Annotated in this window: 51 protein-coding genes (2 of these 51 only partly in view); 26 read left to right on the top strand and 25 right to left on the bottom strand. The window is 73.1% G+C overall.

Annotated elements, in window-relative coordinates; genetic code table 11:
* The 6 genes from ACFYMO_RS07455 to ACFYMO_RS07430 form a co-directional block, all read left to right on the top strand.
* Positions 1–725: the 3' portion of an SDR family NAD(P)-dependent oxidoreductase gene (locus ACFYMO_RS07455; protein ID WP_019358447.1), read on the top strand. 28 nt of this gene lie to the left of the window's left edge; the window shows 725 of its 753 coding nt (coding positions 29–753); its start codon lies beyond the left edge, outside the window; its stop codon occupies positions 723–725.
* Positions 725–1,069, top strand: coding sequence for an antibiotic biosynthesis monooxygenase (locus ACFYMO_RS07450; RefSeq protein ID WP_019358446.1), 345 nt, complete (start codon positions 725–727; stop codon positions 1,067–1,069). Before ACFYMO_RS07455 ends, ACFYMO_RS07450 begins: the two co-directional genes overlap by 1 nt.
* Positions 1,059–1,370, top strand: coding sequence for an antibiotic biosynthesis monooxygenase family protein (locus ACFYMO_RS07445; protein WP_366772231.1), 312 nt, complete (start codon positions 1,059–1,061; stop codon positions 1,368–1,370). The genes ACFYMO_RS07450 and ACFYMO_RS07445 overlap by 11 nt, the downstream gene beginning before the upstream one ends.
* Positions 1,371–1,404: 34 nt before the next feature.
* A complete protein-coding gene (accD, locus tag ACFYMO_RS07440) occupies positions 1,405–3,096 on the top strand; it encodes an acetyl-CoA carboxylase, carboxyltransferase subunit beta (RefSeq protein WP_366772232.1) in 1,692 nt (563 codons plus the stop codon).
* Positions 3,097–3,251: 155 nt separating this feature from the next.
* Positions 3,252–3,806 carry an acetyl-CoA carboxylase biotin carboxyl carrier protein subunit gene (locus ACFYMO_RS07435; protein ID WP_276474788.1) on the top strand — a complete coding sequence of 185 codons (555 nt, stop codon included), beginning with the start codon at positions 3,252–3,254 and terminating at the stop codon, positions 3,804–3,806.
* On the top strand, positions 3,803–5,152 hold the full coding sequence (locus ACFYMO_RS07430; protein ID WP_388544906.1) for an acetyl/propionyl/methylcrotonyl-CoA carboxylase subunit alpha: 1,350 nt from the start codon (positions 3,803–3,805) through the stop codon (positions 5,150–5,152). The genes ACFYMO_RS07435 and ACFYMO_RS07430 overlap by 4 nt, the downstream gene beginning before the upstream one ends.
* Before the next feature lie 184 nt (positions 5,153–5,336).
* Here the strand turns inward: ACFYMO_RS07430 and ACFYMO_RS07425 are convergent, their stop codons facing one another.
* The 3 genes from ACFYMO_RS07425 to ACFYMO_RS07415 all read right to left on the bottom strand — a co-directional run bounded on the left by ACFYMO_RS07425 (position 5,337) and on the right by ACFYMO_RS07415 (position 8,834).
* A complete protein-coding gene (locus tag ACFYMO_RS07425; protein ID WP_366772234.1) occupies positions 5,337–6,269 on the bottom strand; it encodes a hypothetical protein in 933 nt (310 codons plus the stop codon).
* Positions 6,270–6,428: 159 nt separating this feature from the next.
* A complete protein-coding gene (locus tag ACFYMO_RS07420) occupies positions 6,429–7,133 on the bottom strand; it encodes an SDR family NAD(P)-dependent oxidoreductase (protein ID WP_388544903.1) in 705 nt (234 codons plus the stop codon).
* Positions 7,134–7,199: 66 nt separating this feature from the next.
* Positions 7,200–8,834, bottom strand: a complete 1,635-nt coding sequence (locus ACFYMO_RS07415; protein WP_366772236.1) for a multicopper oxidase domain-containing protein — start codon at positions 8,832–8,834, stop codon at positions 7,200–7,202.
* Positions 8,835–9,034: 200 nt separating this feature from the next.
* Between ACFYMO_RS07415 and ACFYMO_RS07410 the strand changes: the two genes are divergently transcribed.
* Positions 9,035–11,215, top strand: a complete 2,181-nt coding sequence (locus tag ACFYMO_RS07410) for an MMPL family transporter (RefSeq protein WP_366772237.1) — start codon at positions 9,035–9,037, stop codon at positions 11,213–11,215.
* A gap of 88 nt (positions 11,216–11,303) precedes the next feature.
* Complete coding sequence (locus tag ACFYMO_RS07405; protein ID WP_019358437.1) at positions 11,304–12,515, top strand: NAD(P)/FAD-dependent oxidoreductase; 1,212 nt, start codon at positions 11,304–11,306, stop codon at positions 12,513–12,515.
* A gap of 81 nt (positions 12,516–12,596) precedes the next feature.
* Here ACFYMO_RS07405 and ACFYMO_RS07400 read toward each other — a convergent pair whose 3' ends face one another.
* The gene (locus tag ACFYMO_RS07400; RefSeq protein WP_388544899.1) at positions 12,597–13,127 is read right to left on the bottom strand and encodes a VOC family protein; all 531 of its coding nucleotides are present in this window, start codon (positions 13,125–13,127) and stop codon (positions 12,597–12,599) included.
* Between the two features lie 310 nt (positions 13,128–13,437).
* Here ACFYMO_RS07400 and ACFYMO_RS07395 point away from each other — a divergent pair, with 310 nt between their 5' ends.
* Genes ACFYMO_RS07395 through ACFYMO_RS07380 form a run of 4 tightly spaced genes read left to right on the top strand, consistent with a single transcriptional unit; the run spans position 13,438 to position 18,341 of the window.
* A complete protein-coding gene (locus ACFYMO_RS07395) occupies positions 13,438–14,862 on the top strand; it encodes an NAD(P)/FAD-dependent oxidoreductase (RefSeq protein ID WP_388544897.1) in 1,425 nt (474 codons plus the stop codon).
* Positions 14,859–16,412, top strand: a complete 1,554-nt coding sequence (locus ACFYMO_RS07390) for a peptide MFS transporter (RefSeq protein ID WP_366772241.1) — start codon at positions 14,859–14,861, stop codon at positions 16,410–16,412. The genes ACFYMO_RS07395 and ACFYMO_RS07390 overlap by 4 nt, the downstream gene beginning before the upstream one ends.
* Positions 16,409–17,455 (top strand): methyltransferase, encoded by a 1,047-nt coding sequence (locus tag ACFYMO_RS07385; protein WP_366772242.1) that lies wholly within the window; start codon positions 16,409–16,411, stop codon positions 17,453–17,455. The genes ACFYMO_RS07390 and ACFYMO_RS07385 overlap by 4 nt, the downstream gene beginning before the upstream one ends.
* Positions 17,456–17,474: 19 nt before the next feature.
* Positions 17,475–18,341: an LLM class flavin-dependent oxidoreductase gene (locus tag ACFYMO_RS07380; protein WP_366772243.1), complete on the top strand. Its 867-nt coding sequence runs from the start codon at positions 17,475–17,477 to the stop codon at positions 18,339–18,341.
* 83 nt (positions 18,342–18,424) lie between these two features.
* Here the strand turns inward: ACFYMO_RS07380 and ACFYMO_RS07375 are convergent, their stop codons facing one another.
* Positions 18,425–19,117, bottom strand: a complete 693-nt coding sequence (locus ACFYMO_RS07375) for a transferase (protein ID WP_366772244.1) — start codon at positions 19,115–19,117, stop codon at positions 18,425–18,427.
* A gap of 80 nt (positions 19,118–19,197) precedes the next feature.
* Between ACFYMO_RS07375 and ACFYMO_RS07370 the strand changes: the two genes are divergently transcribed.
* Positions 19,198–20,073, top strand: coding sequence for a glycosyltransferase family 2 protein (locus ACFYMO_RS07370; protein WP_027759546.1), 876 nt, complete (start codon positions 19,198–19,200; stop codon positions 20,071–20,073).
* On the opposite strand, the gene ACFYMO_RS07365 is transcribed toward ACFYMO_RS07370, so the two are convergent.
* Positions 20,070–21,050 (bottom strand): NAD-dependent epimerase/dehydratase family protein, encoded by a 981-nt coding sequence (locus tag ACFYMO_RS07365; RefSeq protein WP_388544891.1) that lies wholly within the window; start codon positions 21,048–21,050, stop codon positions 20,070–20,072. The two genes, ACFYMO_RS07370 and ACFYMO_RS07365, sit on opposite strands and share 4 nt — an antisense overlap.
* A gap of 159 nt (positions 21,051–21,209) precedes the next feature.
* Here ACFYMO_RS07365 and ACFYMO_RS07360 point away from each other — a divergent pair, with 159 nt between their 5' ends.
* Complete coding sequence (locus tag ACFYMO_RS07360; RefSeq protein ID WP_388544888.1) at positions 21,210–21,674, top strand: helix-turn-helix domain-containing protein; 465 nt, start codon at positions 21,210–21,212, stop codon at positions 21,672–21,674.
* A 122-nt stretch (positions 21,675–21,796) separates the two neighbouring features.
* Complete coding sequence (locus ACFYMO_RS07355; RefSeq protein ID WP_366772286.1) at positions 21,797–22,324, top strand: hypothetical protein; 528 nt, start codon at positions 21,797–21,799, stop codon at positions 22,322–22,324.
* Positions 22,325–22,774: 450 nt separating this feature from the next.
* Here the strand turns inward: ACFYMO_RS07355 and ACFYMO_RS07350 are convergent, their stop codons facing one another.
* The 3 genes from ACFYMO_RS07350 to ACFYMO_RS07340 form a co-directional block, all read right to left on the bottom strand.
* The gene (locus ACFYMO_RS07350) at positions 22,775–23,185 is read right to left on the bottom strand and encodes a hypothetical protein (protein ID WP_388544885.1); all 411 of its coding nucleotides are present in this window, start codon (positions 23,183–23,185) and stop codon (positions 22,775–22,777) included.
* 160 nt (positions 23,186–23,345) lie between these two features.
* Positions 23,346–24,662: a cation:proton antiporter gene (locus ACFYMO_RS07345; protein WP_388544882.1), complete on the bottom strand. Its 1,317-nt coding sequence runs from the start codon at positions 24,660–24,662 to the stop codon at positions 23,346–23,348.
* A gap of 160 nt (positions 24,663–24,822) precedes the next feature.
* Positions 24,823–25,362 carry a hypothetical protein gene (locus tag ACFYMO_RS07340; protein ID WP_388544879.1) on the bottom strand — a complete coding sequence of 180 codons (540 nt, stop codon included), beginning with the start codon at positions 25,360–25,362 and terminating at the stop codon, positions 24,823–24,825.
* A 117-nt stretch (positions 25,363–25,479) separates the two neighbouring features.
* Here ACFYMO_RS07340 and ACFYMO_RS07335 point away from each other — a divergent pair, with 117 nt between their 5' ends.
* Complete coding sequence (locus tag ACFYMO_RS07335; protein WP_388544876.1) at positions 25,480–25,974, top strand: MarR family winged helix-turn-helix transcriptional regulator; 495 nt, start codon at positions 25,480–25,482, stop codon at positions 25,972–25,974.
* 155 nt (positions 25,975–26,129) lie between these two features.
* Entirely contained in the window at positions 26,130–27,056 is a 927-nt protein-coding gene (locus ACFYMO_RS07330; RefSeq protein ID WP_388544873.1) for an NADP-dependent oxidoreductase, read from the top strand.
* A 110-nt stretch (positions 27,057–27,166) separates the two neighbouring features.
* Here the strand turns inward: ACFYMO_RS07330 and ACFYMO_RS07325 are convergent, their stop codons facing one another.
* Both ACFYMO_RS07325 and ACFYMO_RS07320 read right to left on the bottom strand, forming a co-directional pair.
* Positions 27,167–28,192, bottom strand: a complete 1,026-nt coding sequence (locus tag ACFYMO_RS07325; protein ID WP_388544870.1) for a methyltransferase — start codon at positions 28,190–28,192, stop codon at positions 27,167–27,169.
* Positions 28,193–28,210: 18 nt separating this feature from the next.
* Entirely contained in the window at positions 28,211–29,836 is a 1,626-nt protein-coding gene (locus tag ACFYMO_RS07320; protein ID WP_366772252.1) for an FAD-dependent monooxygenase, read from the bottom strand.
* Positions 29,837–30,045: 209 nt separating this feature from the next.
* Between ACFYMO_RS07320 and ACFYMO_RS07315 the strand changes: the two genes are divergently transcribed.
* The 4 genes from ACFYMO_RS07315 to ACFYMO_RS07300 all read left to right on the top strand — a co-directional run bounded on the left by ACFYMO_RS07315 (position 30,046) and on the right by ACFYMO_RS07300 (position 34,593).
* Positions 30,046–31,062 carry a methyltransferase gene (locus ACFYMO_RS07315; protein ID WP_366772253.1) on the top strand — a complete coding sequence of 339 codons (1,017 nt, stop codon included), beginning with the start codon at positions 30,046–30,048 and terminating at the stop codon, positions 31,060–31,062.
* Positions 31,063–31,093: 31 nt separating this feature from the next.
* The gene (locus ACFYMO_RS07310) at positions 31,094–32,725 is read left to right on the top strand and encodes an FAD-dependent monooxygenase (protein ID WP_366772254.1); all 1,632 of its coding nucleotides are present in this window, start codon (positions 31,094–31,096) and stop codon (positions 32,723–32,725) included.
* 224 nt (positions 32,726–32,949) lie between these two features.
* Positions 32,950–33,375 (top strand): hypothetical protein, encoded by a 426-nt coding sequence (locus tag ACFYMO_RS07305; protein ID WP_388544866.1) that lies wholly within the window; start codon positions 32,950–32,952, stop codon positions 33,373–33,375.
* Positions 33,376–33,405: 30 nt separating this feature from the next.
* Positions 33,406–34,593 (top strand): glutathionylspermidine synthase family protein, encoded by a 1,188-nt coding sequence (locus tag ACFYMO_RS07300; RefSeq protein WP_366772256.1) that lies wholly within the window; start codon positions 33,406–33,408, stop codon positions 34,591–34,593.
* 84 nt (positions 34,594–34,677) lie between these two features.
* Here the strand turns inward: ACFYMO_RS07300 and ACFYMO_RS07295 are convergent, their stop codons facing one another.
* The 7 genes from ACFYMO_RS07295 to ACFYMO_RS07265 all read right to left on the bottom strand — a co-directional run bounded on the left by ACFYMO_RS07295 (position 34,678) and on the right by ACFYMO_RS07265 (position 42,289).
* Positions 34,678–34,875, bottom strand: coding sequence for a ferredoxin (locus ACFYMO_RS07295; protein ID WP_037707285.1), 198 nt, complete (start codon positions 34,873–34,875; stop codon positions 34,678–34,680).
* A 2-nt stretch (positions 34,876–34,877) separates the two neighbouring features.
* Positions 34,878–36,077 (bottom strand): cytochrome P450, encoded by a 1,200-nt coding sequence (locus tag ACFYMO_RS07290; protein ID WP_388544862.1) that lies wholly within the window; start codon positions 36,075–36,077, stop codon positions 34,878–34,880.
* A gap of 52 nt (positions 36,078–36,129) precedes the next feature.
* On the bottom strand, positions 36,130–36,798 hold the full coding sequence (locus ACFYMO_RS07285) for a TenA family protein (RefSeq protein WP_019358415.1): 669 nt from the start codon (positions 36,796–36,798) through the stop codon (positions 36,130–36,132).
* 26 nt (positions 36,799–36,824) lie between these two features.
* Positions 36,825–38,681, bottom strand: a complete 1,857-nt coding sequence (asnB, locus tag ACFYMO_RS07280) for an asparagine synthase (glutamine-hydrolyzing) (protein WP_388544859.1) — start codon at positions 38,679–38,681, stop codon at positions 36,825–36,827.
* Positions 38,669–39,865 (bottom strand): nucleotide disphospho-sugar-binding domain-containing protein, encoded by a 1,197-nt coding sequence (locus ACFYMO_RS07275; RefSeq protein ID WP_388544856.1) that lies wholly within the window; start codon positions 39,863–39,865, stop codon positions 38,669–38,671. The genes asnB and ACFYMO_RS07275 overlap by 13 nt, the downstream gene beginning before the upstream one ends.
* Positions 39,866–40,124: 259 nt before the next feature.
* Positions 40,125–41,777, bottom strand: coding sequence for a multicopper oxidase family protein (locus ACFYMO_RS07270; RefSeq protein WP_388544853.1), 1,653 nt, complete (start codon positions 41,775–41,777; stop codon positions 40,125–40,127).
* Positions 41,774–42,289, bottom strand: a complete 516-nt coding sequence (locus ACFYMO_RS07265; RefSeq protein ID WP_388544850.1) for a hypothetical protein — start codon at positions 42,287–42,289, stop codon at positions 41,774–41,776. The genes ACFYMO_RS07270 and ACFYMO_RS07265 overlap by 4 nt, the downstream gene beginning before the upstream one ends.
* Before the next feature lie 273 nt (positions 42,290–42,562).
* Here ACFYMO_RS07265 and ACFYMO_RS07260 point away from each other — a divergent pair, with 273 nt between their 5' ends.
* Positions 42,563–43,813 carry an NAD(P)-binding domain-containing protein gene (locus tag ACFYMO_RS07260; protein ID WP_388544847.1) on the top strand — a complete coding sequence of 417 codons (1,251 nt, stop codon included), beginning with the start codon at positions 42,563–42,565 and terminating at the stop codon, positions 43,811–43,813.
* A 64-nt stretch (positions 43,814–43,877) separates the two neighbouring features.
* Positions 43,878–44,258, top strand: a complete 381-nt coding sequence (locus tag ACFYMO_RS07255; RefSeq protein WP_388545231.1) for an SCP2 sterol-binding domain-containing protein — start codon at positions 43,878–43,880, stop codon at positions 44,256–44,258.
* Between the two features lie 7 nt (positions 44,259–44,265).
* Here ACFYMO_RS07255 and ACFYMO_RS07250 read toward each other — a convergent pair whose 3' ends face one another.
* Positions 44,266–44,730, bottom strand: a complete 465-nt coding sequence (locus tag ACFYMO_RS07250) for a PPOX class F420-dependent oxidoreductase (RefSeq protein WP_366772264.1) — start codon at positions 44,728–44,730, stop codon at positions 44,266–44,268.
* Positions 44,731–44,834: 104 nt separating this feature from the next.
* Complete coding sequence (locus tag ACFYMO_RS07245; RefSeq protein ID WP_366772265.1) at positions 44,835–45,725, bottom strand: hypothetical protein; 891 nt, start codon at positions 45,723–45,725, stop codon at positions 44,835–44,837.
* 271 nt (positions 45,726–45,996) lie between these two features.
* Here ACFYMO_RS07245 and ACFYMO_RS07240 point away from each other — a divergent pair, with 271 nt between their 5' ends.
* From ACFYMO_RS07240 to ACFYMO_RS07230, 3 genes are all read left to right on the top strand, one after another.
* Positions 45,997–46,308 (top strand): hypothetical protein, encoded by a 312-nt coding sequence (locus tag ACFYMO_RS07240; protein WP_366772266.1) that lies wholly within the window; start codon positions 45,997–45,999, stop codon positions 46,306–46,308.
* An 89-nt stretch (positions 46,309–46,397) separates the two neighbouring features.
* A complete protein-coding gene (locus ACFYMO_RS07235; protein WP_366772267.1) occupies positions 46,398–47,429 on the top strand; it encodes a Ppx/GppA family phosphatase in 1,032 nt (343 codons plus the stop codon).
* A gap of 149 nt (positions 47,430–47,578) precedes the next feature.
* The gene (locus tag ACFYMO_RS07230; RefSeq protein WP_366772268.1) at positions 47,579–47,911 is read left to right on the top strand and encodes a chorismate mutase; all 333 of its coding nucleotides are present in this window, start codon (positions 47,579–47,581) and stop codon (positions 47,909–47,911) included.
* A gap of 157 nt (positions 47,912–48,068) precedes the next feature.
* On the opposite strand, the gene pyk is transcribed toward ACFYMO_RS07230, so the two are convergent.
* The 5 genes from pyk to pepN form a co-directional block, all read right to left on the bottom strand.
* On the bottom strand, positions 48,069–49,496 hold the full coding sequence (gene pyk / locus ACFYMO_RS07225; RefSeq protein WP_366772269.1) for a pyruvate kinase: 1,428 nt from the start codon (positions 49,494–49,496) through the stop codon (positions 48,069–48,071).
* Positions 49,497–49,694: 198 nt separating this feature from the next.
* Entirely contained in the window at positions 49,695–50,513 is an 819-nt protein-coding gene (locus tag ACFYMO_RS07220; RefSeq protein ID WP_388544841.1) for an SIMPL domain-containing protein, read from the bottom strand.
* On the bottom strand, positions 50,510–51,934 hold the full coding sequence (locus ACFYMO_RS07215) for a lysine N(6)-hydroxylase/L-ornithine N(5)-oxygenase family protein (protein ID WP_388545228.1): 1,425 nt from the start codon (positions 51,932–51,934) through the stop codon (positions 50,510–50,512). Before ACFYMO_RS07215 ends, ACFYMO_RS07220 begins: the two co-directional genes overlap by 4 nt.
* A gap of 83 nt (positions 51,935–52,017) precedes the next feature.
* Positions 52,018–53,526 (bottom strand): aminotransferase class V-fold PLP-dependent enzyme, encoded by a 1,509-nt coding sequence (locus tag ACFYMO_RS07210; protein ID WP_366772284.1) that lies wholly within the window; start codon positions 53,524–53,526, stop codon positions 52,018–52,020.
* Between the two features lie 302 nt (positions 53,527–53,828).
* On the bottom strand, positions 53,829–55,988 hold the 3' portion of the coding sequence (gene pepN, locus ACFYMO_RS07205) for an aminopeptidase N (protein WP_366772270.1). Its footprint extends 393 nt past the window's final position; 2,160 of the gene's 2,553 nt are visible here — the last part of the coding sequence; its start codon lies beyond the right edge, outside the window; it ends in the stop codon at positions 53,829–53,831.

The raw sequence follows: 55,988 nt of genomic DNA, 5'->3' as shown, positions 1-55,988 counted from the left end.
CCCTGGTCACCGGAGGTACCAGGGGAGTGGGGCGGGGCGTCGCGCTCGCCCTGGCCGAGGCCGGCGCCGACGTGCTGACCTGCTACCGGAACGAGAGCGAGGCCGTGGCCTCGCTGGAGGCCGCGCTCAAGGAGACCGACGGCGACCACCACGTGGTCTGCGCCGACGTCTCCGACCCCGACAGCGTCGGCGCGCTGATCGACGAGGCCCGCACCCGCTGGGGCCGCCTCGACCTGGTGGTCAACAACGCCGGTGCCATCAGCCACATCCCCTACACCGAACTGCCGCTGGAGGAGTGGCGGCGCATCGTCGACACCAACCTCACCGGCGTCCACCTGGTCATCCAGGCGGCGCTGCCGCTGCTGGACGAGGGCGCCTCGGTGGTCAGCATCGGCTCCAAGGCCGTCGAGGCGGGCATCCCGCTGCGGTCCCACTACACCGCGACCAAGGCCGCCCTGGTCGGCCTGAACCGCTCGCTGGCCAAGGAGTTCGGCAGCAAGGGCATCCGCTTCAACGTCGTCGCGCTCGGCGTCATCGAGACCGAGAACCTGCACAAGATGCCCGAGGAACAGCAGAAACTCATGATCGAGCGGTACAGCGCCAAGACCGCGCTGGGCCGGCTCGGCACCCCCGACGAGGTCGCCGGCGCGATCCTGTGGCTGGCCAGCGACCTCTCCCGCTACGTGACCGGCGCCACCATCGGCGTGGACGGAGGGATTTCCTGATGAGCACGGAAGCCAGGACCGAGGGCCAGTTCCGGGTACTGCTGCGGATGCAGATCAACCCCGGTATGGAGGCCGACTTCGAGAAGACGTGGCGGGGCAGCACCGAGGCCGTCACCGGCCACCCCGCCTGCCTGGGCCAGTGGCTGTCCAAGTCGGCCGACGAGGAGTCCACCTACTACATCGTCAGCGACTGGGTGGACGAACCAGGGTTCCGCGAGTTCGAGACCAGCGACGCGCATCTCGCCCACCGCGAGCGGCTGCACCCCTTCCGCTCCCAGGGCTCCTTCAACACGATGACCGTCGTCGCCCACGTACCGGGCAAGGCGGGCACGGATGCCCACTGAGGTCCGCGTACTGGTGTACCAGGCGGCCTACGACGACGAGCAGCTGGCCGCGGTGCGCGCGGCGTACCACCAGGTCAGCAAGCGGATGGCGGAGGTGCCCGGGATGCTCGGCAACGAGCTGCTGCGCTCTCCCGCCGACCCGACCGCGCTCGTCGTCGTCAGCCGCTGGTCGGACCCGGCGGCCTTCCGGGCCTGGGAGGAGGGCGCCGGGCACAAGGACGACACGGCGCCGCTGCGCCCCTACCGGGACACCCGCCTGCAGGTCCCGTTCGGCATCTACGAGGTAGAGGCCACCTACTGACCGCCGCGCGCCGCCGCGAACGCAAGGGACACCCATGACAACTTCCACCGCGCCCACCGGGGCGCCGCCGACGGAACGGCCTTCCTGGGTCTCGTGCACCAACTGCCGCTCCCTCGTCTACGGAAAGCGGTACACGCGGCTGCTGCACGTGTGCCCCGAGTGCGGAGCGCACGCCCGCCTGGACGCGCCCGCGCGGATAGCGCAGCTCTTCGACGAGGGCAGCGTCCAGCACCTCGACGTCCCCGCGACCCAGCACAATCCCCTCGACTTCGTGGATCAGCGCCCCTACGCCGAACGGCTCCAGCAGGCCCGCCACCGCACGGGCCAGCAGGACGCGGTCCTGGCGGTGCGGGGCAGGATCGAGGGGCGCCCGCTGACCGCCGCCGTCATGGACTTCCGCTTCTTCGGCGGCAGTCTGGGCGTCGCGGCGGGCGAGGCGGTCACCACCGCCGCCGAGCACGCGCTGCGGGACCGCACCCCGCTGCTGCTGGTCACCGCGTCCGGCGGGGCCCGTATGCAGGAGGGGGCGCTGTCCCTGATGCAGATGGCCAAGACCAGCAACGCACTCGCCCAGTTGGACGAGGCCGGGCTGCTGACCGTCACTCTGGTCACCGACCCGACCTACGGCGGGGTCGCCGCGTCCTTCGCCACACTCTCCGACGTGGTGGTCGCCGAGCCCGGCGCCCGGATGGGGTTCGCCGGGCCGCGCGTCATCGAGCAGACCATCCGCCAGCAGCTGCCCGACGGGTTCCAGACCGCCGAGTTCCTGCGCGAGCACGGGCTGGTGGACGACGTGTGGGAGCGGGGCGAGCTGCGCGCCCGGCTCGCTCGGCTGCTGACCGTCACCGACCGCCCGACGGCGGCGTGGGGGAGCGGCGAGGCGGATCCGGTGGTCCGCGACAGCCAGTTGCTGGACCAGCTGCCCGCCTGGGACTGCGTCCAGCTCGCCCGGGAGTCCGGGCGGCCCACCGCGCTGGAGCACATCGGCTTCTGGCTGGACGGCTTCGTCGAACTGCACGGCGACCGGGCGGGCGAGGAGTGCCCGTCGATCGTCGGCGGGATCGGCTGCCTGGACGGCCTGCCGGTGATGGTCGTGGGGCACCAGAAGGGCCACACCACCGCCGAGCTGGTCGGCCGCAACTTCGGCATGCCCTCGCCCGCCGGCTACCGCAAGGCGGGCCGGCTGATGCGTCTGGCGGCCAAACTGGGGCTTCCCGTCGTCACTCTGATCGACACCCCGGGCGCCTACCCGGGGCTGACCGCCGAGGAGAGGGGCCAGTCCGGCGCCATCGCCGAGAACCTGCGGCTGATGGGGTCGCTGCCGGTGCCCGTCGTCGCCGTCGTCACCGGGGAGGGCGGCAGCGGCGGGGCGCTCGCGCTGGGCGTCGCCGACCGGGTGCTGATCTGTGCCAACGCGACCTACTCGGTGATCAGTCCGGAAGGCTGCGCGGCCATCCTCTGGAAGAACGCCGCGGAGGCCGCCGTCGCCGCCGACGAGCTGGCGCTGGACGCGGCCTCGCTGCTGCGGCTCGGCGTGGTGGACGGGGTGATACCCGAACCCGAGGGCGGCGGCCACACGGACACCGCGGCGCTGAGCGACTCCGTGCGGCGGGCCGTCGTCGCGGCGCTGCGCGAGCTGCGGACCGCGCCGGACGCGGCCGGGACGGCCGACCCGGTGCCCGCGCGGCGGCGCCGCTTCCGCTCCTTCGGCCTCGTGGACGGCTAGCGGTGTCCGGCGGGCCACTCGAACGCGCCGGGCACGACGGCCGGGACGGCTCCCTCGGTCCCTGGCCGGGCGGCGCCCTCCACCCGCCGCCGCCGTGGCCCGGCCCCATCGCGGCGCACACAGGTCGCAAGGCAACGTACTACCGAGAGGCACTCATGAGTGAACTCACCCAGGACAGTCCGCGCGCCCAGACCGACGATGCGCTCGCCGGCCTGGACTACGACAACAGCGGCCTGGCCCTGACCGACATCTGCCGGAGCATCGCCGAAGTGGTCCGCGTAGGGCCCGACAAACCCCGCCGGGTGCGGATCGCGCTCGGTGCCGCCAGCGTCGAGGTCGAGTGGGACAACGAACGGGCCCCCGCGGCGGCGCAGGCCGTACTCGGTCCGCACGGCGACCCCGGCGCCGCGGGGGGCGCCGGGGAGGAGGTCCTGGAGGGGCACCGGGAGTGCGCGCCGCTCGTCGGCACCTTCTACGCCGCTCCCGCGCCCGGCGCGCCCGCCTTCGTCCAGCCGGGCGACCATGTGGAGGAGGGCCAGCAGCTCGGCATCATCGAGGCGATGAAGCTGATGAACCCGCTGGCGGCCACCCGGCGCGGCCGGGTGGTGGAGGTGCTGGTCGGGGACGGCGAGCCCGTCGAGTACGGCGAGCCGCTGGTGCTGATCGACCCCGACGACACCGCCGCCGACGGCTCGGACGAGGGGGTGTGACGGTGGGATTCGGCACCGTCCTGGTGGCCAACCGGGGCGAGATCGCGATCCGTGTCATGCGGACCTGCCGCGAGCTGGGCATCCGCACCGTGGCCGTCCACTCGACGGCCGACCGGGACAGCAGCCATGTGCACGCGGCGGACGCCGCCGTGCAGATCGGGCCCGGAGCGCCCCGCAAGTCGTACCTCTCGGCGCCCGCCGTGGTCGAGGCGGCGCTGCGCACCGGCGCCGACGCGGTGCACCCGGGGTACGGCTTCCTCTCCGAGGACCCGGACTTCGCGGAGATCTGCGCGGAGAACGGGCTGACCTTCATCGGGCCGCGTCCCGAGGTGCTGGCCAGGCTGGGCGACAAGGCCGTCGCCCGGTCTCTGATGACGGACGCGGGGCTGCCGGTGCTGCCCGGCAGCCCCGGCACCGTCGACAGCGCCGCCGAGGCGTCCGACCTGGCGTCCCGGATCGGCTATCCGCTCATCATCAAGGCTGCGGCCGGGGGCGGCGGGCGCGGGATGACCGTGGTGCGCCACGCCTCCGACCTGCTGCCCGCCTACCGGCAGACGCGGGCGACCGCGCAGGCCGTCTTCGGCGACAACCGGGTCTACATGGAGCGGTACTGCGACAGCGCCCGCCATATCGAGGTGCAGGTGCTGGCCGACGGGCACGGCACCGTGCTGCACCTGGGCGAGCGGGACTGCTCGGTGCAGCGGCGGCACCAGAAACTGGTCGAGGAGAGCCCCGGTCCGGGCCTGCATCCGCAGTTGCGCTCGGCCATGGCGCGTGCCGCGGTGCGCGGGGCCCGGGCCATCGGGTACACGGGTGCGGGGACCTTCGAGTTCCTGGTGCACGACGAGGGCTTCTCCTTCATGGAGATGAACTGCCGCATCCAGGTCGAGCATCCGGTCACCGAGGCGGTCTACGGGGTCGACCTGGTGGCCGAGCAGATCCGGGTCGCCTCCGGGGAGGCGCTGCGGATGTCCCAGGAGGATCTGGTGCCGCGGGGCGTCGCGGTCGAGTGCCGGGTCAACGCGGAGGACCCGGCGCGGGACTTCGCACCGGCGCCCGGCACCCTGGCGGAGTTCGTTCCGCCGGGCGGTCCGTTCGTGCGGGTGGACACCCACGGCCGGGCCGGCTGGAAGGTGCCGCCGCAGTACGACTCGCTGCTGGCGAAGGTCGTCTGCTGGGCGCCCGAGCGCGACGAGGCGCTGGACCGGATGGACCGGGCGCTGGCCGAGTTCCGGATCGCCGGGCCGGGGGTGCACACGACCATCCCGCTGCTGCGCGAGATCGTCGCCGATCCGGTCTTCCGGGCGGGCCGGCACATCACCTCCTTCCTGGACACCCGCGCATGAGGCACCGCGCCGCGGGCGTCTGACCGCGCACGCCGGAGCCCCGGCCCCGTTCGACGGGGGCCGGGGCTCCGGCGTGTTCCGGTCGCGGGAGTCGTGCCGCGGAGTGCGGTACGGCTCCCGCGGTGGGGCTCGGTGGCCGGGCGCGGCGGCCGCCGGGTGCGGCCGCCGCCTTCCGCGAACGGGCTCAGGCCGTGACGTGGAAGATCAGATGCTGGCCGTGCGCGGCCATCGGCCGGCCGTCCTCCAGGCTGCCGACCCAGGAGGCGGCCACATAGCGGCCGGGCTCGGTCGGCATGGTGACCCAGATGTCTCCGCCGGGGGAGATCGGCGGTGTGCCCAGGGGGGCTTCGATGCTGAACGGAGGTGTCATGCTCATGTCACTATTGAAGAACGCGTGCACGTCCTCCTCGGTGACCGAGTCGTCCCGGACGCGGTAGATGATCGCCTCGTCGGGCTGCGTCACCTGGTTGACGCACCGGACCGGGGATCCGGCCCTGGGCTGTCCGTGCAGTTCGAACCGCGGCCCCTCCGCGGTCTCGCGGGTGGTCAGCGTGGCCGCGCTCCCCGCCGCCGCGGCGGCGTCCGTGGCGGTGACCGGCTCCGTGACGGTCAGCGTCCGCACATGCTCCTGCCCCCGCTCCGGCTCGCGGCCCAGCGGTCCCTGGAAGTCCCGGTACTCCAGCACCAGATAGCTGCCCGGCTCCAGCACCGGGGTGATGTAGGAGACCGCACCCGGATGGACGGCGGCCCCGCCGTACAGCTCGGCGGTGGCCATCAGGCCGCGGGTCGCCTCGATGGTCTCCTGCGGGGTCCGCGCCGAGAAGAGCGCGTACAGCAGTTCGCGGAAGGCGCTCTCCTCGTGTCCGTCGCGCAGCCGGACCAGTCCGAGGAACCCGGTCCGGTAGCTGGTGGCGGTCACCTGGAAGACGGTCGCCCCCGGGGGAGCCGTGCTCGGGCAGACGAAATCCTCCTCGCCGGTCACGATGCGGAGCGGTTCGCACGCCGCGGCCTGCTGGGCCGGAGCGGCGGCGTGGGCCGGTGCGGCCCCGGCGGCCAGGGCCGCGCCGGCCGCCGCGCCGCCCGCGGCGATGAACCGACGCCTGTTCCAGTTGCGCATACGGACACTTCCTCGTGTCGAACGGGCAATTCCGGTCCCCAGCGAACAAGTGACCGCCCGCGACGGGCTCAAGGATGTGTCAAATGTGATGGCAGAGGTGACACGGGCACCGCATCGGGCAGCGAGACCGGCACCGAAACGGGCGGGAAACGGGCAGCGCTACCAGCCGATGACGGCGTCCTTGCGGAAGAACACCCCCGAGGGCCCGCCGTCCGGCAGCGTCGCGGCGCGCAGCACGTCCCGCGCCGCCTGCTGCGGGCTCTGCTCGGCCGTCGGCCGCATCCGGGTGCGCACCAGCCCCGGGTTGATCGAGTTGACCAGCACCCCCGTGTCCCGGGTCTCCTCGGCGAGCATCACGGTCAGCGCGTTCAGGGACGTCTTGGAGACCGAGTAGGCCGGGCACATGGCGGCGATCCCGTTGCTGAACGAGCCGGTGCCGCTGGAGATGTTGACCACCCGCCCCCAGCCCCGTGCCACCATGCCGGGGACGAAGGACTGGCAGACCCGCCAGGTGCCCAGCAGGTTCACCTCCAAGGTGCGCTCGACCAGCGACAGGTCCAGCGCGGTTGGCCGCTCCCCCCAGTCCAGCTGCACGCCCGCGTTGTTGACCAGGATGTCGACCGGGCCCAGCCGCGCGGCAGCCCGCTCGGCCGCCCCGGTCTCCGTCACGTCCAGCACCGCGGACCGTGCCCCCTCGCCCAGTTCGGCGGCCGCCTTCGCGGCGGCCTCCGCGTCCCGGGCGGCGACCACCACCCGATGCCCGGCCTCGTGCAGCGCGGCGGCCACCGCCTGCCCGAGTCCGCGGTTGGCCCCGGTCACCAGCGCGGTGCGCGGTCCGGTCGGGGGAGTGCTGCTGCTGTTCATCTCGGCCTCCGGGATCTCGACGGATGCGCGTGCCGCGGCCGGTCGCCGCGGACGCTCTGCACGTGGTCAGTGGTGGTCGGAGATCCAGCGCGGGGCCTGGGACTCGGAGCCGGGCCGGGCGATCGTGAACTGCCCCATCATGCCCTGGTCCTCATGGGTGAGGACGTGGCAGTGGTACATGTAGGGGTACTCGGTGTCCACCCAGCGCGGCAGCGGGACCGCGAGCCGCACCGTGCCGCCGGCCGGGACGTGGACGGTGTCCTTCTGGCCCCGCAGCCGCGCGGGCGGCTTCCGCCCCCGGTACTCCAGGACGTTGAAGCCGGTGCCGTGCACATGGATGCTGTGCATCCCATCGCTCGAACCGGTGAACTCCCACACCTCCACCGCTTCGGCGGGGGCGACCACGTCCACCCGTGCCATCTCCATGGCCTTGCCGTTGATCTGGGTCCCGTTCATCCGGAACCTGCGCACGGTCGCGCCCTTCGGCACCTCGACCGGGCGCGGCACGTCCCGCAGCCGCTCGGGCAGCGGCTGCGACCTGGTCAGCTTCGCCGCGGGGCGCAGCTGAAGGATGTCGAAGGTGTCCTGGCCGCCGTCCATCCGGTCGGTGGGGAAGCCGAGCCCCAGGTCGGGCGGGAAGCTGCGCAGCAGCGCGGTCCTGCCCGGCTCCATCCGCACCACGATCTCGGCGCGCTCGGCGGCCATGAGCTGCAGCCGCCGCAGCGGCACCGGGCGCTCCAGCAGCCCGTTCTCCTGGGCCACCAGGTGGAACTCGCGGTCGTCGGTGAAGCCGAAGTTGTAGACGCGCGCGTTGGAGGCGTTCAGTACCCGCAGCCGCACCAGCGTGGTGGTCACCTTCAGATGCGGGTCGTGCACCCCGTTGACCAGAATCGTGTCGCCCAGCACCCCCACGCTGCCCACCCCGGCGAAACTCTCCAGGGTGGAGGCGCCGCGCAGCTCCATCGTGCCGTCGTCCGCGAAGCTGCGGTCCTGCACGATCAGCGGGATGTCGTCCACCCCGTAGTCGCGCGGCAGGCCCGTGCGCTCCTCGGCGTCCTTCTCGTCGTCCACCAGGAACATGCCCGCGATGCCGCGTGTCACGTGCTCGGCCGTGGCCCCGTGCGGGTGGGGGTGGTACCAGAGCGTCGCGGCGGGCTGCTCGATCTTCCAGCGCGGCTTCCAGACGGCGCCCGGCTGCACCGTCTGGTGCGGGCCGCCGTCCATCACCGCCGGCAGGTGCATCCCGTGCCAGTGCAGGGTGGTGGCCTCCGGCAGCCGGTTGTCGTAGGCGACCCGCACCGTCTCCCCGCGCCGGGCCCGCAGCGTGGGCGCCAGGAACGGCCCGTTGATGCCCCAGGTCGGGGTCTGCTTGCCGGGCAGCAACTCGCTGCTGCCCGGCCGCGCCGTGAGCTCGAACAGCCGGTCCCCGCCGCTCTTGCGGCCCTCCAGCAGCCGGGGGACGCGCAGCGGGTTCTCGAACGTCAGCTCCCCGACGTTGGTCAGCTTGCGGTTGCCGTAGACGACCGCGAAGTTGACGGCGTACGCACCGCCCACCACCACACCCGCGCCCAGCGTGCCGCCCGCGGTCAGCAGGGCGCGGCGGCGGATCCGCCGGCCGCGCGAGGGCGGTCCGCCGTCGGCGTCGCGCTTCTTCTTCCCGGCCCGGCGCGGCCGCTGCTCGTTGTCCGGTTCGCTGGTCATCGGACCATGGTGGCCGGTCATCCGGCCAGCGTCCGGCCGTTGACTCGACTGTCCCTGGAGTGGCGGTGGAGCGCGCGCCGATGCCCCTTGCCCGGCGCGTCCCGGAGCGGCTACAACCTCGCTCGAGCCGTTCTCCAGCGGCCCTGGCCAGGCTGTACGCACGGCCGCGGACCAGCCGACCGCGTGCCCGAGGAGGAACCGTGACCGGCACGCCACCCCGTACGCACTCCACCGCCCCGGCAGCGCAGCCGGACGGCGGTGGACTGTTCGCCAGATCCGCCGTCTTCGCGCACCGCCACCGATGGACCGCGCTGGTCCTGTGGGCCGTGGTGCTCGCCGGGATATGGGCGGCGGCCTCCAGCGCCGGGGACCGCTACCGCGACGACTACTCCATCCCCGGGACCGAGACCCAGCGCACCGTCGAGCTGCTGGAGGAGCACGGTTCCGGGCAGGGCGGCGGCTCCCTGGAGATCGTGCTGCACGACCCGGACGGGCTGCGCGGGAAGGCGGTCCGCCGGGCCGTCGGCGCCATGGAGGCGAAGGTCGCCGGCCTGCCCGCGGTCGACGAGGTGCGCGGCGCCTTCGCCGACCCCTCCTCGCTCTCCCCGGACGGCACCACGGCCTTCGCCACCGTGACCCTCGACCGGCCCGCCGAGGAGATGGAGGTCTCCGACACCCGGCGCATCCTGGAGACCGCGCGCACCGCGGCGGGCGACGGGGTGCGCGTCGAGCTCGGCGGCGAGGCGGCCGGCGAACTGGCGGCCGACTCCGGCGGCGCGGCGGAGGGAGCCGGCATCCTCGCGGCGCTGGTCATCCTCGTCTTCATGTTCGGCACCGTGGTCGCCGCCGGACTGCCCGTCATCACCGCGCTGTTCGCCGTGGGCACCACCCTCGGCGCCATCGTGCTCGTCTCCCACCTGTTCACCGTCGCCACGTGGGCCCCGTACGTCATGATGCTCGTCGGCCTCGGCGTCGGCATCGACTACGCGCTGCTCGTCTTCGCCCGGTACCGCACCGAACTCACCAGCGGCGCCGAGACCGCCGAAGCGGCGCGGCGGGCCCTCCAGACCGCCGGGCGGACCGTCGCCGTCGCCGGCTGCACCGTGATCATCGCCCTGCTGGGGCTGGTCGCGCTGGGCCTGGGCGCGCTGCGCGGGGCCGCGCTGGCGGTGGCGCTGACCATCCTGGTCACGATGCTCGCCTCGCTGACCCTGCTGCCCGCGCTGCTGGCCGTCTTCGGCAAGCGCTTCGAGCGCCAGTTCCGGGCCCGTGCCGCCAAACGCGCCGAGCGGGGCAAGTCCGAGGAGGGCGCGGGCTGGCGCCGGCTGGGCGCGGCCGTGCAGCGCCGCCCGGTCGCGGTGCTGGTGCTGGCCGTGGTCGCGCTCGGCGCGCTGGCCGCGCCGATGCTCGGCATGCGGCTCGGCTTCGCCGACGCGGGCAACGACCCGCAGGGCAGCACCAGCCGGGAGGCCTACGACCGGCTCGCCGACGGATTCGGCCCCGGCGTCAACGGCCCGCTGGTGATCGCCGTCGCCCCGCCCGAGGACGGCGACGTCCGGGCAGCGGCCCGCTCCCTGACGACGGCACTGCGCGACACCCCCGGCATCGCGGGCAGCAGCGGGGTCATCCCGACCGGGGACGGCGAGGCGGCCACCGTGCTGGCCTATCCGAAGACGGCGCCGCAGGACGAGGCGACCACCGACCTGGTGCACCAGCTGCGCGAGGAGGTGCTGCCCGGCCTCTCGGAACGCACCGGCGCCGACTATCTGCTGGGCGGCGCCACCGCCTCGGTCATCGACTACTCCGACACGGTCGCAGCGCGGATGCCGCTGTTCGTGGCCATCGTCGTGGGGCTGTCCATGCTGCTGCTGGCCGCCGTCTTCCGCTCGCTGCTGATCCCGCTGAAGGCCGCGCTGCTCAACCTGCTGTCCATCGGTGCCGCGCTGGGCGCCATCACCCTGGTGTTCCAGAACGGCTGGCTGGGCGAACAGGCGGGGCCCATCGAGGCCTACCTGCCTGTGATGATCTTCGCGATCGTCTTCGGGCTCTCCATGGACTACGAGGTCTTCCTGCTCTCCCGGATGCGCGAGGAGTGGCTGCGCACCGGCGACCACACCGCGGCCGTCCGGGAGGGACTGGCCCGCACCGGCGCCGTCGTCACCGCGGCCGGGGCCATCATGATCGTGGTGTTCGGCTCGTTCTTCCTCAGCGACGACCGGATGCTCCGCCAGTTCGGCTTCGGGCTGGCCGTCGCGATCTTCATGGACGCCGTCGTCATCCGCTGCCTGCTCGTCCCCGCCGTGCTGCGGCTGCTGGGGCCGCGCGCCTGGTGGCTGCCGCGTCCGGTGGAACGAATCCTGCCACGTCTGGATATCGACTGACGGACGGGCATCGATCGGCGACACTCGATACCTGCACGACCGCACCGACCCGCACATCAACGCACCCCGCAGAGAACGAGGTTGATCCATGAGCGGCACCCAGTCCGTACGACCCCGCAGAGCGCTGCTGATCGGCTGCGGTATCGCCGGGCCCGTCCTGGCCATGTTCCTCCAGCGCATCGGCGTGGACGCCGTCGTCTACGAGGGCAGCGAGAAGCCGAGGGACGACGCGGGGGCCTTTCTGAACCTGGCGCCCAACGGGATCGCCGTCCTGGAGACCCTGGGCATCGCCGAGGAGGTCTCCGGCAGCGGAACCCTCACCCGCAACACCGCCTTCCTCAACCACAAGGGCCGGCAGCTCGGCCAGAACCCGGCCGAGACCGTGCTGCTGACGCGGGGACGGCTCAACCAGGCGCTGCGCGAGGCGGCGGTCGAGCGCGGCGTGCCGATGGAGTTCGGCAAGTTCTTCGAGAGCGTCACCGAGACGGACGAGGGCGTGTCGGTCCGCTTCCGCGACGGCACCACCGCCGAGGGCGACTTCCTCGTCGGCTGCGACGGCATCCACTCCAAGACCCGCTACACCGTGCTGCCCAACGCCCCCAAGCCCGCCTACACCGGAGTGATCGGCACCGCCGGGTACACCCATTCCCGGCACGGGGCTCCCGAGGACGGCACCATGCGGATGTCGTTCTGCCTGGAGGGGTTCTTCGGCCACCAGACCACCCCCGGCGGGGAGATCTACTGGTTCGAGAACTACCACCACGAGCGGGAGCCCGCACGCGGCGAGATCGAGGCCGTCGAGCACCAGGAGTGGCAGCGCCGGCTGCTGGAGCGGCACCGCAAGGACCACTACCCGGTGCCGCAGCTGATCGAGGACACCGCCGACGGCATCATCGGCTACCCCATCTACGACATGCCCTCGCTGCCCACCTGGCACAAGGGGCGGGTCTGCCTGGTCGGCGACGCCGCGCACGCCACCTCGCCGCACGTCGGCCAGGGCGCGTCGATGGCGATGGAGGACGCGATCGTGCTGGCCAAGTGCCTGCGGGACATCCCGCAGGTGGAGCGGGCCTTCGCGGCGTTCCAGGACATCCGCAAGGACCGGGTCGAGAAGATCATCAAGGAGGGGCGCCGGACCGGCAACCAGAAGGCGGCGGCCAACGGCTTCCAGCGCGCCCTGCGCGACCTGGTGCTGCCGTTCTTCCTCAAGCTCGGCGTCAAGGCGACCGAGCCGGTCTACTCCTACCGCGTCGACTGGGACGAGGAGGTCCGGCCCGCGCCCGCGGGCCGCGCGGCCTGAACGTGCGGTCCCGGACAGCCGGAGGGGGTACGCCCGGTCCGCGTACCCCCTCCGCCGCTGTCCCGGACCGCACGGCGCGGATCAGGACTCGTTGTGCGTGGAGAGCTGCACCAGGTTGCCCTCCGGGTCGGCGACGTAGGCCGAACGCTCGCCCCACGGCTGGTCCTTGGGCGCCATCAGGCCCCGCGCGCCCGCCTGCCGGGCCTTCGCGTACAGCGCGTCCACATCGCTGGTGATCACCACGATCTCGGACTGCTTGCGCAGCGAGCGGCCGATGTGCCGCAGCGGCGTGGACTGCTTGATCACGTCGTAGGTGGCGAACGTGAGGTAGTAGCTGTCGCCGAGGCTGACCGTGCCGAAGACGGCGTCCCCCTCGGCCGGGAAACGGAAGTCGACCTGGAAGCCGAACGCCTCGTGGTAGAAGTCCAGCATCTTGTCGATGTTCCTGGTGTAGAGGCTCGGCTGCCCGTACCGCACGATCTCGGCCGTCGACGGTGCCTTGGCCGCCGCCGGCTGCGCACCGCTGCTCGGGGCGCCCGCCACCAGCCCGACGGACAGCACCGCCGCGCTCGCCGTGCTGACGGCCAGGGTGCGGATGGCTCTTGCACGCATGGTGGTCTCCTTCGCTTCGACTGACCCGGGCCGCTCCCGGGCGCCGCCCAGCAGACTCCACCCCGCTCGAGCCCCGCTGGAGCTGCCCCGCTCGGCCTCCACCGGCTCTCGAACCGGTTGTGCCTGCCCCGGCACCCGCGCACGGCCCGGGAAAGCGCCGGGGTGGGGGGTCTCGCGGGGGACACACCGGGGACACCGCCGGGCATTGAGGCCGTCTCCACCGCTCCTCCGGCAGCCCGGCGCACCGTGCCCGGGAGGGTCCGAGCCTTCCACCCGATCTGTCCTGGGCCCCGGAGGAATGGAGAAGTTCATGCGCGGTTCCACCCAGATCCTCGTCATCGGGGGCGGGCCTGCCGGGTCCACGGCGGCCGGACTGCTGGCCAAGCAGGGCTTCGAGGTCACCCTGCTGGAACGGGACCAGTTCCCCCGCTACCACATCGGCGAGTCGATCCTCCCCTCGTGCCGCCCGATACTCGAACTCCTCGGCGTCTGGGACAAGGTGCAGTCCCACGGCTTCCAGCCCAAGGGCGGTGCCTACTTCTTCTGGGGCCCGGAGGAGTGGGAGGTCAAGTTCGACAGCCTGGGCGACGACGGCACCAACGCCTGGCAGGTCGTCCGCTCCGAGTTCGACGAGCTGCTGCTGCGGCACGCCGCCTCGCTGGGCGTCGAGGTGGTGGAGAACGTCACCGTCAAGGAGCTGGAGTTCGCGGGGGAGCGGCCGGTCGCCGCCCGCTGGGCAGGCACCAAGGACCCGGACCGCAGTGGCCGCATCGCCTTCGACTACGTCATCGACGCCTCCGGGCGCGGCGGCGTCATGGCGGCGCGGCACGTCAAGAACCGCCAGTACCACGAGATCTTCCGCAACGTGGCCGCCTGGTCGTACTGGAAGAACGTCAAGCCGCTCGACCGGGGCCCCGAGGGCGCCATCGCCGTCTGCTCGGCACCCGACGGCTGGTTCTGGGTGATCCCGCTGCACGACGGCACCACCAGCATCGGCCTGGTCACCGGGCGGGACATCTTCAACGAGAAGCGCAACCGCCTCGGCGGCGTCCAGGAGGTCTACGACCAGGTGCTGGCCGACTGCCCGGCCGTCACCGACCTGCTCGGCGGCGCCGAGCAGGTCGGTGAGATGAAGGTCGAGCAGGACTACTCCTACACCGCGGAGAACTTCGGCCGCCCGGGCTATCTGATGTGCGGCGACGCCGCGTGCTTCCTCGACCCGCTGCTGTCCACCGGAGTCCACCTGGCCACCTACAGCGCGATGCTGGCCAGCGCCGCACTCGGCAGCGTCATCCGCGGTGAGGTCGAGGAGGAAGAGGCCTGGCAGTTCTTCAACACCGTCTACCAGCACGCCTACGAGCGGCTGCTGGTGCTGGTCTCGGTCTTCTACGAGAGCTACCGCGGCAAGGAGCACCACTTCTACAACGCGCAGAAGCTCACCTCCGCGCAGCGCGAGAACCTCAACCTCCAGGACGCCTTCGACCGGATCATCACCGGTATCGCGGACATGGAGGACGCACAGGACGTGTACGCCAGCGTGCACGCCCATCTGAACGGCGCCGAGAGCGGCGACCCCAACCCGCTCGCCAACCTGAACAAGGTCCACGAGCAGAAGCAGGCCCCGATGAGCGAGCAGAACGCCGTCGGCGGCCTCTACCTCGCCTTCCACCCGCAGCTGCGACTGGCACGCTCCGGCGCCGCCGAGGCGGCTCCCCAGGGAGGCCCGGCGGCATGACAGCTCAGCAACCGGCCCCCGCGGCGGACGGCGCACCGGCCGCCACCACCTCGCTGCGGCCCTGGCCCAACTGGTTCCGCACCCTGTTCATGAGCGACCTGTGGGAGCGCTTCGGCTTCTTCGGCATGCAGGCGATCCTCGTGCTGTTCGCCGTCGCGCCCCGCGACGAGGGCGGGCTCGGGCTCGCCAAGGCGGACGCCGCCGCGCTGTTCGGCGCCTGGATCGGGCTGGCGTTCATGCTCTGCCTGCCCGGCGGCTGGGTCGCCGACCGGCTGCTCGGCCCGCGGCGCACCCTGGTGCTCGGCGCCGCCGTCACCACCGCGGGCCACTTCGCGCTCGCCACACCGCTGCTGTGGCTGACGCCGCTCGCGCTCATTCTGCTGGCCGTCGGCATGGGCCTGTACAAGCCCAACCACCAGGCCCTGCTCAACCTGATGTTCAAGGACGGCGGCCGCCGCGAGGCCGGCATCTCGCTGATCTACGTCGGCATCCAGGTCAGCGCCCTCACCTCGCCGCTGATCGCGGGGTTCCTCGGCGAACGCGTCGACTGGCGACTCGGCTTCGCCGTCTCGGGCACCGCGATGCTGATCGGCACCATCCAGGTGGCGCTGGCCCGGCCGCAGTTCCAGGGGGTGGGCGACCGGCCCGGCCGGCCGCTGGACGCGGCATCGGCCCGCCGCGTCAAGCGCCTGACCGGCGCCGTCGCGGCCGTCCTCGTGCTGCTGCTGTGCGGGATGGCGGCGGGCGGCGCGCTGACGGCGGGCAGCGGCATCGCCCTCGTCGGCATGGTCACCATCGTCGCGCCCGTCGTCGCCTACACCGTGCTCTACCGCAGCCCCGAGCTGGGGCCGCCGGACCGCAGGAGGCTGCGCGCCTTCCTGTGGATCTTCCTCGGATCGACGCTGTTCTGGTCGCTCATCGCCCAGGACGGCTCCTCGCTCACGCTGTTCGCCAAGAACTCCACCGACCGCGACGTGCTCGGATTCGAAGTGCCGGTCAGCTGGCTGCAGTCGGCCACCCCGCTGTTCATCCTGGTGCTGGCACCGGTGTTCGCCTGGCTGCTGCTCAAGCACGGCGGCGGACGCGGCGGCGTACCGGCCAAGTTCTCCGCCGGCCTGCTGCTGACCGGCGTCAGCTTCCTGATCATGGCGGTGGCCGCCGGGCTGGCCTCCGGCGACACCAAAGTCTCCCCGGTGTGGCTGCTGGTGGTCTATCTGATGCACGCCTGCGGCGAACTGATCGTCGCCGCCGTGGGCATCGCCGCCGTGGCCGACGTCCTGCCGCGCCGGTTCATCGCGCACATGCTGGGACTGCTCTGGCTGTTCGCGGCACTCGGCGGCGGCGCCGGCAGCGGCCTGGTCCGGCTGATCGACGTGATTCCCGAGGCGCTGTACTACCTGCTGCTCGCGGTGCTGGCGCTGTCCGTCGGCGGCGCCCTGGCCCTGCGGCGGCACGCCGTGGCCCGCGGCCTGGCCCCCGAGGGCGCGGACGCCGAGGAACCGCCCGGGGGCACCGCGCCCGCGACCGTCAAGGAAGGTGACCGCGCATGACCTCGCTGCCCCCGGCACCCGAGTCCGCCACCCTCGACACCCCCCAGACCTCGGAGCTGGCCCGGCTGGGGCTCGGCTTCGCGGCCTCCAAACTACTGCTGAGCGCGCTGGAGCTGGGCGTCTTCTCCGCTCTCGCGCAGACGGCCGACGGCAGCGCGGAGGCCGAGGAGCTGCGCGCCGCGCTGGGTCTGCACCCGCGGGCCGCCTCCGACTTCTTCGACGCGCTGACCGCCGTCGGCCTGCTGGAGCGGCAGTACGGCCGCTACCGCAACAGCGACACCGCCCAGCGGCACCTGGTCCGCGGCCCCGACTACCAGGGCGGCTTCCTGGAGGGCGCGGGGTTCGTGCTCTACCCGGCCTGGGGGCGGCTCACCGAGGCGCTGCGCACCGGGGAACCGCAGGCCGAGGGCGACTTCGAGGCCATGCTCAGCGACCCGCAGGCCCGCCGGATGTTCCTGGCCATGCAGGACTCGCTCAGCCAGCCGCTGATCCCGCATCTGCTGGCGGCGCTCGACTGGTCCGGGTACGCCACCCTCACCGACGTGGGCGGCGCCCGCGGCAACCTGGCGGCGCGCATCGTGCGCGAGCGCCCCGGGCTGACGGCCACCGTCTTCGACCGGCCGCAGAACGCCGGACCCTGCGCCGAGCACACCGCGGACCTGGGGGTGGCCGGCCGTACCGGCTTCGTCGGGGGCGACTTCTTCACCGACCCGCTGCCGCCCGCCGACGTCGTCGTCATCGGCCATGTCCTGGCCGACTTCTCCCGCGACGAGCGCCGCGCGCTGATCGAGAAGGCGTACACGGCCGTGCACGCGGGCGGGGCGCTGCTCGTCTACGACCCGATGAACGGCGACAAGCCCGAACTGGCCTCGCTGATCGCCAGCCTGCACATGCTGGTCATGACCCCGGCGGGAGCCGGATACCACCCCGACCACTGCGCCGGGTGGATGGAGCAGGCCGGATTCACCGGGGTGACCTCCCGGCCGCTGCCGCTGGGCAACACGCTCCTGGCCGCCCGCAAACCGACGGCCGCCACGTCCTGACGACACAAGGAGACCGACTGTGGAGATCGGAGTGGGCCTGCCCACCACCGTGCCCGACGTCGACGGGCGGCGCCTCGTCCGGTGGGCGGCCCGCGCCGAGGAGCACGGCTTCTCGGCGCTGGGCGTCCTGGACCGGCTCGTCTACGACAGCTACGAACCCCTCACCGCGCTCACCGCGGCCGCCGCCGTCACCGAACGGATCCGGCTGACGACCAGCGTCCTGCTGGCCGCCTACCGGCCCGGCACCGCGCTGCTGGCCAAGCAGCTCGCCACCCTGCACGAGATCTCCGGCGGCCGGCTGGTGGTCGGCGCCGCGGCGGGCGGCCGCGAGGACGACTTCCAGGCGACCGGCGCCGCGTACCACGACCGGGGGCGCCGGCTGGACGCGCTGCTGACCGAACTGCGCAACGTCTGGGACGGCAAGGAGACCGACACCGGCGTCGCAGGCATCGGGCCCTTCCCGGCGGCACCGGGCCCCGAACTGATCGTCGGCGGCCACACCCCGGCGGCGATGCGGCGGGCAGCCCGGCACGCGGGCGGCTGGATCGCGGGCGGCAGCTCGGCCACGGCCTACGCCGACCTGGCGCAGCAGGCCCGCGACGCCTGGCGCGCCGCGGGCCGCAGCGACAGCCCGCGGCTGGTCGCGCTGGTCTACGCCTGCCTGGGGCCGGAGGCGCGCGCCACCGCCGAGCGCTATCTGCGGGCCTACTACGCGTTCATCGGCCCCAAGGCGGAGATGGCCGCCAAGGCCGTCCTCACCGACGCGGACTCCCTGCGCGAGACGGCCGCCGCCTACGCCGCGGCCGGCTGCGACGAGCTGCTGGTCTTCCCCTGCACCGCCGCACCCGAACAGCTCGACCTCCTGGCGGAGGCCGCCCTTGGCTGACGCCGCGCTCCCAGGAATCGCGCCGCCGCCGCAGGGTGCGGGCGCTGCTCGGCGTGGGTCGGCGCCTCCGGACGGTGCCGGAGCTACGCCCGCCGCCGACGCACGTGCGCTTCGGCGGTGTGCGGCGCGGTCACGGTGCTGCGCTCCGGGAGGGTGCGTCCAGCCAGGGTGACGCCGCCGGCGATGCGTGAGTACCGCCCGATGGCAAGCCCTGGACCCAGGCTGATGTTGTGGCCGGTCTGGACGCGGTCGCCACGGAGCGCCCCGAAGCGGGGCGTTCCGCAGCGGTAGATCCCACCAGGGGCGCGAAACCGGATCTCGCGCTCCGGCTGCGCCATGTGAGTGCTCCACATACTGATGGCGGCGACGGTGACGTTGGCGGACAGATGGGCCTCGTCACCGACGAGGGTGCGATTGTGACCGATGCGGTGCCCGAGAATCGTGCCTTCACCGAGGAACGACCGTGTGACTTCGCAGTTGAAGCCGACGCTTACTCCTGCGCTGAGTACCGAGCCGGACCGTACGGTGGAGAACTCCCACACCCGCACGCCGGGGCCGATGATGACGTCCTCTCCGATGAGGGCCGTTCGATGGATCTCGGCAGTGGGGTGGATACGGTGAGGGTGGGGGAGTCGCGCGAGGGCCTGGCGGTGCCAGTCGTCCCACGACGCCAGGAAGTCAGCCAGCTCTGCGTCGTTCATGTCGGCATACGGGGTGTCTGCGAGCATCCCGGCGCTGGGTGCGGTGAGGTAGTCGCCGATACGTAGTCGGGGCATGAAGACCTCTCTCTTGCGGTCGGCCCGCTGCCCGGGATCGTCAGCATCTGCGTCAGTCCCGAGAGACGGAGCGTTCATCTGTGAGTAGTCCGCGCATCGGCGTCGCCATCCTGACGATGGGCAACCGACCAGCCGAACTGATGGAACTGCTGGAGTCGGTGGCCATGCAGGAGACGCCCGCGCAGCGGGTGGTGGTGGTCGGGAACGGGGCGCCACTGCCCGCGCTCCAGGATGGAGTGACCGGCCTCGAGCTGACGGAGAACCTGGGCGTGGCCGGCGGCCGGAACACGGCCCTTGCCTGTCTGGCGGAGTTCGGGGACGTCGATGTGGTGGTGGATCTGGACGATGACGGTCTGCTGATCAGCCGCGACGCCTTCGCCCGCCTGGCCGCCCTGTACGAGCAGGACGAGCGGCTGGGCATCGTCAGCTTCCGTATTTGCGATGAGCGCGGCCGTACCCAGCGGCGTCACGTTCCGCGGCTGAGGGCCGGGGATCCGATGCGGGGCGGTCCGGTCACCACCTTCCTCGGCGGCGGGCACGCCCTCTCGGCCCGGATGCTGGAGCAGACCGGCGGCTGGCCCGACGCCTTCTTCTATGCCCACGAGGAGACGGACCTGGCCTGGCGTGCCTTGGACGCGGGATGGAAGGTGGTCTACGAACCCGCCCTGGTGCTCCAGCACCCGTGGACGTCACCGACCCGGCACGCGGTCTTCCACCGCATGGTCGCCCGCAACCGGGTATGGCTGGCCAAACGCCACCTGCCCGCACCACTCGTCCCCGCCTACCTGGGTGCATGGACGCTTCTCACTCTGGCCCGGACGCGTTCGTGGGACGGGCTCCGCGCCTGGTTCGGAGGGTTCGCAGAAGGCGTGCGCACCTCGTGCCCGCCGCGGCAGCCGATGAGGTGGGCCACGGTCTGGCGCATGACCCGCCTCGGTCGGCCTCCGGTGCTCTAGGCGCTCGCAGCCCTCTCGGCGAGCAGCCAGTCCGGTACCGCATCCGGGGTCCTGCCCAGCCACCGCACATAACGGGCCACCCCGTCGGCGACCGTGATGGTGGGCTTCCACTCCAGTGTCGCGGCCAGCCGGTGCGGTGAGGCGTAGCCGCCCAGCGGGTCACCAGAAGGCATCGGAGCCTCCAGCAACTGTGTGCCGGGGAAGTGTTCGGCAATCAGGTCGGCCACGGTGCGCACGTTTGTAGGCGTTCCAGTTCCGACGTTGACGGTTTCGTTGTGTGCGCGCGGTGCAACCAGGCTGCGTACTGTGGCGGCAGCCACGTCGTCGACATGCACCAGGTCGCGGATCTGCCGACCACCACCGTGCAGGTACAGCGGCAGCCCCAGAGCGGCGCGCACGGCAAACCAGGCGACCACCCATGAGTGGCTGTCCTCCTTGACCACCTGCGGTTCTCCGTAGACGGAGAAGTAACGCACGACGGTGTGGGAGATACCGACCGCACCCAGCATCAGCCGAGTCTGGGTCTCGCCCCACGCCTTCGTGCTGCCGTAGACCGAGACGGGCCGCAGGGGCGTCTCCTCGGTGAACAGCGTGGCTGCCTGTCCGTAGACGGACTCCAGCAGTTGCCGCATCGATCGCCACTCGGCGCAGCGGGGAGAGTTATCCGGCTCGCCGTTGCCGTAGACGCTGGCAGAGGAGACGAACACGAATCGGCGCAGTCGGTCGCTGGCGGCGGCAGCGTCCAACACGGTCTGTGTGCCACAGATGTTGGCGGCGATCGCGTTATGCGGGTGGCGGGTGCAGGCTGCCACGTCAGCCAGCGCCGCGGCGTGGATGATGTAGTCGGTTCCGTCAACAGCACGCGTCACGGCGGCCTCGTCGGTGATGCTTGCTCGGATGACGTCGGGGCTGTCGAGGCCGACGCCGAAGATGTCCCGGTAGGTGTGGGCGGGATAGGCGTCGAGCGTGCACAGCACGCGTCAGTGGGCTCCCAGTTCGCGGAGGCGACCGGTGATGCGGCTGCCGATCAACCCAGCGCCTCCCGTTACCAAGACGGTTCGCCCAGCCAGCTCTGACAGATATGTGTCGGTCACGATGCCTCCTGATGCGGTAGGTGTGGGCGCTCCCCGCCGTAGGTGGCGGGGCGCACTCACCGATTGCGCCTCAGCCGGGAGCGGATCGGGAGAGGTATCGGGTCGGCGTGCACGGTCTTTGCATCTCACGCAAAAGTGACCGCCACCACGTCTTCTGCTCCTACGAGGGGTGTTCCGGCAGCACGACCAGGGGGGTTTGATGCGACCGGTCATCCGTTTGCCGTCCACCCATCGAGGGAGCACTTGGCCCCGGGCCAATTGATTCGCGTCATCAGACGGGAGCAGGGCGTCACGCTGGAGCAACTGGGCCAGAAGACCGGGTACTCAGCCGCGCAGCTCTCGCGTCTGGAACGCGGCATCTCCCCGATGACGGTCGATGCCTTCCGAGCCTTCGCTGACGCCCTCGACATCCCGTCCGGAGCTCCCGGCCCGCTCCCCGACTCCATCAGCCGGGCCGACACACTGAACCGACCAGCCGCTATCCCCGCATTCCCGCGCCTACGCTGAAGGGCAGGGAGGACGGTGAGAGCGTGAGGCGTCGGCAGTTTCTCGCAGCCAGCGCTGCTGCTGCTGCGGTGAACGTCGGGGGTCCGCCCGGCGAGACCCCTGCGCAGGCCCACGAAGCTCAGATGGGTGAGATCCTCGTCGCACGGCTGCGGGACGCGATGCTCGGGCTCGGCAGCCCCGCCACGAGCCAGAATCATGAGCACGTGATCGCCGAGCTCCACCACGCGCACCGCGACTACCGCACATGCGGGTATGCCAGCCTCGCCGTACGCCTGCCGCGCCTCATCAGCACAGCACACGCTGCCCACAGTAAGGACCACGCTCTGCTGGGCCGCAGCTATCTCCTTGCAACCCGGCTCCTGATCAAGTTGGACGAGCAGCAACTGGGGTGGATGGCCGCCGACCGGGCCCGGCAGCTGGCGGCGGCAGCCGGGGATCCACTCGTTGTCGCCGAGTCGGCACGCCAACTCGCCGTCCTCGCACGCAAAGCAGGGTGGCAGGACCAAGCACTCACCCTCGCGCTCAACGCTGCCGAGTCGCCCGAGCTGCGCGAGGTCGGCCGGTCGGGCACCGCACTGCGGGGACTGCTGGTGCAGTCTGCCGCCTACACCGCCGCCTGGAAGGCTCCGGCCTTGGTGACACCCGGCTGAGGGACCTTGGCGGCTTCAGCCCCGCAACCGTGCAACTGCATCTGGTCTCAGCCGAGAACAGCGTCGGGGACCCAGCACGGGCACTGGCCGCAGCACACGCCATCGACCCCGCCGCGCTGCCCACCACCGAGCGACGCGCTCGCCTGTATACGGACATGGCCCACGCCCACAACCGATGGGGGCGCAGAGACGCGTGCATCTCCAGCCTTCTGGCGGCCGAACGCTGTGCCCCGCAAGAGATCCATGCACGCCCCGCCGTCCAAGCCCTCATCTCCGGCCTGCTGCTCTCCGGACGTACGACATCGGATCTCCGCGGCCTCGCCGCTCGCGTCGGTGCTCTCCGAGCCTGACCGGCCTTCGAAGCTGTTGTCTTTTCGATCTCGAGAAGGGCGCGTCGAACGGGAGTCCCGAGCAGGCGGTCTGCTGCCGGCCGGCCGCGGGGGCAGCTCCTCAGCTCCGCGACGCCTCGGCGACCGCCGCCAGGAAGGCGAACTGCTGCTCCCGGGCGACAGGCGGCGCGCACGTGCCGGTCTGCACGTGGAATGTCGCGTTGCGGGCCTCGGTCGCGAGCCGGAGGATGCGTTCGTCCTGCGTGGCCAGGAGCAGCCGGTTGATCGCGTAGTTCACCCGCGACCGGGCCGCCCAGCTCTCGTGGGTGGCCTCTTCCTGCTCGGGCGTCGCCTCGGCCCGAGATGCCAGACGCGTCTCCCAGTAGAGCCGCCCGCGGTAGTCGGTCAACGCGTCCGCCAGGCCCGTCGCGGTCTCCTGAAGTCTCTGCAACCGGGCCGCTCGTTCAGCGCGGGAGGTCACCCAGCGCTGCAACAGACCGGTGGTCAGGGCCCCCAGCAGCGTTCCGACCACTGCGACCACGCTCGCCCACACAGCATTCACACCTGTCCCCCCCGGGTCTCAGGCCGACTCGGCGGCCAGTCTGGCAGGGCGAGACGAACGGAGCCATGGTGCCCGCGATCCGCCGGGGGGCGACGGGACGGGCGGTACCGGCCTGGAGGTCACCGCCCGCTCAGCCCTCCCGGGAGGCCGCAGGGGAGGCGCGGGTGGGCCGGGCGCGCTCCGCGGGGTGGGCGAAGTCGCCAAGCGCCGTCGGGCCGCCGCGGCGGCGGCCGAGCAGCCGCAGCAGCGGTCCCGTCATGACGGTGGTGAGCAGGGCCATGACGACCAGCAGGCCGTACAGCTCCCGGTCCAGGACGCCCAGTTGCAGTCCTACGGTCAGGATGACGAGCTCCGTCAGCCCGCGGGTGTTCAGCAGTGCGGCCAGCAGCCCGCTCTGCACCGGCGGCACCCGGTTGAGCCGGGCGCCCGCGTAGGCGCCGGCGAACTTGCCGACCACCGCGGTCAGCAGGATCAGCCCGAGTTCGCCCAGGCCGCGGACTCCGGTGCGGGAGAGGTCCACCTGGAGTCCGGCGACGACGAAGAAGGCCGGCAGCAGCAGGAGCCGGGTGAGGTATTCCAGCCGGTCGGTGAGCTGGAGGCGCAGCTGCCGGGAGGTGTCGCGGGGCAGCACGGCGCCGAAGAGGAAGGCACCGAAGGCGAAGTGGGCACCCAGCCAGGCGGTGGCCAGGGACGAGAGCAGCAGCCCGGCCAGGACCACGACGAGCTGGTCGGGGGTCACATGGTCGCGTGTCCACCCCTGCCAGCCGGCCTGGCGCGCGGTGCCGGGCCGGTGGAAGAGCCACCGCAGACCGGGCCGTACGACGAGCAGCATGAGGGCCAGATAGCCGGGCGCCAGCAGCATCCGCCACTGGCCGCCGCCGCCCGCGACGGTGGCGACGACCGCCAGCAGGGACCAGGCGAGGACGTCGTCGAGCGCGGCGCAGGCCAGCGCGATGCCGCCGATCCGGGTGCGCCCCAGTCCGCTGTCGGCGAGGATGCGGGCCAGCACGGGGAAGGCGGTGACCGCCATCGCGGCGCCGAGGAAGAGTACGAACGCGGCGCGGCCGCCGGTGGCGTGCCGGTCGGCGAGGTGCAGCGCCAGCAGCCCGCCCAGCAGCAGCGGCACCAGCACCGAGCACAGGGACACGGAGACCGCGAGGCGTTCGGTGCCGCGCAGCCGGGTCAGGTCCAACTCGTAGCCGACCAGGAACATGAACAGCACCAGCCCCAGGTCCGCCAGTGCCGCGAGCAGGGGCCGGATGTCGGCCGGGAAGAGGAAGCGGGCCGCCGCGCCGCCGAAGAGGGTGGGTCCCAGGAGCACCCCGGCGAGCAGTTCGCCCACCACCGGGGGCTGCCCGAGCCGGCGTGCTGCCGCGCCCAGCAGCCGGCCGAGCACCAGGACGGCGGCGAGCGCCGCGAAGAAGGACTGGACCTGCTCCGGTGTCATGCGGGCGCCCCCTGCGCGTGCCGGACGGTACTGGGCGGTTCTGGGCAGTACCGAGTGATGCGGCCGGTCGTCCGGACGACCGGCCGCACCCGCCATGACCGGCAGGTTCCGGTGCCGGAGGGGCAGGCTACGGGGGCGTGCTCGAGGGCGGTTCGAGAGCTCAGGCAGGCGGGCTCGTGCGCGGCTCGCGCTGTGCCCCGGTCCGCGGTGCCGCGTGCTCCTTGCCCGGGTCGGGCAGTACCGGTTCGGTGCCGTCCCGGTGCGCGGTGCGGGCGTCGTCGAGGAACTCGCGGGAGAACATCGCGCTGAGCGTGGCGACCCCGCCGCGGGCGACGCGGATCTCGCCGTGCTGGAGCGTTCCGGTGAGCCGCACGACGCGGCCGTGGTGTTCGGTGTGCCGTTCGCGGTCCTTGACCTTGCAGCGTCCGACCAGGGTCAGCTCGGACTCCTGGAGGACCGCGTCCTCGGGGAGCAGGAGCTTGAGGGTGCTGCGCTCGCTGTGCAGCCGCAGCTCGATCTCGCCCTCGGGGAGCTGGGCGGAGCGCAGGTCGAGGTGGACGGAGGAGCGCCGGGTGCGCACCTCGATCGTGCGGGACCGGGTCCAGTGGCCCAGCCGCTTCACATTGGTGTAGAAGGCTTCGACCTGCTCGACCTGCTCCTCTGCACGGTCCGGTGTGTGCTCCGTGTGCTGGTTGCTCATCGCAGTGTTCCTCTCTGGAACCCGGGCAACAACCCGATGGTGGGAATACCTTGGGAACCGGTTATCTTGGAAGCCAAGGTAACCGGACGCCTTTAGTTTGAGAGTCGAGATACTTGTATGTCAAGTGAACAGGATCCCGTGCCGCGCGAACCGAAGGAGAAGGAGCTGCGGCAGCAGCTCGGCGTCGAGGTCCGCGCCCTGCAGGGCGCCACCGACGCGGTGGACGCCGCCGCCGCCGACCGGCTCGGCATCAACCGCACCGACCTGCACTGCCTCGACGTCCTCACCCAGCGCGACAGCGCCACCCCCAGCCAGTTGGGCACCGCGCTCGGCCTGACCACCGGCAGCGTCACCGCGATGCTCGACCGGCTGGCCCGGCTCGGCTACCTCACCCGCGAGCCGGACCCGCACGACCGCCGCAAGTCCCTCGTCCGCGCCACCGAGCAGATCCAGCGCGGCGCCGGTGACCTCTACGGCCCGCTCGCGCAGGAAGGCGCGGCCCTCCTGGAGCGCTACTCGCTGCCCGAACTGGAGCTCCTGCTGGACTTCGCCCGGCGCAGCCGCGAACTCCAGGAGCGGCATGTGCGGCGGCTGCGGGGCGAGGCGGGCTGAGCCCCCGGCCGGGCCGGTGCTCGACCGGCCGGGAACGACCGGCCTCGCACCCGACCGGCGCGACGCCGGCCGGCGGGCGGGCATGGGAGGAGGCGTGCCGGGAACGCGGGGCGGTGAGTCCCGTTCCCCCCACGCACAGGAAGCAGGTGCTCGCCATGCCCGAGGCCATCGCCTTCGCCGCGTACGGCGGCCCCGAAGTGCTCCGGCCCACCGGTATCGACGTCCCCGAACCGGACCCCGACCAGGTGCGCGTCGCCGTCCGGGCCGCGGGCGTCAACCCGCTGGACTGGAAGCTGCGCAGCGGCTCCATGGCAGCGGTCATGCCGGTGCCGCTGCCGCACATCCCCGGGTCGGAGTTCGCGGGCACCGTCGAGGCGGTGGGCGACGGTGTCGGCAGCCTTGAGCCGGGCGACGAGGTCTTCGGCCATGCCTCGCAGGCCTACGCCACGCTGCTCGTCGCCGACCTCGACATGCTGCGGCTGCGCCCCGGCGACCTGGACGTGCACCGCGCCGCCGGGCTGCCCTCCGCCGCGGAGGCCGCCCACCGCGCGCTGGAGGAACTGGACATCGCCGCGGGGGAGACCCTGCTCGTGCACGGCGCGGGCGGCGCCGTCGGCAACCTCGCCGTCCAGTTCGCGCTCGCCCGCGGCGCGCAGGTGGTCGGCACCGCGGGGGAGCGGGTCCACCAGCGGCTGAGCCGGCTGGGGGCCACCCCCGTCCGCTACGGCGAGGGCTGGCCCGAGCGGGTGACGGCCGCCGCGCCGCACGGGGTGGACGCCGTACTGGACGTCTCGGGAGCCGACGTGCTCGGCGACTCCGTACGGCTCGCCCGCGGCGGCGCCGCACGGGTCCTCACTCTCGCCTCCCCGCAGGCCGCGCAGGCGCAGGGGGCCAGGTTCTCCGGCGGCGGGGACGGCCTCCGGCGCACCGGCGCCGCGCTCGACGAGGCCCTGGCGCTGCTGCGGCGCGGCACCCTGGAGGTGCCGCTCCACCCGCCCATCCCGCTCGCCGAGGCGGCCGAGGCGCACCGGGCCGGGGAAGCCGGCGGACTGGACGGCAAACTGGTGCTCACCATGGAGTGATATCCGCCCAGCCCAGCCCAGCCCAGCCCAGCCCAGCTCCTGGGCCCCCGCGCGCACGCCCGTCCGCCCGCCCCCGGTGCGGGAGCGGGCGGACGGGCGAGGACCGCGGGTCAGCTGTCCTTGTGGGCGATGACCAAGGTGACGTCGTGGCCCAGCGAGCGGTGTTCGACCCGGGCGAAGCCCGCGTCGCGCATCCACCCCGTGCACTGCGCCAGCGTGTAGCCCTTCCCGTGCGGGGTCATCAACTGCAGGTTGAGGCTGCGCAGCAGATTGCGCAGATAGCTCTCCTCACCCGGGACGATCACCGGGTCCCACACCAGGAAGGCACCACCGGGACGCACTCCGGCGAAGGCGTTCTTCACCAACTGGGCGCGCTGGTCGTCGTTCCAGTCCACCAGCGCGTGCCCCAGCATCAGCACATCGGCCTCGGGCAGCGGCCCGGCGAAGAAGTCACCGCCGTGGAAGCCGAGCTTGCCGGTCGTCCCCAGCGCCGCCATGTGCGCGTCGAAGTCCTCCTCCAGCTGCGGCAGGTCGAAGACCCGCGCCTCCAGATGCGGATGGGCGCCCACCAGTCCGGCCAGCACATTGCCCCGGCAGCCGCCCAGCTCCAGCACCGAGCCGTAGGACGCCCAGTCGAAGACCTCCGCCAGCGCGGGGATCAGCGGCCTGCTGGCGTCCTCGGCCATCCGCACCAGCCCGTCCTTCTTCTCCTCACTGTCGTAGAGCTGATCGAACATGTCCTCGCCGGAGTAGGTCGCCGCCTGCGGTTCCTCGCTGCGCAGCCCCTCGGCAAGGCGGTCCCACGCCGGATACATCACCCGGTCGGCGAGTTGCAGGAACCCGCTGAGCGACGCCGGATCGCCGGGCACCAGCAACTGCCCCGACACCAGCGTGTTGGCCCACGCGCCGTCCGCCGTGCGCTCCAGGAAGCCGAGTTCGGCCAGCGCCGCGAGGAAGTGGTCGCAGCCGCGCCGCCCCAGCTCCAGCCGCTCGCGGAGCCGCTCCTCCGGCAGCGGCCCCTCGGCCAGCGCCGCGAACAGCCCCAGCCGTACGCCGGCCAGCACCAGCTTCGCCGGCTGGAAGGCCATGGCCTGGCCGAGCACCTGTCCGGCCCGGGCCGTCACCTCGTCAGTCATCGGCCCGCTCCGCCCCGGTCACGAGGCCGCCGCCGAGGCGCGCGCCAGCACGTCGTCGAGCACCGCGTCCGGGTCGGCCACCGCCGAGGTGCCCTCCGCCGAGCGCCAGGCCACGAACGCGTCCGGCCGCACCAGCACGGCGCCGCCCGGCCCCACCCCGTAGGCGGCCGCCCAGTCGCGGTCCTCGGGCCGCAGCTCCTCCTCCGGGCCCACCGCGTGGGTGCGCAGCGGCACGCCCAGTCGCTCGGCCGCCTTGACCGCGGCCTTCGCCCAGGCCCCGCCGTCCGGGCCGTGCAGCAGGACGAAGCCGTCCCAGAACAGGTCGATGGAGGAGATCCGCTCGGCGCCCTCGGTGCCCGCACGCGTCAGCCACACGTGCGGCGCGCGGGTGCCCGGCTCGCCCGTCAGCTCCAAGTCGGGGGTGAGCACTTTGGAGCCCTCGGCGCCGACGACGGACGCGGAGCGGTACCGGTAGCCGAGCGTGATGATCACGTCGTCGACGAAGTCCTTCCGGTCCTGCTCGGTGGCGTAGCCGTGCCGGATCCGGTTGCGCACCAGGGCCTGCTCGGACATGGCCGTGCCCAGCGGGCGGCGCTCCGCGTCGTAGGTGTCCAGCAGCGCGTCGGTGCCCCAGCCGTCGTGCACGGCCGCCAGCTTCCAGGACAGGTTGTGCGCGTCGTGGATGCCGGTGTTGGCTCCGAAGCCGCCCGCGGGCGGGTGCACATGGGCGGCGTCGCCCGCCAGGAAGACCCGGCCCACCCGGAAGGTCTCGGAGACCAGCTGGGCGCCCTGCCAGGGCACCTTGTCCATGATCTCGACGTCGATGTCCTTGCCGGCCGCGCGGCGGACGATCTCCACGCAGCGCTCGTCGGTGTAGTCGTCCGGCGTCTCGCCCTTCTCCGGGTAGTAGATGGGTGCCGCCAGCCACGGGTCGCAGCCGTGCAGCCGGGAGAGGCCCATCAGCGAGCCCCCCGCCGAGGCGTAGCACAGGATGAACTTGCGGTCCTTGAGCAGCGTCTCCAGCTCCGGCGCCCGGAAGTAGATGCTCAGCGCGTTGAAGACGGTCCCGCGGCCGGTCCGCTCGACGCCCAGCGCCTTGCGGACGCGGCTGCCCGCACCGTCGGCGCCGACCAGATAGTCGGCGCGGATGGTGATCCGGTTCCCCGTCGCGGCCTCCTCGGCCACGGCGGTGACGCCCTCCTCGTCGGCCTCGAAGGAGACCAGCCTGGTGTTGAACCGGACATCGGCGCCGTACTCCCGGGCCTTGGCGACCAGCACCTTCTCGTACCGGTCCTGCCCGCAGCCCATCACCCGCTCCGGGCTGACCGTCGGGCCGTCCAGCGACGGGGACTCCAGCAGTTCCGCGTTGTCGATGTCGGAGAAGGTGTCGACCTTGATGATCCCGCCCTCGAAGTAGGCGTGCGAGTTCCCCTTCTCCAGGGCGCGGATCTCCTTCCCGAGCCCCGCGGCGCGGAACAGCTCCATCGTGCGGGCCTGCAGGCCCGGGGCGCGGGGGAGCATGGAGGTGCTGTCCCGCTTCTCCAGCAGCATCGTGCGGACGCCGCGCCGCCCGCTGAACAGCGCGGTGGAGAGCCCGACGGGACCACCGCCGACGATCAGCACCGGGATCTTCACGTCATACATGCATGTCCCCTCTGAACAACTGGGCTTGGCCGGTTTCGGCACCCCTGATGAGTAGCCACGGCCCCTTGAGGGCCACTGGAGATCCGGCGGGGGCGCACGGACCCGACGCCGTCCCCACCGCGGTTCGAGGGGCGCTCAACTTCGCGGTGTGACCCTCCCGGAGCGGCCCTGGCGCCAGGCCATGTGCCGTTTCGGAAGGAGTCCTGCGCATGACGCACACCAGCCTGGATGTCAGCACCCCGGCCGGAATCATCCGGCTGAGCAACGCGTTCTGCGACGCGAAGGCGCTGCTGACCGCTGTCGAACTGGGTCTGTTCACCACCCTCGACCAGAAGGGCCCCGCGACCGAGGAGGAGATCCGCAAGGAGCTGGGGCTGCACGGCCGCGGACTGGGCGACTGGCTCAACCTGCTGGCGGCGCTGGGCCTGCTCACCCGCGAGGAGGGCGGCAGGTTCGGCAACGCGGAGGGCGCCGGCACCTACCTGGTGCGCGGCAGCAACCGCTACGTGGGCGGCTTCCTGGAGCGCTCCAACCGCAACCTCTACCCCGCCTGGGGCAAGCTGACCGAGGCGCTGCGCACCGGTGAGCAGCAGTCGGGCAGCGACTTCGAGGAGGTCACCCGCAACCCGCACATCCTGCGGCAGTTCGTCGGCATGATGGACGCGCTCACCCATGTCGTCGGCCCCGAACTGGTGGGCAAGTTCGACTGGAGCGGACACAACTCCGTGCTCGACATCGGCGGCGCCCGCGGCAACCTGTGCTCCATCATCGTCAAGGCGCAGCCGCACCTCGCGGGGCACGTCTTCGACCTGCCGCCGATGGAGCCGCTGTTCGAGGAGCACGTCGCCTCCTACGGGCTGACCGGCAAGGTCGCCTTCCACGGCGGCAGCTTCTTCACCGACCCGCTGCCCAGCGCCGATGTCGTCACCCTCGGGCACGTGCTGCACGACTGGGACGAGCAGCAGCGCGGCGAACTGGTCACCAAGGCCTTCGACGCCGTCAATCCCGGGGGCGCGCTACTGATCTACGACCGGATGCTCGACGACCAGCCCGACCACGTCGAGAACCTGGTCATCAGCCTCGACATGCTGCTGGTCACCGACGGCGGCTCCGAGTACCCGGTCTCCGAGGCCGTCGCGCACGCCGAGCGCGCCGGGTTCGCCTCCACCGAGGTGCTGCCGCTGAGCGACTACGACACGCTCGTGATCTGCCGCAAGGCCGCCTGAGCGGGCCCGTCCGAGAGAGGAGTCCGTACCCATGAGCGCTAACCAGCAGGCCCCGCAGAACGTTCCGGTACTGATCGTCGGAGGGGCGGTGACAGGGCTGTCCACCGCGGTCTTCCTCGGCTGGCACGGCATCCGCTCGCTCGTCGTCGAGCGCCACCCCGACACGCTGAGCCACCCGCGCTCGCGCGGCGTCAACCCGCGGACCGTCGAGCTCTACCGGCAGGTCGGGCTGGAGGGGCCCATCTGGTCCGAGGCCAGTCTCGCCACCGACTTCAGCAAGCTGCTGATGATCCGGGCCGAGACCCTCGCCGGGCCCGAGATGTTCAGCGGCCCCACCGACCAGCCCGACCCCACCGGCGGCGTCAGCCCCTGCGAGTGGGCCCCCATCGACCAGGACCGGCTCGAGCACCTGCTGCGCGGCCGCGCCGCCGAACTCGGTGCCGAACTGGCCTTCGGCACCGAACTGGTGTCCTTCGAGGAGAGCGGCGAGGGCGAGGAGGCCGGCGTCACCGCCGTGCTCCGGGACACCGCCAGCGGCGAGGAGCGCACCGTGCGCGCCGGCTACCTCGTCGCGGCCGACGGCAGCCGCAGCCCCGTCCGGCAGGAGCTGGGCATCGAGACGGACGGACCCGGCGAGTTCGCCACCACCCTCTCGGTGCTCTTCGAGGCGGACCTGAGCCGGGCGGCCCGGGGCCGCGACGTCGGCGTCTGCTACCTCGACAAACCCGCGCCCTCCACCATCCTGTTCGCGCACGACGGCAAGCAGCGGTGGATCTTCGCCACCGCCATGCCCGAGGGCGAGACACTGGAGACGGTCACCGAGGAGCAGGCGGTCGAACTGGTCCGCGCGGCCATCGGCCAGCCCGATCTGGACGTGCGCATCGTTCCGCAGCTCCCGGCCGGCGGCGCCAAGTGGCTGAGCTTCATCATCGGCGCCCAGGTCGCCCGCGAGTACCGGCGCGGCCGGGTCTTCCTGGTCGGCGACGCCGCCCATCTGGTGCCGCCCACCGGCGGGTTCGGCGCCAGCCTCGGCATCCAGGACGCCGGCAACCTGGCCTGGAAGCTGGCCGCCGTCCTGGACGGCGAGTCCGGGCCCGAACTGCTGGACACCTACCAGACCGAGCGCCACCCGGTGGCCTGGATGACCCTCCAGCAGGCCCTCGGGATGATGCAGGAGCGGACCGGCCCGGACGGCGAAGGCGAAGGGGAGGGCCCGGACCCCGCCGAGGCGTACAGCACCACCGTCTTCGGCTACCGGTACGGGGACGGCCCGCCGGTGCCGCCGCACGCGCTGCGCGGCGAGCCCGGCACCCGCGCCCCGCACATCGGGCTGGACCGGGCCGGGGAGGACATCTCCACCCTGGACCTGTACGGCCGGGCGCCGGTGCTGCTGACCGCGGAGGGCGGCCAGGCGTGGGTGGAGGCGGCCGCGGCCGTGTCCGCGGACACCGGCGTGCGGATCGACGCCCACCGGGTGGGCGGCCCGGGAGCCACCCTGACCGCGGCGGACGACCGGGCCGTGGCCGAACAGCACGGCATCGCGGCCGACGGCGCCGTCCTCGTCCGCCCGGACGGGTTCGTCGCCTGGCGCTCCGAGGGCGCCGCCCCCGACCCGGTGGCGGCCCTGCGGACGGCGGTGCGGGAGCTGTACCCGCCCCGCTGACCCGGCCCGCGGCGGCGGGACGCGCACCGGGCCCGGCGGCCGGAGAGCCGCCGGGCCCGTTCGCGTGCCCCGACAGCCGCCCGGGCACGCGGAACCGGGGGAACCGCGCGGACCCGGCCCCTCCGCCGGGGCCCGCCGCGGCGCCGCACCGCACCCACTAGGGTGTGCGCTGCAGTTCGACTCTCGATGTCGTGTTCAGGCATTCAGTTATCCAGGGGGACCGCATGACCAGCACGCCGGATCCAGCGAGCAGCGACCGGGAAGCCGCCCGGGGACGGCGGCGCAGGCTGCGCTCCTCGACCGTGGTGCTCGGCGGCATGGGCGCCCTGGCCATCGCGCTGTCCGGATACTCCTCGGAGCCGGACCGGCGGTGCGTGGACCCCGACAGCTACGACGCCGTGCGCGGCTACCGCATCCTGCCCCCGAGCCAGTGCGGCACCCAGGGCGCGACCACCGCCGCCCTCCCCGTCGCCCGGACCGCGGGGCAGCGGGCCGAGCGCGGCGGCAGCCTCTGGTACTACGGCGGCCGGGAGGACGAGGGCCGCGCCAAGGGCGGCACCTTCGTGCACGCGGCGGCCGTCGAGCGGGCCGGCTTCGGCTGCGACGACGACGATGACGGCTACGGCACCAGCGGCGGGTACGGCGGCTGAGGCGGGCGCGGACGAGAGGAGAAGGCCCGCGTGGAACGCCACACCCTCACCCCGCGCCCCGGCTGGCAGCAGACCGTCGAGGAGCAGGGCTGCATCTACCCGCTGACCCGGTACCCGGACGGTTCGCTGCGCCCCTACTGGGACGAGAGCGCCTACTACACCCTCACCCTGCCCGAGGTGGAGGACCTCGAGGAGGTCGTCGAGGAGCTGCACACCATGTGCCTGCGGGCCGCGGAGCACATCGTGGCCGCCGGCCGGTTCGCGGACCTGGGCATCACCGACCCGGCCCTGGTGCACCGGGTGGCCGAGAGCTGGCGGCGGCGTGCCGAACTGCCCAGCCTCTACGGCAGGTTCGACCTCCGCCACGACGGGCGCGGCGGACCGGCGAAACTGCTGGAGTACAACGCGGACACCCCCACCTCGCTGGTGGAGGCGGCGTCCCCGCAGTGGTTCTGGATGGAGGACCGCTTCCCCGGCGCCGACCAGTGGAACTCGCTGCACGAGCGGCTGGTCGACGTATGGCGCAAGCAGGCCGCGCTGCTGCCGCCGGGCGCTCCCGTGCACTTCGCCCACTCGGCCCGGGACGAACTGGGCGAGGATTTGATGACGGTGGCCTACCTCCAGGAGACCGCCGAGCAGGCCGGACTGGAGACCGTCGCGATACCGGTGGAGGAGATCGGCTGGGACCGGCTCTCGGGCAGGTTCGTCGACCAGCGGCTGAAGTTCGTCCGGGCCTGCTTCAAGCTCTACCCGTGGGAGTGGCTGGCCTCCGACCGGTTCGGGCCGCACGTGCTGGAGACCCTCGACAACGGCGGCGGCACCGGCAGCACGCTGTGGATCGAACCTGCGTGGAAGATGCTGCTGTCCAACAAGGCGCTGCTGGCGATCCTGTGGGAGCTCTTCCCCGGCCATCCGAATCTGCTGCCCGCCTATCTGGACGGGCCCCGGGAGCTGGCCGGGACGACCGGGTGGGCGGCCAAGCCGCTGCTGGGCCGCGAGGGCGCCGGCGTCACGCTGCACGAGCCGGGCACCGAGCCGTCGGTGCGCGACGAGCCGTGCTGCTACCAGGCGCTGTGCCCGCTGCCGGAGTTCGAGGGCAACCGCACGGTGCTGGGCACCTGGGTGGTGGACGGGGAGGCCGCCGGCCTGGGCATCCGCGAGTCCGCGGGCCTCGTCACCGACGAGTACGCGCGGTTCGTGCCGCACGTCATCCGCTAGCCGCAGGTCCGTGACCGTCGGCCCGCCGCGGAGCGGCCGGTCCCGGTGCGCGCGGGGAGGCGGGCGCCGGGACCGGTCCGGGGGTCACTCCTCGGTGACGTGGATGGACTTCGTCGGGCAGCCGCGGGCCGCCCGGCGGACCTCCTCGTGCAGCCGCCCCTCCGGCGTCTCGTCCAGGACGACGACCAGGCCGTCCTCGTCCTGGTCGAAGACAGCGGGGAGCCGGTACACGCACAGGCTGCTGACCGCACAGGTCTCCGGATTCGCGGTCACGCGGAGCATGCTCACCACTCCACGGGGATCTCGGTGAAGCCCTCCATGAACCCGCCCAGCGCCCGCGGCAGCTCCTCGGCCGGGGCCGCGAGCCTGATGTCGGGGAAGCGCCGCAGCAGCGACTCGGTGGCCACCTGCAGCTCCATCCGCGCCAGTGCGGCGCCCACGCAGTAGTGGATGCCGGCGCCGAAGGTCATGTGGTGGTTCTCCTGGCGGCGGATGTCCAGCTCGAAGGGCTTGTCGAAGACCTCGGGGTCCATGTTGGCCCCCTCCTCCGACAGCAGCACGCTGGTGCCCTTCTTGATGACCGAACCGTCCGAGAGGGGAATGTCCTCGACGGCGTACCGCATGGTGCCCACCGAGGAGCCCATGATCTGGGTGCGCAGCAGCTCCTCCACCGTGGAGGGCACCAGCGACCAGTCCGCCTGGATCTCGCGCACCAGTTCCGGGTGGTGCAGCAGCACGGCCGTGCCGGTGCCGATCTGGCTGGCCGTGGTGACGTACCCGGCGATCAGCAGCCCCTGGCACCAGAAGTGCAGCTCGTGGTCGTTGAGCCGGTTGTCCTCCTCGTCGCGGACCCGGATCAGCTCGCTCACCAGGTCGTCACCGGGCTTCTCGCGCTTCGCGTCGATCAGGTCGCCAAGGTACTTCCACAGGTTCTGCCGGCACTGCCCGACCTCCTCGGGCGGCAGCTTGGTGACCGACAGGAAGCCGTCGACGTACTCGCGGAACTGGTCGCGGTCCTCGGCCGGCACGCCCAGCAGCTTGCAGATCACCATGATCGGCAGCGGGAACGCCAGCGCCTCGTTCAGCTCCACCGGGCGCGGCCCGGCCGCCATCTCGTCCAGCAGCTCGTCGGCGACGCGCTGCACATACGGCCGCAGCGCCTCGATCCGGCGGGCGGTGAACGCCTTGGTCACCAGCGAACGCACCTGGGTGTGCTTGGGCGGATCCGGGTCGATCTCCGGGTCCATGAACAGATCGTTGTCCGCGGAGATCCGCGCACAGTCGGGGCGCGCGATGTTGCGCGAGAGACGCTTGTCCGCGAACAGGGCGCGCACGTCCTTGTAGCGGGTCACCAGCGTCGCCACGTCCCCGCTCGGCAGCGTCACCTCCATCGCGGAGCTGTTGTGCACATGCCGCAGCGCTTCGGGCACCTGCATGGGCGGGGTCCAGGCGAACGGATACCTGGGCGGGGTCTGAGTGCTCACGGTTGTCCCTTCGGGTTGCGGTGATCAGGTGGGGGAGACGGAAGCGGGCCGGTCACACCGGCCACTCGGGGCGGTCCCAGGCGGCCTCGGCGAACGCCCACTCGTGCCGGATGCCGGTGCGGAAGTGCTCGACCAGCCGGTCGCGTCCGGCCGGCGACGACGTCTCGCCCAGCTCGTCGGCCAGCCCCAGGAAGGCCCGCACCGCGTAGCCGTATCCCGCGCCGGGGTGGTACGCCTCGATCCACTCCGCGTACCGGGATCCGGCGGTGTGCCGCTCCAGCAGGTCGTCGGAGACCCGGAAGTTGAACCACACCATCGGCAGCAGCGCCCCCACCCCGGCGGTGAAGGAGGCGGCGCTGGAGGCGTTGAAGAACGCGCAGTGCGCATGGGTGACCGGACTCGCCTGCGGCGTACCGGCCGCGGGCAGCCCCGCACCCGCCGCCCATTCGGCGTACTTCTGGCGCAGCCGGTCCCGCGCCTCCAGCGTCCCGGTGATCGAGCGGCCCAGCAGCGCGGTGTGCGCGTCCGCCTCGGCGGCGGCGGCGGTGCGCGCCAGCGCCCGTGCGTAGGCGGGCAGCAGGTGCCCGGTGTCCTGTTCGACGAAATACGCCAGTGACTCGCCCGGCAGGGAGCCGTCCCGCAGCCCCGACCAGAACGGGTGGGCCTGCACCTTCTCCAGCACCGGCGCGGCCAGCTCCTTGAGCTGATCGCTCAGCAGCATCGATTCTCGCCCCTCTCCGTTCGCTCTCACAGATCCAGCCGGACGCGGTAGTGGCGCAGCCACGCGTCGAGCTGGAGGACCATCTCGACGTTGCGGCGCTCGCCCCACCCGTCGACCGCGATCGGCCGGTCCTCGGCGGCCAGTTCCGCGCAGGCGGGGCCGTCCAGCAGCGGCCGCACCGGGCTGGCGGGGTCGGCGACGACCGCGTCGAAGCGCTGCCGCAGCACCTGCCCGTAGCGCGGGTCCTGGGTGATCGGGAAGGGACTCTTGCGGCGCTGGGTCACCGAGTCGGGCAGCAGATCGGCGACGGCCGAGCGCAGCACGCTCTTCTCACGGCCGTCGGCCGTCTTCATCGACCAGGGGATGTTGTAGACGTACTCGACCAGCCGGTGGTCGCAGTAGGGCACCCGCAGCTCCAGGCCGACCGCCATGCTCAGCCGGTCGTCGCGGGAGAGCAGCAGCGGCAGCCAGCGGGTGAGATGCGCGTGCCCGACCCGCCGCATCACCCGCTCGGTCTCCGACTCGCCCGGCACCGCGGGCACCTCGGCCACCGTCTCCGCCCAGCGCTGCGCCGAGTAGCCCGGCACGTCGATCTTGCGCAGCAGACCGGGGTCCAGCAGCCCGGTGCTCATCCCGTGCGGCGCCACCCGCAGACCCATCGTCACCCAGGGGAAGTTCGCGGTGTCCACCAGCGTCGGGTCGCGGAAGGACTGGTAGCCGCCGAACAGTTCGTCGGCGACCTCGCCCATCAGCGCCACCGTGGAGCGCTGCCGTACCGCCCGCAGCAGCAGATACAGCGAGCGGTCCATGTCCGGGATCGGCCGGGGCAGGTCCTGGGCCCGCAGCGCCGCCGCGTCGACGACCTGGTCGGCCAGGTCCGCGGTGCGCAGCACCACCGGTTCGTGGTCGGTGCCCACATGCCGGGCGACCTCGGCCGCGTAGGGCGCGTCCGGGTCCTCGTGCCAGAAGTCCTTGCGGAACCGCTCCGTGTGCCCTTCGAAGTCCACCGCGAAGGTGCGCGGCCGCCCGCCGCCGGCGCGGGCGGCGAACGCCGCCAGCGCGCTGGAGTCCACCCCGCCCGACAGCAGGGTGCACAGCGGGACGTCCGAGACCAGATGGCTGCCGACCGCGTCCTGCAGCAGTCCGCGCACCGTCTCGACGGTCCGCTCCAGCGTGTCGGGATGTTCGTGGTCGGGCAGCGACCAGTAGCGCGACTCGGTCAGCACCGCGCCGCCGGCGCCCTGCTTGAGGAGCGCCGTGTGCCCCGCGGGCAGCTCCCGGATCCCCCGGTAGACGGCGTGCCCCGGGGTCGCGATGTAGGCCAGCAGCTCGGCCAGCCCCTCCGCGTCCACCACGCACTCCAGCGACGGGTGGGCCAGCAGCGCCTTGGGCTCGGAGCCGAAGAGCAGACCGTCCGCGGTCCGCGCGTAGTACAGCGGCTTGATCCCCAGCCGGTCGCGGGCCAGCAGCAGCTGCCTGCTGCGCGGATCCCACACGGCGAATGCGAACATGCCGTCCAGCCGCTCCACGCACTCCGGACCCCACTCCAGGTAGGCGCGCAGCACCACCTCGGTGTCCCCGGCCGTGCGGAACCGGTGGCCCAGCGCCGTCAACCGGGAACGCAGCTCCCGGTAGTTGTAGATCTCGCCGTTGTGGACGAGCACGGCCAGGGTGCGCCCGTCGTGCTCCGCGGTCATCGGCTGGAGGGAGTCGTCCACGTCGATGACGGCGAGCCTGCGGTGTCCCAGCGCGGCGTCCGCGTCGGTCCACACCGCCTCGTCGTCCGGCCCGCGGTTGGCGAGGGTGGCAGCCATCGACCGTACGACGCTGCCCTCCTCGCGCATCTCCCGCGCGAAGTCGATCCAGCCCGCTATGCCGCACATGCGACCACCCGCTCCTCCAGCTCGCCGACCAGCGACGCGGGAGCGGGCTGCGCCAGCATCCCGTCCCGCAGCGCCCGTGCCGCCGCGCGCCGCTCCGCACCCCGCACGGGGTCCAGCAGCCCGGCCGCCGCGTCCCGCAGCCCCTCCGCGCCCGCCTCGTCCCGGGTGAGGACCTCACCCGCACCGGCCGCCAGCACCCGGGCGGCGTGCCCGGCGTGGTCCGGCAACTGCGGTACCAGCAGCAGCGGCAGGCCCGCGCGCAGCCCGGTCAGCACCGTCCCGGCCCCGCCGTGCGCCACCACCAGGTCCGCGCCGGCGAGCACCGTGTGCAGGGGCGCGTCGGTGACCACCCGCACACCGTCGGGAACCTCGCCCAGCAGCGGCCGCTGCGCCGCCGTGACCGCCAGCACGGTCTCGGTCCCCGGCAGCGCGGCGAGCGCCCGCGCGGCGTGCCCGGCCAGGAACAGCGCCGGGTCCAGCCGCGCCATCGTGTGCCCCCAGGTCACCACGGCCCGGCGGATCCCCGGCGCCGGTGGCGGCAGCGGCGGATCGGGCGGCGTGCCCGGACCGTTGAACGGCACGTACCGCATGGGCAGCCGCGGGTGCCCGGCCGGGTCCGGCGCCTGGAACCCCGGCGGACACGGGTCGATCGTGACCGCGCCGAACGGGTCGTAGCCGGCCGGGTCCACGCCCACCCGCTCGGCCAGCGGCGCCAGCGCCTCCGGCAGCAGCGGGCGGGCCCGCGCCATCAGATCGGCGCCGTACAGCAGCCGTACCGCGGGAATCCCGGCAGCGGCGGCGGCCAGCGGACCGGCCAGCGCGGTGGGTTCGGACACCACCACATCGGCCCGCCAGCGCCGGGCCGTCTCGGCGGTGCCCGCGACCATCGAGTCGGCGTGCGCGGTGAACATCCGCAGCGCCCGCGGCCCCTTCCCGGCGCGCGGTGCCCGCCGGTCGGCCGTGGGGTCGTCCTCGCTGGGCAGCACATAGCCGCGCACCATGCCGACCCCGTCGACGTCCTTGCCGACGGCGGCACCCGGCAGCCCGGTCCGCTCGATGAGCGGCAGCAGCTCCGGCTGGCTGACGACCAGCACCTCGTGCCCCGCGCTGCGGCAGGCCCAGGCCAGTGGCACCAGCGCGTACAGATGAGAGGGCCAGGCCCAGGTCGTGAACAGTACCCGCATCGCAGCCCCAACCCTTTCCGCCGCCAACCTTGACGCGGCCGACGGTGCCGGAGCGGGCTAGGGGGCGGGTCGCTGCTCGCTCGAGGCGCCGCCGCGGCAGGCGTACCGCGCGGACCCGGAGCCCGCGGGCGCCACGGTGCGCAGCGGGCGGGCAGCCGGAAGCCCCCCGGGGGTCGCCGCGCACACGGGCGGCCCCCGGGGGGCTTCCGGCCGGGAGCCGGCCGGGTGGAGCGGCACCGGGCCCGGGGCCCGGCGTCGGTCACACGATGCGGAAGTCCGCCATCATGGCCATGTCCTCGTGCTCCAGGTTGTGGCAGTGCAGCATGTACATCCCGCGGAACCCGGCGAACCGGATGAGGACGTCGACGACTTCGAACGGCCGCACGTCCACCGTGTCCTTCCAGCCCGCGTCCGAGTCCAGCGGCGCCTTTCCGCTGCGCGACAGCACCTGGAAGTGGGCCAGATGCACATGGACCGGATGGTGGAAGTCGCTGGTGAAGCGCCAGCGTTCCACCGAGTCCAGCCGGGGCGAGGCCAGCGGCGACCCGGGGTCGTACGGTTTCCCGTTGACCGTCCACATCCGCATGCCGTGCACCTGCTTCTGCCGGAAGTCGAACTGCCGGTCGACGACCGCCTGCCCGGCCTTCAGCCGGTCCACGTCCGCCAGCCGCCGCGGCACCCGGGGAGCGCCCGCGCCCCGCTTCGCCCGCCGCGTCACCCGGAACCGCATCACGTCGCGGGTGCGGCCGTGCCCCAGCGTGTTGACGAGCCGCACCTCCGACCCCACCGGGAACGCCGCGAAGTCGATGACGACGTCGAACCGTTCGGCGGGCGAGACCGGCAGCTCCTCGTGCTCGCGCGGCGCGCCCAGCAGCCCGCCGTCGCTGCCGACCTGGACGAACGCGGCGCCCTCCCGCGGTCCCGGATCCAGCGCGAGCCGGAAGCGGCGCGCGTTGGAGGCGTTGAGGACGCGGAAGCGGTACCGTTCGGCGCTGACCTCCAGCTCCGGCCAGGGCGCGCCGTTGACCAGGATGACATCGCCCGTCACCCCCTCCATGTACTGCGCGCGCACCCCGGGCTTCCCCGCGAGCGAGGGGTCGAGCGACGGATAGCGGAACGAGCCGTCCTCCTCGAAGGCCCGGTCGCAGATCATCAGCGGGATGTCCCGGGAGTCCTCGGGCAGCGGCAGCCCGCTCTCCTCGTCGTCGTGCACCAGGAACATCCCGGCCAGACCGCGCCACACCTGCGGGGCGCTGAAGTCCATCCGGTGGTCGTGGTACCACAGCGTGGTCGCACGCTGCTTCAGCGGATAGACGTACTCCTTGTGCCCGCGCGAGATCGTCCACTCCGACGGCTTCACCATCCCCGAGCCGCTGTACTCGCCCTTCCCGGCCTCCTCGGGGTGCCGCGGATCGGGGAAGCCGGAGGGCAGCACCAGATCCGTGGGATGCCCGTCGGACTCCGGCCGCTGCACGCCGCCGTGCAGATGGGTGGAGGTCGGCATCTCCAGCGCGTTGCGCACCCGCAGCCGCAGTTCGCGCTCCGACTCGCCGACGAAGGTGGGTCCGGGGAACCGGCCGTCGTAGCCCCACACCTCGGTCCTGAGGCCCGGCAGGATCTCCTGCTTGGCGGCGCGTTGCTCCACCTCGTACACCGCGGCACCGCCCCGGGTGCGCACCGGCTCGGCCACCGGCGGCACCGGCAGCGGCACCTGGAACGGCTCGGGCAGCCGTGCGGTGCTGCGCAGCAGTTCGCCGGAGATCCCGTCACCGGCCCGCGGTGCCCCGCAGCCCGCGGCCCCGCCCAGCGCCGCGGCGGCACCCGCTCCGCCGGCCAGGGCCAGCAGCCGCCGCCGCGCCGGACCGCGGCGCGGCGCGGACGGCCCGCCGCCGTCCTCGTACGGCGCGCTCATCCCCGCCTCCCGCGGCCCGGGCGGTACGCGTACGCCCAGTGGACGAGGGCGGTACCGGCGGAGACGAGGAACACGCCCATCGGGATGTGCAGTTCCAGCTCCCGCGCGTACCCCCAGCCCGCCTGCGTCGAGATGACGAAGCTCAGCAGCAGCGCCAGCACCGCGGGCCACAGCGGCCCGCGTCCGGGCCGCCACACCAGGACGGCCGCGAGCACCAGGACCCAGCCGGTGAAGGTGATGGTGTGGGAATTGATCTCGTGCAGTTCGAGCAGGTCCACGTCGCCGCTGATGAACATGCCCGCAAGTACCGGCTGCACCAGCAGCAGGAGCAGGAAGAGCGTCACCACCGCGCGCAGCAGCACGATCGGCCAGCGGCGCACCCGTGGCCCGGCGGCTCCGGCGGCGGTGCCGTCCGGCCCGGACGTGGGGGAGGGGGGCGGGGCCGGTCCCGGGGCGGGCCCGCGAGCAGCGTCCGGGGCGCCGTCGAGGCCCCCGTCGGGATTGTGTGCCATGGCGTGATCTCTCCGGGGTCGGGGTCTGGCCCGAGCGTAGGCAGACGCCGCTCGAGCAGGACTTGAGCCGTGGTCTCCCCGCGGCTGATGCACACCCGTCCGGGCTCCCGCGGGACGCGCCCGCCGGCCCCCGGCCGCGGCGGCACCGGGTGCCGGACCCCGGCCGGAGCGCGCCTCGATCGGATGTCGAGCGCGGGTGGTGACCGTGGGGGCCGTTCCCACGCATTGGAGGCGGACACCATGCAGGCTGATTCGCGGCCACCGTTCCGCGTCATGCTGCGGATGGAGATCCATCCCGGCAAGGAGCAGGAGTTCGAGGAGACCTGGCGCCAGGTGGCCACCGGTATCGCGCGCGAGCCCGCCAACCGGGGCCAGAAGCTGCTGCGTTCGGTCGAGGACCAGAGCGTCTACCACGTCCTCACCGACTGGACGGACGAGCCCTCCTTCCGCGCGTTCGAGCTGAGCGAGGCGCACGTCGAGAACCGGCGCAGGCTCCAGCCGTTCCGCAGGGGCGGGGAGATGGCCGTCACGGAGACCGTCCACGAGGTGCCGCCGGCATCCGGGCCGGCTCGGCAGGAGAGGCCCGCCGCCGCCGCCGCCGCCGGAGGAACCACCGCGACCGTGCCCGCCGCCGCCTCGGACGGCGCGCCGGCCTTCATCGGACTGGGCAACATGGGCGGCGGCATGGCCCGCCGCCTGCTGGACGCGGGATACTCCCTGACCGTCCACAACCGCACCGCGGCCAAGGCCGCCCCACTGGCCGAGGCGGGCGCCGCCGTCGCCGCGAGCCCCGCGGAGGCCGCGGCGGGCCGCTCCGTCGTACTGCTCAGCCTGGCCGACGAGGCGGCCGTCGAGGACGTGCTGTTCGGAAAGGTGGCCCCGGCGCTGGCACCGGGCGCCGTCGTCGTGGACACCTCGACCGTCTCCCCCGCCTACGCCCGCGAGTGCGCCCGGCGGCTGGCCGGACTCGGACTGCGCCGGGTGGAGGCGTGCGTCGTCGGCAACCCCTTCCAGGCCCGCGAGGGCAAGCTGCGGGTGTACACCAGCGGCGACGAGGCCGACATCGCCCGGGTCGGCGACCTCCTGGAGGCCCTCGGCAGCCAGGTCGTCCACCTCGGTGAACCCGGCACCGCCGCCACCCTCAAGCTGATCTTCAATCTGCTGCTCGGCGCGCAGGTGGCCTCCCTCACCGAGGCGGTCGCCTACGGCGTCGCCGCCGGGCTGGACCGCGACCAACTTCTCGCCTCCGTCGCGGAGAGCGGCTTCAGCTCGGTGGTGCTGCGCTTCCGCGCCGACCTGATGCGCAAGGGCGCCTACGAGCCCGCCTTCTTCCGGTCGACGCTGATGGAGAAGGACCTGCGTCTGGCCCTGGGCGACGCGGCGGAGGCCGGGGCGCCGCTGCCCGTCCTGGACGCGGTGCGCGAACGCTTCGCCGCCGTCAACGCCGCGGGCGACGGCGACAAGGACGCCTCCGTCCTGCTGGAGCACACCGTCCCGCAGGACGGCACCCGGGGCGCGTCGTGACCGCGCGCGAAACGGCCCCCACCGGCTCCGCGCTCTCGCCCGCACCGGCGGAACCGCCGACGTCCTGCCGCCCGAGGCGGCCGAGGCGCTGCTGGATCTGGTCTTCGAGTGCTTCCGTGCCCGGTTCGGCCCCCGGCGCGCCGCACTCGCCTCCGGGGTCTTCCACTACGAGATCGACACCCCGCACGGCGTCCGGCACCGCTACGTGGCCGTCGGCGGCGGAAGCTGTACCACCTCCGCCGCCCTCGACGGCCCCGCGGACGCCACCATCGGCGTGACGGTCGCGGACCTGGTGGCGCCGGCGGCGGGGGAGTCGAAGGGCACCGACGCCTTCGTCGGCGGCCGGCTGAAGATCTCGGGCGACGTGTTCTTCGCGATGAGCTGGATCGAGTGGTCCGGCGCCCGCAGCGGTTCCGCGTCCGGACCGGACGCGGAACCGGCGTGATCTCCCGTCAGGAAGCGAGGCGGGCGGGGAAGCCGCCCGTGGCGATCGGGCCCCAGCGCTGCGGCGTCACCCGGATCAGCGACTTGCCCTGCTTGACCATGGCCGCGCGGTACTCGCCCCAGTCCGGGTGCTCGCCCGAGACGGCGCGGAAGTACTCGACCAGCGGCTCCACCGCCTCCGGCACGTCCAGCACCTCGGCCGCGCCGTCGACCTGCACCCAGGGCCCGTTCCACTCCTCGGACAGCACCAGCACGCTCACCTCGGCGTCCCGGCGCGCGTTGTGCGTCTTGGCGCGCTCCGGGTAGGTCGCGACCACGATCCGGCCCGCGGAGTCGACCCCGCAGGTCAGCGGTGACGCCTGCGGAGTGCCGTCCGCGCGGCGGGTGAGCAGGATGGCCCGGTGCCGGGGCCGTACGAACTCCAGCAGCTCGTCGAGTCCGACCCGGGTGTTGGTAGCGATCGAGGGAGCCATACCCCCGAACCTACGCCATCGAAGCGCCCCCGGGAGCGCTCGGCGCCCCGCGGATCCGACGAGCGGATCCGACGAGCGGACCCGGCCAGGAGCGGGGCCCGGGTTCAGGTGTCGCAGGACCACACCGCGCCGCACAGCCGGCACCGGGCCCGCATCCGGCCGCGTACCGGAACCCGCAGCCGCACCCGGCAGGTGGGGCAGGGGAAGGACACCCGCGGCTCCTGCCCGTCGCCCGGCTCGAAGACGTACCCCGCGGAGCCGCCGCGGGCCGCGCCGTGCCGCCGGTCCCGCACGTAGCGGCGCCGCTCCACCCAGGGGGCCGCTGCCAGCGGCGGCATCTCCTCGTCCCGTTCCGCGACGCGACGGCCCCGTACGTAGGCCTCGTAGGCCTGCGGGCTGGTGAACTTCACCGCCGGGTCCTCGCCGCAGACCTGGGCGCGCTTGGCCAGTACGTAGCCGAACTCCTCGGGCGTGAGGTAGCCCAACTTCTGCGAGGTGAGGGCGTCCTGCCGGAAGGCGTCCAGCAGCAGCCAGCCCGAGCCCAGATAGGCGGCGGCCGTGTCGGTGAGGATCTCGTTGGCTCTGGTGCCCTCGAAGGCCAGCCCCAGGCGGTGCAGCCACACATGCGTCACCTCGTGCGCGAGGGCGGCCCCGATGTCGCGGCGGTGCTGCTTGAACCGGGCGTTCAGCTCGACGAAGTACTCCGGCCCGGCCTCCAGTTCGACGTTCGCGGCGTGGGTCATCCCCTCCCGGAAGCTGACGATCACCCGGGCCTCCGGCAACCGCAGATGCGCCACCATCACCCCCGCGATGCGCTGGGTGCCCGGGTACAGGTCATCGGCGTCGGCGAAGGCCACGTCGCCGGGTGCGACATCGGAGGCGAAGCCGCGTACCCCGTCCGCCGACAGCCTCCGGTAGAGGGCCGTGATCGCCTCGCGCACCGTCTCCAGATGCGGAAAACCCCGTTCCACGGGGTCGGTCGCCGGTCCGCCCATCTCCACACCCCCACAGCCCCCAGCACCCCAGCACACGGTCCACCGTCACCATAGCGCCGCACCGGGTGCCGGGCGGGGCAGCGACGGGCCCGGCGAGCGGGCCACACAGCCGGGTTTGCGGCCCGAGGTGTCGGTAATACGAGATGCCAAGTGCTTGGGAGGACAGGCACATCCGCGGGAGGTGGTCGCGCAGACCACCACGGGTGTGCCACCCGAGTCGCTTCCCGCGGTCGCCGGACAGCCACACCACGACTCGGAGGAGCGAGTACCCATGTGCGCAGCACCCCACCGCCACGTCCACGACCGTGTCCCGTACGCGCACCCGCACCCCGGCACGGGCGCGTTGCGCGAACAGCCGGTCGAGCTGCGCGACCGGGTGCGCGCCGCCGTCCTGGAGCTGACCGGTGCCCCGGGCACCGCCGCCACCGTGCAGCTGATCGCCCGGCACACCGGGCTGACCGGCGAGGAAGTCCGGGCCGGCCTGCAGGCCCTGCAAGGCCGCTGCGCCGTGGGGCGGCACCGGACAGCCGGGCACCGCACCGGTTCGCGGCCCCACGCGACCGGACGGGTCTCCACCGTCTGAGAGACTCCCGCTGCGGGGCGCCCACGGCCCGGCTCCCGCACGCCCCGCGGACCGCGCCGGGACGGGACGCGGCCGGCCGGAGGTCCGAAGTGCGCGTGGGGGTTCTCGACGTCGGCTCCAACACCGTGCGGCTGGAGATCGCCGACGCCGGAGGCGCGGTCCCGCTCCCCGTGCACACCGTCAAGTACCGGCTGCGGCTGGCCGACGACGTGGACAGCACCGGCCGGCTGCCCGAACCCGCCGTGCGGCGGCTCGCCGAGGCGGCCGCCGCCGCCCGGCAGGAGGCCGACGACTGGGGGGTGGTCCGGCTGACCGCCTTCGCCACGGCCATCGTGCGGGAGGCCCCCGACCGCGCCCGCATCCTCGCCGCCGTACGCGAACGCTCCGGGCTGGAACTGCGCCTGATGTCCGGCCGCCGGGAGGCGGAGCTGACCTTCCTCGCCGCGCGGCGCTGGATGGGATGGCGGGCCGGGCCCATGGTGCTCCTCGACATCGGCGGAGGTTCGGCCGAAGTGGCCTTCGGCCGCGCCGGAGTACCCGATCTGGCCTTCTCGTTCCCCCTGGGCGCCGGCCGGCTCACCCGCGAGTACCTCGGCACCGCCGACCCGCCCCCACCCGAACAGCTCCGGACGGTACGGCGGCTGGTGCGGCACGAGTTGCGCGATGTCGCCGCGCGCATCCGCTGGGAGCGGCCGCACACCGCCGTGGCCACCTCGCGCACCCTGCACCAGCTGGCCCGGCTGTGCGGAGCACCGCCCGGACGCGAAGGCCCCTTCACGCCCCGCTACCTGCACCGCGCCCGGCTCCGCAGCGAACTGCGCAGGCTGGCGCGGCTACCGGCGGCCGAACGCGCCGCACTGCCCGGCATCTCACCGTCCCGTGCGGGCCAGGCCCTGGCCGGAGCCGTCGTCGCGCACACCACCATGGCGCTGCTGGAGGTGCCGACACTGGAGCTGTGCCCCTGGGCGCTGCGCGAGGGCGTCCTGATCCACCAGCTCGAACGCGACGCGCTCCGCGGCCACCCGCCCGGTGCCGGCCACTCACCCGGCGCCGACCATCCGTCCCTGCCGGACCCGCCCGCCGTGGCGGGAAGTCCGACACCCCCGCACGCTCGTCCATAGGCAGCCGCCCCGGGCCCGGACCGCCGCTGGGGCCGGCGCCCGCCGCCGGTACCGACCGGCCGGGCCGCGCGATCCCGGGCGTCGCGTCCCGGTACCACGGCCCGGATCCGCCGCCGCGGAGGGATGCCGCGGACGGATAGGGTCGGGCGATGACCAGCAGCAGCAATCCCGGGCCCGACGAGGCCGTGCGCGCGGAGTTGACCGCGCTCCGCGACAGCATCGACAACATCGATGCCGCTGTGGTGCACATGCTCGCCGAGCGGTTCAAGTGCACCCAGCGGGTCGGCCGGCTCAAGGCCGACCACCGGCTGCCTCCCGCCGACCCGGCCCGCGAGGCACGGCAGATCGCCCGCCTGCGGGAACTCGCCCAGGACGCGAAGCTGGATCCGGCCTTCGCCGAGAAGCTGCTCAATTTCATCATTGCCGAGGTCATCCGCCACCACGAGCAGCTCGCGGGCGGTACGCAACAGCGGGCCGACTGACCGCTCAGCGGGCCGCCGACCGCTCAGCGAGCCGACCGACCGCTCAGCGGACCGGCGGGACCCGGGCGCCGCGGTCCGGCGGGCGTGCCGTGCCGGGCGCCCGCCGGGAACCGGCCCCGCCCGCGCCCGGCCGGGGCCGGACCCGCGGGCGCCGGACTCAGGAGTCCTCCTCGCCCAGCCGGTGCACGCGCACCAGGTTGGTCGAGCCGGGCACGCCGGGCGGCGAGCCGGCGGTGATGACCACCAGATCGCCCTGTTCGCAGCGGCCCAGCTTCAGCAGCATCTCGTCGACCTGGTCCACCATCTCGTCGGTGCTCGACACCATCGGACCGAGGAACGCCTCCACGCCCCAGGTGAGATTGAGCTGCGCGCGGGTGGCCGGGTCCGGGGTGAAGGCCAGCACGGGGATGGGGGAGCGGTAGCGTGACAGCCGCCGCACGGTGTCCCCCGACTGGGTGAAGGCCACCAGGTACTTGGCGCCCAGGAAGTCGCCCATCTCGGCGGCGGCCCGGGCCACCGCGCCGCCCTGCGTCCGGGGCTTGCCGCGCTCGGTCAGCGGCGGCAGCCCCTTGGCGAGAATGTCCTCCTCGGCCGCCTCGACGATCCGGCCCATCGTGCGCACGGTCTCGATCGGATACTTGCCCACACTCGTCTCGCCGGACAGCATCACCGCGTCGGTGCCGTCCAGCACCGCGTTCGCGACGTCCGAGGCCTCCGCCCGGGTGGGCCGGGACGCCTCGATCATCGAGTCCAGCATCTGGGTCGCCACGATCACCGGCTTGGCGTTCCTGCGGCACAGTTTGACGGCCCGCTTCTGCACCAGCGGCACCTGCTCCAGCGGCATCTCCACACCCAGGTCGCCGCGGGCGACCATGATCCCGTCGAAGGCGTCGACGATGGCCTCCAGGTTCGCCACCGCCTGCGGCTTCTCCAGCTTGGCGAGGACGGGCAGCCGGCGCCCCTCCTCCGCCATGACGCGGTGCACCTCCTTGACGTCGTGCCCGCTGCGGACGAAGGACAGCGCGATCAGGTCCGCGCCCGTGCGCAGCGCCCAGCGCAGGTCCTCGATGTCCTTCTCGGAGAGCGCGGGCACCGAGACGGCGACCCCCGGCAGGTTGAGGCCCTTGTGGTCGGAGACCATGCCGCCCTCGACGACCGTCGTGTGCACCACGGGTCCCTCGACCCGGGCCACCTCCAGGGTGACCCGGCCGTCGTCCACCAGGATGCGCTCGCCCGCCGTGACGTCGGCGGCCAGACCCGGATAGGTGGTGCCGCACATCGCGCGGTCACCCTCCATGACCTCGACCGTGATGGCGAACTCGTCGCCCCGTTCAAGGAATACAGGGCCTTCCTGAAAGCGGCCCAGCCGAATCTTCGGGCCTTGAAGGTCCGCCAGTACCCCTACGTTCCGCTTCGTCTCCTCCGAGGCGGCGCGCACCCGGTGGTAGCGCTCCTCGTGCTCGGCGTGCGTGCCGTGGCTCATGTTGAACCTGGCGACATCCATTCCCGCCTCCACGAGCGTCTTGATCTGCTCGTACGAGTCGGTGGACGGGCCCAGGGTGCTGACGATCTTTGCTCGGCGCATATCCCGAGCCTAAGACTTACCGACGCGTAAAGAACCGCCGCCGGAGAATTGTCCAACCGCCCTTTACCGAATAGCCATTGAATCCCGAGGACAACTAATAAAGTGGGCGCGCATTCGCTCTGATGAGCGTCCGCCCAGCCCTTCCGTCCCACCCGCCGAGACGGAACACCCCGGCGGAGCTCGCGCGCTCCTCGTGCCTCAGCCCAATCGCGGCGGGCTCATCACGAACCGCGCATTCACCTGCGCCGACACCGTCTGCACCTGCGGCTCCAGATCCAGCTCGGGCGGCGGACCCGCAGGCGCCCCGGCGAACCCCCGCATCCCGCCCGGCGCCGCCGGAAGCCGCGGCGGACCACTGCCCTCCGCGCCCAGATCGGCCAGCTCCACCAGCGCCACCAGGCTCGCGCCCAGCGCCTCCGCGTACTCCCGCGCCCGGGTCACCGCCTCCCGCACCGCCTGCTGCCGCGCCGAACGGTGCGCGGGCGAGTTCCGCCACAGCCCCCACCACGGCCCCTCGACCTGCGTCAGCTCCAGGTCGGCGAGCCGCGTCGTCAACTCGCCCAGCACCGTGAAATCCGTGACGGTGGCCTGCAGCCGCACCCGTCCGTGGTACGCGTGCACCCGCTCCCGCCGACTGCCGTCCACCATCTCGGGCTGCACGCTGAACGCCCCCGTCGACAGCTTCTCCACCGCGTCGCCATAGCTCTTGACCAACTCCAGCGCCTGCGCGTTCCGCCGGGTCAGATCCTCCAGCGCCCCGCGCCGGTCCCGGCCCCGCGCGGAGACCAGCACGCCGATCCGCGCGTACTCCGGGTCGAACTCCAGGCTCGCCTCCCCGCGCACCGCCACCCTCGGCGCCTCGGGAGTGCCGAACGGCGCCGCCCCCGCATCCCCCGACACCGGACCGAAACCCGCACCCGCCGCCGGGCCCTCGCCCGGACCGCCGGAGTCCGCACCGTACGGCGGCGGGGGCGGCGGCGGAGGGGGAAGCGGCGGAGTCCCGGGTATCTGCGTCATACGGACACTGTGGCAGACCGCCCCGCAGCGCCCGCGCCGCCGTCCGCCGCTGCCGGCCCTTCCCGCAGCCCGAACGTGGTGAAGGCCGTACGGCGCGGCAGCGGATAACTCTCCCGGCCCGTCACCGCGTTCAGGATCACCGCGCTGCGGTGCGCCGCCAGCCCCAGATCCGGCGCCCCCACCCCGTGCGTGTGCCGCTCCGCGTTCTGCACGAACACCGAACCGCCCACCGCGGGGTCCAGCACCAGCCGGTACTCCTCGTCCACCAGCGCCCGGCCCGAGCCGTCCCGGCGCACATACCCCTCCAACGCCGCCAGCAGCCCCTCCGCCGGACGCTCGGTGTAGCCCGTCGCCAGCACCACCGCGTCCGTCGTCAGCACACCCCGCTCCTGCTGCTCGCCATGCTCAAGATGCAGCTCCAGCCGCGACCCGCCGCCCCGCCCCGCCGCCCGCACCCGCACCCCGGGCGTCAGCACCACGTCCGGCCACCCGGCGGTCCCGCCGTCCCCGCCCCGGTCACCCGCGCCCCGGTCCAGCTCCAGCGTCCTGCGGTACAGCTCGTCGTGCACGGCCGCCAGCGTCCCGGCGTCCACCGCCTTGTGCAACTGCCCCTGCCGGGGCAGCAGCCCGTCCCGGGCCGGCTCGGACAACCCGTGGAAGTAGCGGGTGTAGTCCGGGGTGAAGTGCTCAAGCCCCAGCTTGCTGTACTCCATCGGCGCGAACGCCGGGCTGCGCGTCAGCCAGTGCAGCCGCTCCCGGCCCGCCGGACGCCCGCGCAGCAGATCCAGGAACACCTCCGCACCCGACTGTCCCGACCCGATCACCGTCACATGCCCGGCCGCCAGCAGTTCGGCGCGCCGGTCCAGATACTCCGATGAGTGGTACACCGGCACCGCCGGGTCCTGGGCCGACGGCCGCAGCGCCCGCGGCACGTGCGGCGCCGTACCGATCCCCAGCACCACGTTGCGCGCGTACGACCTTCCCAGCGTCAGCGCTTCGCCCAGCGCGTCCAGCCGGGTGAAGTCGACCTCGAACAGGTCCCGTTCGGCACTCCAGCGCACCGCGTCCACCTGGTGTCCGAAGCACAGCCCCGGCAGCCGCTCGCTCACCCAGCGGCAGTACGCGTCGTACTCCGCCCGCTCGATGTGGAACCGCTCCGCGAAGTAGAACGGGAACAGCCGCTCCCGCTCCCGCAGGAACCGCAGGAACGACCACGGGCTGGCCGGATCCGCCAGCGTCACCAGATCCGCCAGGAACGGTACCTGCAGCGTCGCCCCCTCGATCAGCAGCCCCGGGTGCCAGCGGAACTCCGGCCGCTGCTCGAAGAACGCGCCCCGCAGCCCGGCCACCCCGTCGCCCAGTGCCGCCAGCGAGAGGTTGAACGGACCGATTCCGACCCCCGCGAGATCCAGCGGCTCCACCGCCTCCCACCCCCCGCTGCTGTCTCGGCGGCCGTTCCCGCCGTCGTTCCCGTCGTCGGCCCGCCGTGCCCGCGCCACGCCCCTCACGCCTCCACTCCCTCGCCGGCCCCGTCCACCGGTTCCCCGTCCACCGGGTCCTGACCCCGGCCGCCGGAGTCCGCCTCCGCTGCCTCCGCCACCAGTTTCAGCAGCGCCGCCAGATCGCTGCCCCGCACCGCCGGATTGAGCACCGTCACCTTCCACCACAACCGCCCCTCCACAGCGGCCCGGCCCAGCACCACCTGCCCCCGCTCCAGCAACTGCCGCCGCACCCGCGCCACCAGCGCGTCATCCCCGCCGGCCGGACGGAACACCACGGTGGAGACCGCCGGCCGTGCATACAGCTCGAACCGCTCGTCCCCCGCCACCCGGTCCGCCAACTCCCGAGCCGCCGCACAGGTACGCTCCACCAGTCGGGCCATCCCCGCCCGCCCCAGCGCCCGCAGTGTCACCGCCACCTTCAGGACATCCGGACGCCGCGTGGTCCGCAGCGACCGCCCCAGCAGATCCGGCAGCCCCGCCTCCGTGTCATCGTCGGCGTTCAGATAGTCGGCCCGGTGGTCCAGCACGCGCAGCGCCGCCCGCTCCGGCACCGCCAGAAAACCCGCCGCCACCGGCTGCCACCCCAGCTTGTGCAGATCGAACGTCACACTGTCCGCTTCCGCCAGCCCCGCCAGCCGCTCCCGCAGCGCCGCACTGAACAGCAGCGGACCCCCGTACGCCGCGTCCACATGCAGCCAGGCACCATGCCGCCGCACCACCTCGGCCACCCGCGGCAGCGGATCGACCGCACCGGTGTCCGTCGTCCCCGCAGTGGCCACCACCAGCGCCCGCGCCCCCGCATCCGCCCGCGCCAGGCCACCCAACGCCGCCTCCAGAGCAGCCGGATCCAGCACGCCGCGCGGCGCCGGCACCACCAGCGGCGGCTCCAGCCCCAGCAGCCACGCCGAACGGTGCACACTGTGATGCGCGTTCGCACCGCACACCACCCGGGCCCGGCCCCCCGCGGCGGCCTGCCGCTCCCGGGCCAGCAGCAGCCCCAACTGGTTCGCCTCCGTACCGCCGGTCGTCACCAGGGCGTCCGGACCCGCCTCCGGGCACCCGGCATCCGGACCTGCGACCGGACCCGCGTCCGGGAAGACCAGCCGCGCCAGCTCCCGGCACACCAGCGCCTCCACCTCCGAAGCGGCCGGCGCCTGGTCCCACGAGTCCAGCGACGGATTCAGCGCACTCACCGCCAGATCAGCGGCCGCCGCCACCGCCAGCGGCGGGCAGTGCAGATGCGCCGCGCACAGCGGCTCCGCCGGATCGGCGGCATCCCGCGCCACCGCACCGACCAGCACCTCCAGCGCCTCCCGCGCGCCGACGCCCCGCTCCGGCAGCACCGCACCGACCGCAGCGCGCAGCCGCGCCGCGACCGCCCCGGGACCCCCCTCCGGCAGCGGTCCGCCCCGCTCCACCGCACCGCGCGACAACGCCCCCAGCACCGCGCCGAGCAGCGGGCGCAGCGCGGCCGGACCCGCCGCACCACCCGCCAGCGCACCGTCCCGCACCCCGGACTCCGGCTCCCGGTCCTGCCCCGGTTCCCCGCCCGGCTCCGGACCGGCCCGGCCCCCCGGAACGGGAAAGACACCCTGCAGGCCATCGACGGTGAACGCGGACACGGCGGCTCCTTCGGACACGGCGGACCGACACGACGGCGGCCACGGGTGGTTAGGGCGACCTAACTTAGGCGCCGCGCGCCCCGCTGCCCGACGATCCCCGCGCTACTTCGCCCGAACGAAGTAGCTCGCCCCGGACGACCCGGCAGATCTGATATGAGCCCACCCACCCGGGCCGGCCAGGACGGCCCGCCTCACGCCACCGCCGCCCGCACCCCCAACGCCCGCCGCAGATCATCCAACTGATCCTCCAGCCGACGCCGCAACGCGGGCACCGGCTCACCCGAGGTCAGACACTCCTCGCCACGCGCCAGCGTCTCCTCGTCCACGAACGCCGCAGGAAACGCATACCGGCCCGCCGCCTCCGCCATCGCCGCACCCCGCCGCTCGGCCAGCGGCACCACCTCGGCGAAGTACCGCTCCACATAACCCCGCAGCAGCTCCCCCTGCTCGGGCTGCCAGAAACCCTGTGCCGTCGCCGTGAACAGATAGTTCGACAACGCGTCCGCCGGACCGAACATCGCCTCCCAGGCAGCCTCCTTCGCCTCCGCACTCGGCAGCGCCGCCCGGCACCGGGCAGCGGCCTCCGCACCCCGCGCACTCGGATCCGCCGCACGCGCCTCCTCGATCTCCTCCACCCCCACCGCACCCAGCACCGACAACCGCAACAGCAGCCGCCACCGCAGCTCCGCGTCCAGCACCGGCCCGCCCCCAGGCACCTCACCCGCACTCCGCCACGCCAGCAGCTCGGCCGGATCGGTCGCACAGTCGATGAAATACCGGGCAGCCGTCAGCCGCACCCCCGACCCCGCAGCAGCCGCACCACCCCCGGCGCCCTCCCCGGCAGCACCACCGCCCCCCAGCAGCTCACCGCACACCTCACCCAGCAACCCCAGCGCCTCCCGCCGCTCCGCACCCACCAGGAACCGCTCCGCCGCCTGCCCCCGCGCGAACGCCAGCACCCCCTGCACCACCGCGTTGTCCACCTCACGCGGCAGATGCGCCCGCAGCGTACGCACATACTCCAGCGGCTCCAGCTCCCCCTCCCGCACCATGTCCCGCGCCGCGTTCCACACCACCGCACGCGACAACTGCCCCGGCACCCCCGACAGCGCCGCCCGCACCGTGCCCCACGAGACCGGATCCAGCCGCACCTTCGCGTACGTCCAGTCCAGATCGTTGACCAGCACCAGATCCGGCCGCGGCCCCTCCAACGTCACCGTCAGCCGTCCCCCGCCACCCGGCACGTCCCGCTCCAGCCGCTCCCGCAGCACCAGCCGCGACGCGTCCGCCGGAGCCCGGTCGTACAGCCCCAGTGCCAACCGGTGCGGACGCTCCCCCCGGTGCTCCACATCCACGTACCACTGCCGGGCCTCCGACTCGCCCACCCGCGGCACCAGCGTGTCCACACCCGTCGTCCGCAGCCAGCTCTCCGCCCAGCCCCGCACATCCCGGTCCGACGCACGCGCCAGCGAGTCCAGGAACTCCGCCAGCGTCGCGTTCCCGAACCGGTGCCGCGCGAAATGCTCGTTGATCCCCGCCAGGAAACTCTTCTCACCCAGCCACACCACCAGCTGACGCAGCGCCGAGGCACCCTTCGCGTACGAGATCCCGTCGAAATTGCCCCGCGCCGCCGCCGTGTCCGGCACCGCGTCCGGATCCGGCGCCACCGGATGCGTCGAGGGCCGCTCGTCCGCGTCGTACCCCCAGCTCTTGCGCGACACCGCGAAGTCCGTCCAGGTGTCCGTGAAGCGCGTCGCCTCGCCCAGCACCTGGTAGCCCATGTACTCCGCGAACGACTCGTTCAGCCAGATGTCGTCCCACCAGCGCAGCGTCACCAGATCGCCGAACCACATGTGCGCCATCTCGTGCGCCACGACCATCGCACGCGTCTGCCGCTCGGTGTCCGTGACCGCCGAACGGAAGACGAACTCGTCCCGGAACGTCACCAGACCCGGATTCTCCATCGCCCCCGAGTTGAACTCCGGCACGAACGCCTGGTCGTAGGAGTCGAACGGATACGGCTCGTCGAAGATCTCGTGATACCGGTCGAAGCAGCGCCGCGTCACCTCCAGCAGCTCCGCCGCGTCCGTCTCCAGATGCGGACCCAGCGACCGGCGCACATGCAGCCCGAACGGCAGCCCGGCGTGCTCGGTGCGCACCGAATGGAACGGCCCCGCCGCCACCGCCATCAGATACGTGCTGAGCGGCGGCGTCGTCGCACACTCCCACCGGCCGCGGTCCCCCTCCACCCGGGCCGCCACCCCGTTGCCCAGCACGGTCCACTCCCGCGGCGCCGTCACCGACACCGCGAACTCGGCCTTCAGATCGGGCTGGTCGAAGCAGGCGAACAC

Source organism: Streptomyces sp. NPDC007025 (assembly GCF_042869455.1).
GTDB lineage: Bacteria > Actinomycetota > Actinomycetes > Streptomycetales > Streptomycetaceae > Streptomyces.
The sequence above is the reverse complement of the archived record's forward strand: the minus strand, read 5'-3'. Positions and strand labels throughout refer to the sequence as shown.

Excerpts from the sequence above, each read along its gene's own strand:
- ACFYMO_RS07450 (WP_019358446.1), top strand. The coding sequence starts at position 725 with ATGAGCACGGAAGCCAGGACCGAGGGCCAGTTCCGGGTACTGCTGCGG.
- ACFYMO_RS07445 (WP_366772231.1), top strand. The coding sequence starts at position 1,059 with ATGCCCACTGAGGTCCGCGTACTGGTGTACCAGGCGGCCTACGACGAC.
- accD (WP_366772232.1), top strand. The coding sequence starts at position 1,405 with ATGACAACTTCCACCGCGCCCACCGGGGCGCCGCCGACGGAACGGCCT.
- ACFYMO_RS07435 (WP_276474788.1), top strand. The coding sequence starts at position 3,252 with ATGAGTGAACTCACCCAGGACAGTCCGCGCGCCCAGACCGACGATGCG.
- ACFYMO_RS07425 (WP_366772234.1), bottom strand. The coding sequence starts at position 6,269 with ATGCGCAACTGGAACAGGCGTCGGTTCATCGCCGCGGGCGGCGCGGCG.
- ACFYMO_RS07420 (WP_388544903.1), bottom strand. The coding sequence starts at position 7,133 with ATGAACAGCAGCAGCACTCCCCCGACCGGACCGCGCACCGCGCTGGTG.
- ACFYMO_RS07415 (WP_366772236.1), bottom strand. The coding sequence starts at position 8,834 with ATGACCAGCGAACCGGACAACGAGCAGCGGCCGCGCCGGGCCGGGAAG.
- ACFYMO_RS07405 (WP_019358437.1), top strand. The coding sequence starts at position 11,304 with ATGAGCGGCACCCAGTCCGTACGACCCCGCAGAGCGCTGCTGATCGGC.
- ACFYMO_RS07400 (WP_388544899.1), bottom strand. The coding sequence starts at position 13,127 with ATGCGTGCAAGAGCCATCCGCACCCTGGCCGTCAGCACGGCGAGCGCG.
- ACFYMO_RS07395 (WP_388544897.1), top strand. The coding sequence starts at position 13,438 with ATGCGCGGTTCCACCCAGATCCTCGTCATCGGGGGCGGGCCTGCCGGG.
- ACFYMO_RS07390 (WP_366772241.1), top strand. The coding sequence starts at position 14,859 with ATGACAGCTCAGCAACCGGCCCCCGCGGCGGACGGCGCACCGGCCGCC.
- ACFYMO_RS07385 (WP_366772242.1), top strand. The coding sequence starts at position 16,409 with ATGACCTCGCTGCCCCCGGCACCCGAGTCCGCCACCCTCGACACCCCC.
- ACFYMO_RS07375 (WP_366772244.1), bottom strand. The coding sequence starts at position 19,117 with ATGCCCCGACTACGTATCGGCGACTACCTCACCGCACCCAGCGCCGGG.
- ACFYMO_RS07355 (WP_366772286.1), top strand. The coding sequence starts at position 21,797 with ATGGGTGAGATCCTCGTCGCACGGCTGCGGGACGCGATGCTCGGGCTC.
- ACFYMO_RS07345 (WP_388544882.1), bottom strand. The coding sequence starts at position 24,662 with ATGACACCGGAGCAGGTCCAGTCCTTCTTCGCGGCGCTCGCCGCCGTC.
- ACFYMO_RS07340 (WP_388544879.1), bottom strand. The coding sequence starts at position 25,362 with ATGAGCAACCAGCACACGGAGCACACACCGGACCGTGCAGAGGAGCAG.
- ACFYMO_RS07335 (WP_388544876.1), top strand. The coding sequence starts at position 25,480 with ATGTCAAGTGAACAGGATCCCGTGCCGCGCGAACCGAAGGAGAAGGAG.
- ACFYMO_RS07330 (WP_388544873.1), top strand. The coding sequence starts at position 26,130 with ATGCCCGAGGCCATCGCCTTCGCCGCGTACGGCGGCCCCGAAGTGCTC.
- ACFYMO_RS07325 (WP_388544870.1), bottom strand. The coding sequence starts at position 28,192 with ATGACTGACGAGGTGACGGCCCGGGCCGGACAGGTGCTCGGCCAGGCC.
- ACFYMO_RS07320 (WP_366772252.1), bottom strand. The coding sequence starts at position 29,836 with ATGTATGACGTGAAGATCCCGGTGCTGATCGTCGGCGGTGGTCCCGTC.
- ACFYMO_RS07315 (WP_366772253.1), top strand. The coding sequence starts at position 30,046 with ATGACGCACACCAGCCTGGATGTCAGCACCCCGGCCGGAATCATCCGG.
- ACFYMO_RS07310 (WP_366772254.1), top strand. The coding sequence starts at position 31,094 with ATGAGCGCTAACCAGCAGGCCCCGCAGAACGTTCCGGTACTGATCGTC.
- ACFYMO_RS07305 (WP_388544866.1), top strand. The coding sequence starts at position 32,950 with ATGACCAGCACGCCGGATCCAGCGAGCAGCGACCGGGAAGCCGCCCGG.
- ACFYMO_RS07295 (WP_037707285.1), bottom strand. The coding sequence starts at position 34,875 with ATGCTCCGCGTGACCGCGAATCCGGAGACCTGTGCGGTCAGCAGCCTG.
- ACFYMO_RS07285 (WP_019358415.1), bottom strand. The coding sequence starts at position 36,798 with ATGCTGCTGAGCGATCAGCTCAAGGAGCTGGCCGCGCCGGTGCTGGAG.
- asnB (WP_388544859.1), bottom strand. The coding sequence starts at position 38,681 with ATGTGCGGCATAGCGGGCTGGATCGACTTCGCGCGGGAGATGCGCGAG.
- ACFYMO_RS07275 (WP_388544856.1), bottom strand. The coding sequence starts at position 39,865 with ATGCGGGTACTGTTCACGACCTGGGCCTGGCCCTCTCATCTGTACGCG.
- ACFYMO_RS07270 (WP_388544853.1), bottom strand. The coding sequence starts at position 41,777 with ATGAGCGCGCCGTACGAGGACGGCGGCGGGCCGTCCGCGCCGCGCCGC.
- ACFYMO_RS07265 (WP_388544850.1), bottom strand. The coding sequence starts at position 42,289 with ATGGCACACAATCCCGACGGGGGCCTCGACGGCGCCCCGGACGCTGCT.
- ACFYMO_RS07260 (WP_388544847.1), top strand. The coding sequence starts at position 42,563 with ATGCTGCGGATGGAGATCCATCCCGGCAAGGAGCAGGAGTTCGAGGAG.
- ACFYMO_RS07250 (WP_366772264.1), bottom strand. The coding sequence starts at position 44,730 with ATGGCTCCCTCGATCGCTACCAACACCCGGGTCGGACTCGACGAGCTG.
- ACFYMO_RS07245 (WP_366772265.1), bottom strand. The coding sequence starts at position 45,725 with ATGGGCGGACCGGCGACCGACCCCGTGGAACGGGGTTTTCCGCATCTG.
- ACFYMO_RS07240 (WP_366772266.1), top strand. The coding sequence starts at position 45,997 with ATGTGCGCAGCACCCCACCGCCACGTCCACGACCGTGTCCCGTACGCG.
- ACFYMO_RS07230 (WP_366772268.1), top strand. The coding sequence starts at position 47,579 with ATGACCAGCAGCAGCAATCCCGGGCCCGACGAGGCCGTGCGCGCGGAG.
- pyk (WP_366772269.1), bottom strand. The coding sequence starts at position 49,496 with ATGCGCCGAGCAAAGATCGTCAGCACCCTGGGCCCGTCCACCGACTCG.
- ACFYMO_RS07220 (WP_388544841.1), bottom strand. The coding sequence starts at position 50,513 with ATGACGCAGATACCCGGGACTCCGCCGCTTCCCCCTCCGCCGCCGCCC.